This is a genomic window from Amycolatopsis sp. NPDC051758 (assembly GCF_044453095.1).
In the GTDB taxonomy this organism is placed as follows: Bacteria; Actinomycetota; Actinomycetes; order Mycobacteriales; family Pseudonocardiaceae; genus Amycolatopsis.
Genome location: NZ_JBITCJ010000005.1, coordinates 112,808 through 168,040 on the forward strand (window position 1 = coordinate 112,808; position 55,233 = coordinate 168,040).

Below are 55,233 nucleotides of genomic sequence, written 5' to 3' on the forward strand. Positions count from 1 at the left end.
TGCAACAACCAGGGGGTCGACGCGCAGCAGCGGTACAAGGCGATGCGGGACGCCCTCGCGAAGTCCGGCCGCCCGATCGCGTACTCGATCTGCGAGTGGGGCCAGAACCAGCCGTGGACCTGGGCCGCGCCGGTCGGGAACCTGTGGCGCACCACCGGCGACATCTCCGACAAGTGGTCGAGCATGATCGGCAAGGCGCAGGCCAACCGCGGCCTCGCGCAGTACGCCGGCCCCGGCCACTGGAACGACCCGGACATGCTGGAGGTCGGCAACGGCGGGATGACCACGGCGGAGTACCGCACGCACTTCGGCCTCTGGGCGATGATGGCGGCGCCGCTGTTGATCGGCAGCGACCTGCGGAAGGTCTCCGAGGACGACTTCGCGATCCTGAAGAACACCGACGTGATCGCGCTCGACCAGGATCCGCTGGGCAAGCAGGCGACCGTGCTGAGCGCGAACGCCGGGCTGGTCGTCTACAGCAAGGTCTTGGCCAACGGGGACCGCGCAGTGGCGCTGTCCAACGAAACCGCGTCGACGGCGACGATCAGCACCACCGCGTCGGCGACCGGGATCGGCGCTGCGCCGTCGTACACGCTGAAAGACTTGTGGAGCAAGGGAACCCGGACCACCACGGGCACGATCAGCGCGTCGGTGCCTTCGCACGCGACGGTGCTTTACCGCGTTTCCTCCAGTGGCGGCACGCGCTACGAAGCCGAATCCGCGACACTCTCGGCGGGCGGCACGGTCGACTCGAACCACGCGGGTTATTCGGGGACGGGCTTCGCGAACGGCGCCAACGCCGTCGGCAGCTCCGTCGAATGGCAGGTGACCGGACCGGCGACGGCGCTGACGTTCGGCTACGCGAACGGCACGGCGGCCGCGCGCCCGGTGGACGTGTCGGTCGACGGCACGGTGGTCGCCGCGGGGGTGCCGTTCCCGCCGACGGGCGCGTGGACGACGTGGAGCACGGTCACCAGGGCGGTGAGCCTGGCCGCGGGAGCGCACACGATCCGCGTCACCGCGACGACCGCCGACGGCCCGGCGAACCTCGACTATCTGGACCTCTCGCGGTAGCGGGCTACCGCGATGAACCGCGGGTGTCGTAGGCCTGCCGGGCCGCTTCGACCCGGTCGAGGTTGGGTGACCACTCGGCGAGGCTCGCGAAGAGCGGGCCGAGGCTGCGGCCCAGCTCGCTGATCTCGTACTCCACGCGCGGCGGGACCTCGGCGTGGTAGGTGCGCACGACGAGGCCGTCACGCTCCAGCTGCCGCAGCCGCTGGGTGAGCACCTTCGGGCTGATCGTCGCGATGCGGCGTTCCAGCTCCACGAACCGCTGCCGCCCGTACTCGTTGAGCGTCCACAGGATCGGGGTGGTCCACCGGCTGAAGACGATGTCGACCACCGGGGCGATCGGGCAGGCCAGCTCGGGCGAGGGAGTGGTCCTGGTCACTTTTGGTGCCTCCGTCCAATACTTTCCTCTAGGTATCTACTATACCGAGGAAGGTAGCGTCACTCGCATGATCGTAGTGACTGGAGCGACGGGAAACGTCGGGCAACCGCTGGTGCGGCTTTTGGCTTCGGCCGGGGAAAAGGTGACGGCGGTGTCCCGCCGGATCGTGGATGAGTCGCCGGGAGTGATTGCCCGGCAAGGGGATCTGAGTGAGCCGGAAACGCTGCGTCCGGCGTTCGAAGGAGCGTCGGCGGTCTTCCTGCTGGTGCCGGGAGACTTCCGGGGTGCGCTGGAACCGGTGCTGGCGCTGGCCGGGGACGCCCGGGTGGTGCTGTTGTCTTCCCAAGGGGTCGGAACGGGACGGCATCCGGCGGTGTTCGAGGAGGCGGTGCGCGGTCGGAGTCCGCAGTGGACGGTGCTGCGGCCGGGCGGGTTCGCGTCGAACGCCTTCCAGTGGGCGGAAAGCGTGCGGACCCGGCGCACGATCGCGGCGCCGTTCGGCGACGTGGCGCTGCCGGTGCTCGACCCGGCGGACATCGCGGCGGTGGCGGCCGCGGCCCTGCTGGACCCCTCCCACGCGGGTCACACGTACGAGCTGACCGGCCCGGCGCCGGTGACCCCGCGCGAGCAGGCGGCGGCGATCGGCGAGGCACTCGGAGAGCCGGTCGATTTCGTTTCGCAGACACGTGAAGAAGCCCGCGCCGTCATGCTCGGCTTCATGCCGCCCGAGGTGGCGGACGCAACGCTGGACATCCTCGGCGCGCCGACGGCGGCGGAGCAGCGGGTGAGTCCCGACGTCGAAAAGGTGCTGGGCCGCCCGCCGCGGCCGTTCGCCGACTGGGCGTCGCGGTTCGCGGGGGCGTTCAAGTGAACCTCCTGGCCCATCGCGAGCACGGCGCCGGTTCGCCGCTGGTGTTCCTGCACGGCAACCCGACGTCGTCCCGCTTGTGGCGCAACGTGATGCCGTCGCTGCCGGGCCGGCGGCTGGCCCCGGACCTGATCGGGATGGGGGACTCACCCAAGCCGGCGATCGAGTACTCCTTCGACGACCACGCGCGTCACCTGGACGCCTGGTTCGACGCGCTGGAGCTGGACGACGTGGTCCTGGTCGGCCACGACTGGGGCGGCGCGCTGGCGGCGGACTGGGCGTCACGGCACCCCGGGCGCGTCCGCGGCCTGGCGTTCACCGAAGCCGTCCTGAAGCCGATGACGTGGGAGGAGTTCCCGCCCGAGGGGGCAGCGGTGTTCCGCGCGATCAAGACCCCTGGGGTCGGTGAGGCGATGATCGCGGACTTCTTCGGCGGGCTCCCGGCGGAGTACCGCGAGCCGTACACCTCGGAGGATTCGTACGCCCCGCTGCTGCGGTGGGCGCGTTCGTTGCCCCTGGGCGGCGAGCCGGCGCCGGTGGTCGCCCGGATCGAGGCGTTCGGCCGCTGGCTGGCGTCGACCCCGGCGGTGCCGAAACTGCTGATCACCTTCGAGCCGGGCTTCGGCACGATGCTGACCCCGTCGATGATCGACCGGTGTGCCCGGGAGTTCGCGGCGCTGGAGGTGGTGCACCACCCGGTGGTGGCGGGCCACCACACCCCGGAGGACCAGCCGGAGCTGATCGCGAAGACGCTGGCCCGCTGGTTAGCAGACGTGGTCGCGGGTGCTGCCGTCCGGCGCGAACTCGAGGCGGACGTCGGCCGATGACGGCAGCACGATCGCCGTGCCGTCCGTGCGGTTCCACTCGCGCGGCAGCAGCAGCGACGTCCCGCCGGCCTGCTGGACCAGCACGAGCCCGTCGTAGCGGAAGCGGTACTGGGCGTCGGGCGCGCACGGGGTGAGCCGCACCCCGCGCGTCCGCACGCCGAGGTCCTTGCCGCTGAACACGACGGTTTCCGCCATCGTCGGCAGGGCGACCTCGTACTGGTAGGCACGCAGTTCCCCGAGGGCGGCGGAGTAGTCCGTGACCGCCCAGAACGAGCCGACGGTGACCAGCACGAAGGTGAACGTCCACTGCACGACGGCCGCCGTCGCCGAGCCGCGGCGGCCGGTGCGGGCCTGGTGCATCCGGTCGGCCAGCGGGAAGAAGACGAACCCGACGGCGATGCACAGCCCGGGCAGGCCGGGGAACCGGTAGAGCAGGGCGGGCGCGGCCAGGCCGGTCAGGCCGAGCCCGACCAGCCCGACCCCGGCCACCGCGAGCACCGGCACGGCCCGGCGCAGCAGCGTCTGCCACGCCCTCGGCGACAGCCGTGCCTCGAGCAGCCGGTGCGCCCAGAGGACGGCGAGCCCGGTGGCGGCGACCGCGGTGACCGGCACCTGCATCCCGTCGGTGGCGCGGATCAGGTAGTCCGCGACCGAAAAGCCGAGCACCGAGTAGTGCACCCCGAACCACTTGTAGAAGGCGTTGGCGTGCTGCGTCCCGAAGTAGAAGAGGAGCGCCGTCAGGACGGTGGTCGGCGCCAGAATGGAGCTGAACACCTTGAGCGCCCGCGACGGCGCCGCCTCGTTTTCCCCCGGCGTGGGCCGCCCGGCCAGGCGACGTGCGGTCAGGCGGGGTCGCACGGGTTGTTGACCACCCAAGTGACGGTGCCTCCTTCGAACAGCGGGTCCGGGATGAGGTGATCGCCCACGACGCAGTCCTCGTCCTGCCGGCCGATGCCGGGGTCGACCTGGAACGCGTTCTTGAGGCAGACGTCGTGCGCCGGGCAGATCCGGCGGTAGAAGTCGTCCACCTGGAAGTCGGGGAACGGCTGACCGGTCTGCTGCTCGAGGCTGCGCCGGTCGGCGGCGCCGAGCACCCACCGGTCCGGCGGTTTCGGCGGCGGCGGCGGTTTCGACGTGACCGCCGGTGGCCGCGCGGTTGTCGTGGCCGGAGCGGTGGTGCGCGTCGGCTTCACGGCGGTGGTGCTCAACGCCGTGCTCACCGAGGTCGGCGTGGGACCGGCGGTGAGGGCGTCCGCGCTGGTCGCGGTGGTCGCGGCGGCCACGGAAGTGCTGGAAAGCGGCGCCGAGCCGGGCTCGGGCGCACGCCCACAGGCGGCGGCCACCAGCACGAGGACGACCGAGGGGATCACTCTGTTCATCGGACACCACCTCTCCGTGACATGAGTCGGGAGAAGGCCCGGAAATACAACAAGATCCGCTTAGCCGGCGGGCCGCGTCGCCTCGTCGTGGTCACGGGGACGGATCGGCGGCAGGTCCGGCCCGCTCGTGACGCCGGCCGGCCAGGCTGTGCAGGCGTCGGCGTAGGCGCCCTCGCCGGTCAGGTCGGCTCCGCTGAGATCGGCCCCGCGCAGGTCGGCGTACGTCAACCGGGCCCGGGCGAGCCGTGCGCCGGTGAGATCGGCCCGGCTCAGGTCGGCCCCGCGGAGGTCGGCGCCCTCGGCCAGCACGGCGTCCCGCAGATCCGCTTGGTACAGCCGGGTTTCGCCCGATCGGCGGTCGTGGCGCCGGCGAGGTCCCAGTCGAGCAGCCACCGTGGCGCGAGCCGGATCAGCACCCCGAGCCCGGCGGCGGCGAGCACGAGGAGCGCGGCCTTCACCCCGGTCCACGTCGTCCGCGAGCGCTCCGGTCCTGGAGGCCACCCATCGCGTCAGGGTATGCCACTCCGGAAGAATTTTGCCGCCGCGAAGTCCCGTAACGTGAGGTCATGGCTGCCTACTGGACGCTGGTGTGCGACGCGGAAGACCCTGCGCGAGCGGCCGATTTCTGGGCGCTGGCCCTGGGTTACGTGCCGGAGCCGGGGTTCGACAAGCCCGACAACGCGTCGATCGTCGACCCGGCGGGGGTCGGCCCGACGATCGGGTTCGTGAAGGTGGCGGCGGGCAAGACGGTGAAGAACCGCCTGCACCTGGACATCCGCGTCGCGGGCCGGGGTCCGTGGGACGTGGCCGAGCGAGGCCGCCTGATCGGTGCGAAGGTGCCCGAGCTGGTGGCCGCGGGGGCGACGGTGGTCCGCGAGGCGCACGCGGGGGAGAACCTCGACTACGTGATGATGCAGGATCCCGAGGGCAACGAGTTCTGCGTCGCCTAGGAAGCGTCAACCGCCGATCCGATGGATTTCGCACCGGATCGGCGGCACCTCGTCGACTTGTGAAATTGCCGGTCTACCCCTATTGTTCGCGCGCTACCGGCGCGGGCCCGTCGAACTCGTCATGCGGCCGGAGCCAGTAAGAGAATTCCTCCTGCGGCCACCCGTCGGGGACCTCTTCGCCTTCTACCTGGCCTCCGTACGGTGTCAACGAGAACAGGCTCGCCACACTGCCGATCTGGCTGACCATGGGCCCGTGCTTCAGGCAATAGGTGCGGTAGATGTCGTCCCCGTCGCGCAGGAACATGTTCAGGGCGAACCATTCCGTCGCGTCGAAGTCTTCGGTGAACGACTCGGAGCGAATCGTGTACCAGGGAATGTCCGTCCAGCCCATCCGCTCGGCGTAGGCCTGCAAGTTGCCCAGCGGCGCCGGCGACGCCATCGCGAAGGTGATGTCCCGGGCGTGCAGGAGGTTCAGGTCGGCGACACCGTCGACCCAGGAGGAACAGCCGCTGCAGCCGGCGTCGGGCCAGCCGTCCACCCCCTCTTCGAAGAAGAACCGGTACAAGATCAATTGCTTGCGACCCTCGAAAAGGTCGGCCAGGGAAAGCTTCCCGTCCGGACCCTCGAACGAATAGTTTTGCTCGACGCGCACCATCGGCATGCGTTTGCGGGCGGCGATCAAGGTCTCCAGCGCCGCCGCGACGGACTCCTCCTGCTGGGTCAGGGACTTCTGCGCCTCGGCCCATTCGGCTGCCGACACGATGGGTGGTTTCGCGATAGCCATAGTTCATCCTAAGCAGAACCGGGGAATGAAGGGGCTTTCCGGACGAGGTTCGTCCGGAAAGCCCCTTTTCATGACACGGCTACCTCACGGCGCGATCGGTCCGGGCCTGCCGTAGAGGTCGTTCCCGGCCCAGCTCACGATGTCGTCGACGGGCCGTGACGGCGGCGCGGGGACGAAGTTCGCGGCGTCTTCGATGCTTCCGCTCCCGTCGTACTTGGCCACCACCGGGTACGGGAACACGGGACGGGTGCGGGCCACGTTGCCGGCGGCGTCGCGGCCGACGGCGATGGTGCGGTCCGGCGCGGCGCCGCGTTCGACCCAGTTGAACAACCCGGGCAGCGGGTTGTACTCGGTGAGCTTGTTGCCGTTGTTGCCGCAGTGGTAGAGGCCGGGGACCACGAACAGCCGGGCCCAGCTCTGGGTGGCGGCGGGGCCACCGGAGGAGCGGGTGAGCCGCTGGTAGTAGTCGAGGGTGCCGGCCGTCGGGATCGCCTGGTCCGCCCAGCCGTGCCAGAGGATCAGCTTCCCGCCGGAGCGGCGGAACTCGCTCAGGTCGGTCGACATCGCGTTGGAGCGGACACCTTCCGCGGTGAGGCGGTTGAATTCGGCGGCCGTGAAGGTGAACTGGTCGACCGACGAATGCGGTGTCCCGAGCGGGTAGGCCATGTACTTCAGGTAGCTGTCGGCCAGCAAGCGTGCGAAGGCGACGCCGCCGGTTTCCGGCGAGGGCAGGACCCAGTCGCCCCAGGCCCAGGCGAGTTCGGAGCCGACGGTCTGGCCGCCCGGGTACAGCTTGCGGCCGGTTTCGTCGGTCGGCGGGGCGTAGAGCTTCTTGGTCGCCGCGACCTGGGCCGCGGTGAGGCAGCCGGCGTTGTCGGTTCCCGGCGGGCAGGTGAGCGTCGCGGGGTCGAAGGTGCAGATCCGGGGGTCGTCGATGGCGCCGTCGACGAGCCCGTCGGCTCCGTCGCACGAGGACACCGCGGCGGTGTGCAGTGCGGGGAGCTTGTCCCTGGTCAGGATGGGCTGGCCGTCGGCGCCGGTGTTCGCCTGGGCCAGCCAGGTCTGGTAGACGCCGAAGAGCGGACCCCAGTAGCCGGCCTGGGCGCCGGTGACGATGCCGTTGAAGTCGTGCGGGTAGCGCTGAGCCAGCAGAAGAGCTTCACGCCCGCAGCCGCTGAAGTAGGACTTCGACGGCGGGGCGCCGTAGAAGGTGGTGATCAGCTGCTTGGAAGCACGGGACACCACGTGTGCCCCCCGGAACGCGAAGTCGTCGCGGGCGGCTTGGCTGTTCGCGGCCCATTTGCCGTCGTCGAAGGCGAACGGGGTGGTGCCGACGTGGCCACCGTCGGTGGCCGCGACCGCGACGTCTCCGCCGTGCGGCAGGTCGCACCCGGCCATCGCCGGGATGGCGATGTAACCGCAGAAGCCACCACAGCCGTACTGCAGGTACCGGCCCGCGTACGTCTTCGTCGGCAGCTTCAGCTGGAAGTTCACGGCCGGTTCGACGTAGCCGCTGACGTTGCAGGTTTCGGATTCGGTCGCCGTCGCGGGCACCACGGTCGCCGCGGTGACGTGGGTGACCGCGTCCGGCAGGGCGTAGGTCCGCACCAGCTCGGCGCAGGTCTGCACCGGCCGGATGGTCGTCTTGGCGGCGGAAGCCGCCGGCGGTACAAAGATCGAGACGGTCGTCAATAATACCGTCACGACGAGCACAGCAAATCTTCGCATGTTCTACCTCGGTTCCCAGTTCCCCCGATTGGGTCATTGGGCTACACCCTTTATCACCGCCGATGGGTTGTCTTCTTTCATCGTGCTCTCGGCCCGATACGTGACCGAATCAGTTCGGCTCACAAATGTGTTTTCTTTCCACTTAGGACAGAGTTGGAAAATTTCGTCCACTGAAATCTCATGATCCGCAGTGGACAGTCCTGACCAGGGGTGATGCTCCGGTTACGGCAAATTCTGTGGTCACTTCATCGCTCGTTGTGATTGGCCTGATCGTGATGAAGGCGGAACCATGGCATGATTGTTGATATTGCAGTCCGGTGTCGCTGCTCGCGGGCGGTAGCCTTTTCGGTGCGTGGAGTTAAGGGTAAAAGCTCACCACATTCCACCCTGGGCGGAATCTTCACTCCTCGCGTTTGCCCGTGCACTCGGCGAACATCTTATGGATGAAAACAGGCCGGAGTGCGTGGTGATCCGGCCGTGCCGGCTCCCGAGGCGGCCGGCGACCGGCGCAAGAAGGGGCTGGACCCGCAGGTCCAGCCCCTTGAGTCGGGGTGATTGAGGCCTTTTCAAGGCCGTCCCATCAGGTAAAACGCCTGGTCAGGATGGCTGAAGAGTGGCCGACTGGTACTACCAGTAGTCTTTTCAAGACTGCCTGTAGTCGGACTGCGCGCCAGCTGAGCTCTGCCGAGGTGGACGCTCTCGTCGCAGCTCACGCGACAGGGGAGTCGGTGGCGCGACTTGCTGAGCGGTTCGGTGTTCATCGCGGCACCGTCGGCAAGCATCTCCGCGCCCGTGGCGTCGTCACGGCGAGCCCAGGACTTCATCCTGACGACGTGCCTGCTGCTCTTGAGCTCTACGAAGCCGGCTGGACCTACGCCCGTATCGCGGACAAGTTCGGCGTCAGCCAAAGCACGGTGCGGGACCGGCTGCATGAAGCAGGTGTTCCGAAGGCGGAGCGGTACGGGCGGCGCGGCCGCAACTTGCGAGCCTCGACCAAATCTGACGGCGAAGGCGCGCCGCCGACAGCGAATCTCGGCGCTTAACTTGAAACCTCAAGAACACGCTTGATGTTTCGAGCTAGCAGCGAGCTTGCCGTCGGCGCATACTAATCCCTATGACTGACGCGCGAGCGGCCTACGCTCCGATACTTGAACGACTGCTTACCCTCTATCCGGCTTACATATCCAGAAGCGCGAGGGACACGATTCGTCCTGGTTATCGGAAAGTCGCTCACATTGCGCATGGTTGGTACATGCGCTGTCATCGTGGCGTCGAAGCAATCCTGCTCCTCGATGACGCCGGGTATGCCGAAGAAGCCTCCGGGATCAGGCGGTCGATTATCGAGCACGTCGTTGCTCTCAAGTGGCTTGCGGCCGAAAGGGACCACATCAACGACACCCTCATGCGCGGCCATGCCCGTGACGCCGAACGACGCAAGGACGCCGTAACCGGCGCCGGCTGGACCTCAGTGGACCCCTTGGAGATTGCCGCTGTCATTGCCGGTATTGACCTGGACAGTCGAGACAAGAGCGGTGACCATCTCCTGCACTTCGCCCAGCGCATGACCAAGTTTGGTGACGTGCATACACTGCCCGGCTACCTGGCCGAGTGCTCACGAGTTCACCCTGGCTACCAATCGGCTATCTGCTACGTGAATATCCCGAACGGTGGGCCACTCCCACAGTCGCGCGACGCAGTGTGGCAAGTGCCCTTCGCTGCCACTAATCTGCTTGAAGCCGTAATATGCATCAGAGAAGTATTTGACCCTCCACCTTGGGGAGAGGTTTTGAACGAGCTTGGTCGCGAGTACCGCGAGGTGACAGATCGCGTGCGTGAACAGGATGGTCTACCGGCAATAAACTGGAGCGACGGGCCGTAGTCACGAACTCAGAGCAGACGCTCAGGAGGCGTCAAAAAAAGAATCCATGATAGACATCTGACACGTCTGCGAGCCACGCGATGGGTGCAGCTTGGCGCTCAAACGGCCGCGGACTACTGAGATCGACTATCATAGACTATACTTAGTCGCATGATAGTCGGCTACCAAACGCATGCACCCGAGGATGCGCCTCAGTGAGGATCACGAGAGATCTCAAGAAGAGGCGTTTCTGGGCCAAGCTCTCAACTCAGACTTTTGCAGCGTTTGGTTTACTCTCAGCGGGAGCCGGTGTAACTGACGCGTTGATCCCCGGCTCGCTTGCTCCTGTTGGTGGGTTTCTGCTGATCGCAGTCGCGATTGCCTCCGTGATCTATGGACTGATTCGCGCGTGGCCGAGGCCGGTACAGCAGTCCTACAGTTCGCCAAGTACGGAAATCTACATTACCGAGGGGGACTTGTTTGGCCAGGACGGCCATGTTGTCATCGGCATGACTGACACGTTTGATACTGCTATACCGCACATAATCGATCAGAACAGCGTGCAGGCACAACTGCTTAAGCGAGCATACCTCGGAGACACTCAACGCCTTGATGACGATCTAAACAAGGCTCTCGAAGGGAAGCCGAGCGCTGGAGCATTTCAGCCAGCCGACTCCAAGCCTGGTAAACAAAACCGCTACCAACTTGGCACTGTGGCTGTCCTCGAACCGGCCATTCGCAAGCTCTACTTCTGTGTCGCCTATACTAAAATGAACAAGCGCAACGAGGCCCGAGCCACCGTTGATGGCATTTGGCGGTGCCTCAATAGCCTATGGGATGAGGTGCGAGCCCGCAGCAACGGCGAACCGGTTTCGATGGGCGTCATCGGCGGCGGTCAAGCTCGTATCTCGCAGCACCTGCCGCCCCAGGATGCCGTACGTCTCACTGCCATGTCGTTCATGTTTGCCTCTCGCGAAGAGCGGGTGACCAGCCGCCTCAACATCGTGGTAAGGCCCGAAGTTGCCCGCGACCTCGATATGCTCGAACTCCAAGCATTCTTAAAGTCTTTGAGGCCATCATGACAACATCAATTGAGATACCCGAAGTTAAGTCCTGTGCGTTCTGCGATTATCTTAGCGGTGCCCGACCTTTTACCATTCTGAGTCGAGACGAGCTCACAGCTACTCTCGTCACGCGCGAGCAACGCGGAGTTGGTCATCTGCTTGTAGTACCCGTCGCCCATCGCCCGACGTTGCTCGATCTCGATAGTGCAGAGGCTTCAGCCTTGATGGCGTCAGTAATGGTGGCCGCCAGGGCGATCACTGACGCATACCGACCAGAGGGAGTTGCCGTCTGGCAGAACAACGGCATCGCGGCACATCAGACCATCCCGCATGTCCACTTTCACGTAGCTGGCACTCTTCCGCAAGGCGGGACCGAATGGGACGAGGTTGACGAAGTATCCCTTGACGAGACGGACCACATCGCGGCAAAGCTACGCCCGTTCATAGAGAGCTCCACGCAAGGTTAAGACCGGACTGCACCAAGGACTACTTCAGGCCAAGCCGGTCGTAGACCGATTGCTTGTAATGGTACGGACCGGTCTTCGGTGTAGTCGCCTTCAAGTTGTCGGCGTACGCCTGAGGAAAGTTGTCGAGGGCGTACTTGATGATGGTTGGCCCATACGGAACACTCATGGAATATGGCTCACTCAGCGCGGTAGGCAGCTTGCTGTTCTGCGAACCGCGCACTTTATTGAGATTGACGAATACCACCGGCAGACCGCGACGCTTGATGGCCTCAACCTCGTAGTACAGGAAGGTGTCTGACTTAGCCGCTTTTGACCTCGTCGTGTCGCTAATGAGCACTACGCACTGTTTGGTGTTGGCCAAGCGCTCGCCCAGACGTCGCCTGATGGTCTCCGGCTGACTAGTATCCAATGCCGTGTTGAGGTCATGGGCATCGTGAAAATTGAAATCTATATTCTTGTTCTCCTTCCAGCCAGTCATAAACCAGTAGCTCGTGATATCCTCACTGGCAAACGCGACATAGGTTTTGTTTCGATACGCCATGCTGTCTCAATTTTCTCGATAGCTGATGTATGTTTCAGGCGGTACGCCAAGCGGTCGGGTCATAAGCCTAGGTCTCGGTATACCGAAGCCGGATAACTCAATCCATGGTTCTTTGTAGAGTGCTTATTGGAGTGGTACCAGTCTGGATAGTTCGCTAGGGCATGTCTTATGATCTTCTGCTCGAAAGAGATATGGACGGTATTCGTATCGTCTTCAACCGCTGCGGGACACCGCGATGGATCGTAGATTCGCTCACCATTAAGGTTTGCAACAATGATCGGAATGTCGAGTCTGCGGGCGAGCTGGATCTCAAAGGGAACAAACTTTCGCAGGAACCTAGTGTTCTCGCCAACAAGGAGCAACATGGCCTTTGAATTCTGCATCCTCATTCGGAGTGACGCCTTGATTGACTCTGAGAGGCTGGTGTCACGCGAGCTTCCCAGATCGTGCGCGTTATGGAACTCGAAGTCAATGCCCGGATTGGCTCGCCACATCTTAAGCGTCAAATAATAGTTCATGTCGTTATCGCCATCGAAGGCGATGTAAAGCTTGTTGCGGTACGCCACGATAGAGCAGCCCCTTCAGTATCAATCATCTGCATTTTACCATCGTCAAGCCATCTCGTCAGTGCTTTCCCTGCATCGACACTTGCAATCAGGCTTTGGGGGCCGTACGGACCCGCCGAGTCAGCGTTAAGTTCACTCGAAAGTGTGGACTAATTCGCTGGGTTGTTGGTTTGTCACCGGCGTCCGCCGACAATCGTGAGAGGGCTAACAACTTGACCCGTGTCGCATAGCGAACTTCGACTCTTGTCGGAAAATGGTAATCGTCAGATTCAGCGCTAACCCGGTGCTACCATGGTCAAGGTGGAAACCTTACCTGCCCGCACTATATATTTAGACCTGAACCATTGGTACTCGCTTGGCGCTGCGCTCGCTGGTCACCCTGATGATCCGCAACACGTGGTCGTGCTTACCGAGCTCACGAGGCGCGTCGAGGCTGGCGAGCTCGTCTTTCCGCTCTCATCGGTGCACTACATGGAACTAGCTGAGAACCCGCGCGATCACATGCGGGACGAAGCAGCGAGCGCAATGGCCTTACTATCGCGGTTCACTACCATGGCTCCCATCTCAAAAATTCTCGACGAGGAGCTCGCGCTTGAACTCAACCGTAGATTCGGGCGGCCGGCGTTTCCGATCAAGGTAAGCAAGCTCGGCAAAGGTGTCGGCTTCGCGTTCGGCCACTCCACGCGACTTAGGCTGAAAGGTGGAACGGATGTCGGTCGGAGAAAATTTGAGGCAAGACTCGGCAAGTCCATTGCTGAGTGGGAGGATGAGGTCAACGCTTTTGCTGAGTACTACCTGCTTGCTGGTCCGCCAAAGCATGTCTGGGATCAGATCCCGAACTACAACCCGTATGCGGCCAGGAAGGTCGCGGACGACCAGTTGGCAAGTTTCAATGTTATGTTGAACTCGTTGCGCGCTGGCGGGGATGTAGCTTCGCGACCGCTGGATGCGATCTGCGCCCGACAGTATCTCTTTGACTTCTTTGACAACTTCACGCGAGCGATCGATAGTGCGGGGTTCACGAAGCATCGCCAGCCATTCCATGGCAAACAAGAGATGGCCGACTTTCTAATGTCACTGCCATCCCGTCGCGTAGTTTCAATGATGCAATTTCACTACCTCAAGGATGTTAGCCGCGACTGGAAGATCAACGATCTGCGCGACATCGACGCCCTATCGATCGCGATTCCTTACTGTGACATCGTGGTAGCCGACAATAAGGCCTGCGATACCGCTACGACTCGCGCTCACCTTGACCGGGAGTTCAACACTGTCATCTTGTCCAGCCTCACTGATCTAGGTAAGTACCTGGACGCGTAGGCTACACCTCAACCCGTGAGGCCAAGGTTTCCCCACGTGGCGGCAAAAGCCTTGACCGTGACCCGGATGGTCAGTTCAACGTGCTTAGTATCTACGCCAGGTTTTAAGAGGCGATCTGTCTCAACATTGACTCGCGTGATCAGCTTGTCGTCATCGAGCAGACAGTGCAACGGTTGCTCGTCTGCCGAAGCACTCCAGGAAGTGGGAACCTCTGAGCTGTCGGTCGGCCGGCGCAGTGCGTCAAAAAGAGTCTTGAGCTGGTTATCGATATCACCGAAGTGTGAGACGATCGCGCCGGGCGCTTCCGGCCTCAGCACCAGTATGTCGAGTTCTGCGTACAGCTTGTGGTGGGGGTGAACGAGTGTTGCAAAGTCTGTGTCAGCAACCTCCGTCAGGAATACGCCCGCGTCAGACTCGCTAGCGTTGCGGTCAACCCACTGCTGCTTTACAGCAAGCGCGGGATGAGTACGCCATAGCTCCTGTAACTGAGGATGAAGCTTCAGGCGGATCTCGTGCTTTACCTTCTTATCGCTGCTACTGGGTAGCCGTCCAGTGTAGGTAAGTGTGAATCTCACCGTAGTTAGCCTCTTTCTATTTAACTCTACTCGACAGATTCAATGTCTGCCTGTTGCTGCAGCTCGTACATCAACGAGTCATACACCGGCGCGTCATCAAACGGCTGCAACTGCCCAAAGAGCTGCCAGCCCCAGGACAAGTACGCGGTGCGAGCCGGGACGTTGTCCGGCTTGACGAGCAAAGTGGCGCGTTCTTCGGGACGGCCAGCGAGCAGGGCATCGTGCAGTTGGCGGGCGTAGCCGCGTCGCTGCCAGGCTGGGAGCACCATCAGTTGAGTCACGGCAAAGGTGCGCTCCCCATCTTCTTCGAGCACCAGAGGGGCCACGTCGCCGCGGAAGCCGCGCCACCAGTTGGAGCGAGGCGGCAAGGTGTAGCCCAGCGTGTAACCAATCAGCTCGTCGTGGATCCAACCCGTGACCAGCTCGAAGCCAGGCCACTTGGCGTAGGCCTTGAGGCGTTCCCAGAACCGATCTGGGGCGAAGAACGGATCACCGAGCAGGTCGGCATAGACCCCGGTGTACACCGTCAGCAGCAGGGGACGCAGCTCGTGCATGCCGGGCGCGTCGTGGTCGTGGAGAACCAGCGGGGGCGTCGGAGTCGTCACGAGACCAGCTCGGCGTAACGCTCGGTGAGCTGGTCAACGCCGGGAGCCTGGTAGGACGAGATGACGCGCATGACCCGGCTCAGCTCCATGGTGATGCGCCAACTGTCGAGCCCCTCGGCGATGGCGTCGAGCACCTCATCAGCCGCTTCAACCGCCCCATCGACAGCGCCGGAGCCCGCGCGCGCTGACGCGAGCCGCACCCGGTAGAGGGCGACGTTGCGGGCGAAGCCATCGCCGTACCCCGCAATGGCCTGCTCCAAGAGCTTCTCGGCGCGTTCGGTCTTGCCGACTTCAACCGCGCAGGTGGCCTCAACGGCGTCAATCTCCATCGGGCTCATAAACGCCGCCCAGCTGGCGGCCTCATTGTCGCCCCGGTCCGCATCCAGGGCTTTCCGGGCGCGGGTAATGGCGGCTTGGGCGTCGCTGAAGTCGTCACTACGCGCGTTGGCCACCGCCAGGTGCAAGAGCGGCACGGCGGTCATCCGCGACGACGGCCCGAGACTGCGCGCGGTGTCTTCGGCCGCGCGGGAGAAGCGCAAGCCCTCGCGCGGGCGTCCGACCAGGTTGCTCTGAAAGCCGAGACCGGCCAGGGCGCGGGTCTCAATCTCGGCGTCGCCGGCTTGGCGGGCGACGGTCAAGGCGTCGGTGAAGCTGGAGCGCGCCACCTCATGCTGGCCAGCATCGCACGCCAACCAGCCGGTCCGGATCTGCAGATTTCCCGTGGTTTCAAGCAACGCTTGTCCGACGCTTGTGCTGTAGCGGCCCTCTTCAAGCATGAGATGGGCTTCACGCACGGTAGCCGCTCCGGCCTGCCACAGAGTCTCGCCGCCATGGCGGTGGTCGAGGTTGCACAGCCGATCGGTGGTCCGCTGCAGTCGTCGCACGTCGGCCATATCAATGCTGCCAAAGACCTCGATACCGACACCCGTGGCGGCGGTTGCAGCTACGCCCCACTTCATCAGCGTCCGTCGCTTCATAGGATCGGACGTTACCTCCGCCTCGGTGAGCGTGCCCTCTCGCTCAGACGTAGCCGGAGGGGTGAGGCTTTCGGCCAGTAGGTCTTCGAGGCCGGCGGCAGTGAGTCCAAGGACCTTGGCCAGTTTGGGCCGTTTGTGAGGCAGGGGCTCAGTCTCGCCTGCCTCCCACCGGACGATGGTGCTGCGGTCGGTGTCGAGCGCCTCAGCCAAGGCTTCCTGCGTGTACCCGGCCGTCTTGCGTGCGCGGGCCAGGCGTATCCGCTTGGCGGCCATGATTCGTCCCCTCGGTTACGGCGCGAGATCGCCACGTTACCGCAGGTCAGGCGGCCGCGCGCATCACCCACGCGTCTTTTTCGCGCTTTTCCCGCTCTGGTTTGCCGGAATCGGCCGGGTGAAGGTCACCTCTGGCACCCCGGCGGCCGGTAGACCGGTTCGTCGCTCACGGACCACGGGCGAACTCCCGCAACGTATCGCTGTCCGTGGTCACCCGTCCTGGCCGCTGGGGTGCCGTCCACCTGACCCAACGACCGGGACGTGACCTCACATGATGCTGACTGCTCAACCTGTCGCAGCGCCGCTGCATCCGGCCGACGAGCCCCAAGTCCTCGTCACCGGGCCGTTGGCCTACGGCTACATGCGTGTCCCGGCCGACGTGCCGGATCACCGGGTGCGGCGGGTCGAGGGAGCGGTCGCCCGGTTCGCTGAAAGCAAGGGGCTGTACTTCGTCAGCTTCTTCTTTGAACTCCACTGTGGCTCTCGCGAAGGCTTCGACGAGCTCATCACCGAACTGATCCGGGCGGACGCGCGCCACGTTGTGGTCCCGAGCCTGAAGCATTTGGCCCGGAACGAGCTCCTGCAGGCAGCCATGCGCGAGCGACTCGCAGTGCAGGCAGGCGCCCGGGTCCACGCCGCCGGGCGACGGACCGGGGAGGCGCTGGCATGAGTGTCTTCCCTCAGCTGCAGGAGCTGGCCGACCGCCTCAAGGCTCAACCGCGGGTGGTCGCGCCGGCGGCAGAACCACTGCTCGCGTACGGCTACGTCCGCACGCCGGAACTAGAGCCGAGCTACGCGGATACCTGCGCCGATCTGCTCACGAGCTGGAGTGCGGCCTGCGGCTGGCAGCTCGGTGTGGTGTTCCGGGACGTCGGTGTGGGGTCATGTCAGCTCCGCCGCCCCGGCTTCACCGGCTTCTTGGACGTGCTGGCCCTGCCTCAAGCGGCGCTGGCGCTGGCGCTGGAGACACCTCAGCTGGCCCGGCGGCCCGAAGAAGCCATCCGGCTGGGGTGCGTCATCCGGCGTACCGGGGTGGACTTGCGGGTGCTGGCGGAGGAGTTGGCGGCGACGCCCTCATGACCGCCCTGCTCGCGACCGACCCGCCAGTACTCCCGAACCCGCTGCGGCTCCAGCTGCTGTGCCTGCTCGACGTATATGAGTGGCGGCGGTTCTGCTTCTTGTGCGAGGCGGTGGGCATCCCGCAAGACCGCCTGAAGCGGCACTTCTTCGTCCTGTGCTCCCACGGCTACGTCGAAACCCGGCGCGGCCGCGGCCAAGAGGGCTGGGCTCGTCTCACTGACTACGGCTGCGCCGAACGTGAGGCGTACCTGACGGCGCTTGCGGCCATGCTGCCGGCTGCCCGCGCCGAGGTAGAAGCCGTTCGCTGCGAGCGGCCGGACTGGTTCGAGACGGCGAGCGAATCGTGAAGCGACAAACCGCAGAGCCCGCCCGGGCACTGTCAGCCGTCACCCGGCATACGCCTCGCGTGATTACCGAACTGCTGGCTGAAGAGCTGTCCGCCGAGCGACAGCGCGCGTTCGCCGGTTTGCTCGAGGGCCTAGCCCAGCTGCTGATTACGCACGCGGAGGACAAAGAGCCAAAGACACCCGTGACCTTGGGTGACCGGATCGCCGCCACCGGCCGGGACCTGCTGCGGGCCGCCACTCAGCTGGAGGCCGGGGCCCTCGAAAGCGCTGATCTCCAAGAGGTCAGCCGCCTGCTCAGAACAACGGCCGAGGTGCTGGACCTGTATGGCAGCAAGCTGCTCGCCTCGCCGGCCGCCGCGGACTTGCCCGAGGTGCCTGAGTCGCCAGGACCATGAATGGCGGTGCGCTGGCGGTGTTCGTCGTTATGGCCGTTCCGCTGGTCTGGGTCATGGTGCTCCTCGTCGGCGACTGGCGGCACAACCGCCGAATCCGGGCCAGGCCAGAGCGGACCGTGGTCGGTATCCGCCAGCGCGTGCAGGGCGAACGAGCTAGAGCCGACGCCGCCGACGCACCCACAGAAGTCCTGCCCCGGATTCAGCCGGCCCCGGCCGACGAGTCCACCGAACGGCTGCCACCGGTCTTGCCGAAGCGAACCCGCCCGTATGTCGACCAGCTGACGCCGAATCCCCGCACACCACTGGCACGGCCGGAGACCGAGCTCATGCAGCGCGTTCTTGACGGCCTCCACCACCTCGACAGGGACTAATCACTCATCACCATGCTGCAGCCAACATCCCCGACCGACCCGGACGACGCTGAACTCGTCGCCGCGTACACAGCTGGCCACACCGTCGATGAGCTGGTAGCAGCCTGCAACCTGTCCTATCGGCAGGTTCACACCCGCCTTCGCCCCAATCGCAGGCGTCCGGCTCAGCCAGTCGGACTTACCGGTATCTATCACATCTTGGCGAACCCGTACTACATGGGCGTGGTCAGCTACCAGGGGATTCACTATGAAGGTAAGCACCCGGTTCTCGTTGAGCCCGATGTGTGGCTAAGGGTCCAAGATATTCATGCGGCACACAATCACACCGGCGAGAAGGATCGGACTCACAACCACTACCTTCGCTCCACTATCTACTGTTCGGAGTGCGGTGGTCGCGAGGTCTACTCCGAGCACAAGGGTAACGGCGGCGTCTACGCGTACTTCCACTGTGTGAAGCGCAAGACCAAGACGAACAACTGTCAGCGTCGCGCGGTTCGCGTTGAGCAGATCGAACGGGGCATTGCGGCCCTCTATGGAACCTTCCGTGTGCGTCCTGAGCATGCCGAGCTCATCCGAGAGGCTGTGAGGGAAGAGTTGGCCAGCCAGCAGGCCGAAGCGGCGCGCAGTCTGGAGCGCGCGCAGCGAACCAAGCGGCGCGTCGAAGGGGAGTGACAGAAGCTCCTTCAGCTGCATTACGCCGGCGACTTCCCACAAGATCTGCTGACGGCTGAGATGAAGCGGCTGACGCGAGAACTGGCGGAGGCTAACGGGGAGATAAAGGCGGCCAAGGTTGGAGTGGCGGACGGAGCGTTGCGAGGCCGCCTACCTTACGACGACCGACAACGGCATCCGGCGTCAGATCAACCAAGGCTTCTTCGACAAGCTCTACATCGACGAGGACGGCCCGGTCGGGCGTGCCGACCTGACAGAGCCGTTCGCCGCGCTCTTCGAGGCGGGGGAGGCGATTGGACTACCCGCCGCGCTGGGCGGCCCGCACACGGCGTCCCAGATGGCCGGAGACGCACCGGATCTCTCGGCCGGGGATGGCATGGCGTCCGGTCGCACGGATGGTCCTAGGGTCACGTTCGGCGAGTACGCGGCGGTTACAGAATGTACATACACAAACACGCCCGGCGAGCGTTTGCTCGTCGGACGTGGTGTGAAAGAGACCTATTTGGTCGGGATGACAGGATTTGAACCTGCGACCCTCCGCTCCCAAAGCGGATGCGCTACCAAGCTGCGCCACATCCCGTGACACCCCCAGGGGGGTGTGCGATCAGCCTAGCGGGTCACGCTAAGCTGGCTTCGCACCCGGGTCCCTCCGGGGGCACGCGGGTGTAGCTCAATGGTAGAGCCCTAGTCTTCCAAACTAGCTACGCGGGTTCGATTCCCGTCACCCGCTCCAGATTCGAAGGGGTCGAAGGAGCGTGCCGACGCTGCGTCGGCCTCCAGCTTGGCCGCGATCACGTCCAGCAGCTTCTCCGTGTCCACCGGCTTGGTGATGTAGTCGTCGGCGCCGCTGGCCAGCGTGCGGGCCCGGTCCTCGGCCGTGGCCTTGGCCGTCACCGCGATCACCGGGAGGTCGGCGTTGGCCGCCTCGGCGCGGATGGCCGCGATCGTCGCGTTGCCGTCGAGCTCCGGCATCATCACGTCCATCAGGACCAGCGCGGTGTCCTCGTGGCGCTCCAGGGCGCGGATGCCGTCGACGCCCGTTTCCGCGTAGACCACCTCCAGGCCCGCCTGCTCCAGCACCGCCGCCAGGGCGAACACGTTCCGGAGGTCGTCGTCGACGATCAGGACCTTCTCGCCGTGGAAGCGCTTCGGGGCGACGTCGGGCGCCGCCACCAGGACCGTGCTCGGGACCGGGGGCAGGCGGGGGGACGACAGCGCCGTCACCGCCGGGTCGACCAGGTTGGCCGCCGCCACCGGGAGGTAGAGCGTGAACGTGCTGCCCTTGCCCGGCTCGCTGACCACCCGCAGCTCGCCGCCCAGGAGCTCGGTGAGCTGCTGGCTGATGTTCAGCCCGAGGCCGGTGCCGCCGTACTTGCGGCTCGTGGTGCCGTCCGCCTGGCGGAACGCCTCGAAGATCACCGCGAGCTTCTCCTCCGGAATGCCGATCCCGGTGTCCTCGACGGCGAAGGCGATGATGCCCGGCGCGCCCTTGAGGCTCTCCTGCTCCACCTCGGCCGGGTCGGCCGCGCGGATGTGCAGGCGGACGCGGCCTTCGTCGGTGAACTTCGCCGCGTTCGAGAGCAGGTTGCGCAGGATCTGCTGCAGGCGGTGCTCGTCGGTGTGGACACTGCCGGGCACCGGCGGGTCGATGTGGACGGCGAACTCGAGGCCCTTGTCCGCGGTCAGCGGCCGGCACAGTGATTCGACGTAGTCCACCAGCTCGGGCAGCGTGATGTCGGTCATCTGCATGTCGAGCCGGCCCGCTTCGACCTTGGCCAGGTCGAGGATGTCGTTGATCAGCTGCTGCAGGTCCGAGCCCGCCGCGTAGATCGTCCTGGCGAACTGGATCTGCTTCTCGGTGAGGTTGCCCTCCGGGTTCTCCGACAGCAGCTTCGCCAGGATCAACGCGCTGTTCAGCGGCGTCCGCAGCTCGTGCGACATGTTCGCCATGAACTCGGTCTTGTACTGCGACGCGACCGTCAGCTGCCCGGCGCGTTCCTCCAGCTCCTGGCGCGCCTGCTCGATCTCGCTGTTCTTGACCTCGATGTCGCGGTTCTGCTGGGCGAGCAGCGCGGCCTTCTCGGCGAGCTCGGTGTTGGACCGCCGCAGCTCGCCCTGCTGGGCCTGCAGCTGCTCGGACCGGGCCCGCAGCTCCTGCGCCAGCCGCTGCGACTCGGTCAGCAGCGCTTCGGTCCGCGAGTTCGACAGGATCGTGTTGACGTTGACGCCGATCGTGTGCCGCAGCTGCTCCAGCAGGTCCTGGTGCACGGTGCTGAACTCGTTGACCGAGGCCAGCTCCAGCACGCCGAGCACCTCGCCCTGGAACAGCACCGGCAGCACGATGAGGTTCACCGGCGAGGCCGAGCCGAGCCCGGACGAGATCAGCGCGTACTCCGGCGGGGCGTTGTGCACGAGGATGGTGCGCTGGTCGACGGCGGCCTGCCCGATCAGCGACTCGCCGATCGTGAACCGCAGGCCGGCGCGGGACTGCGCGAGGCCGTAGGCGGCGATGCATTCGAGCACCGTGCCGTCGCGGTCGTCGTCGCGGGCCAGGAAGAACGCGCCCTGCTGCGCCCGGACCAGCGGCGCGAGCTCGGACAGGATGAGCGCCGCGACCGAGGCGAGGTCGCGGTGCCCCTGCATCCGGCCGGACAGCTGCGCGAGGTTCGTCTTCAGCCAGTCCTGCTCGCGGTTGGTCCTCGTCGTCTCCTTGAGGTTCGCGATCATCTGGTTGATGTTGTCCTTGAGGTCGGAGACCTCGCCGGACGCGTCGACGGTGATGTGCCGGGTCAGGTCGCCCGCGGTCACCGCGGTCGCCACCTGCGCGATCGCGCGGACCTGCGTGGTCAGGTTCCCGGCCAGCTGGTTCACGCTCTCGGTGAGCCGCTGCCAGGTGCCGGACACACCGTCGACCTCGGCCTGGCCGCCCAGCTTGCCCTCGGTGCCGACCTCGCGCGCCACCCGCGTGACCTCGGAGGCGAACGCCGAGAGCTGGTCGACCATCGTGTTCATCGTGGTCTTGAGCTCGAGGATCTCGCCGCGGGCGTCGACGTCGATCTTCTTCGTCAGGTCACCGCGCGCGACGGCGGTGGTGACCTGCGAGATGTTGCGCACCTGGCTGGTCAGGTTGTGCGCCATGAAGTTGACGTTCTCGGTCAGGTCCTTCCAGGTCCCGGCCACGCCGGGGACCCGCGCCTGGCCGCCGAGGATGCCTTCGGTGCCGACCTCGCGGGAGACGCGGGTGACCTCGTCGGCGAACGCGCGCAGCGTCTCGACCATGCCGTTGAGCGTGTCCGCCAGCGCCGCGACCTCACCCTGGGCGTCGATCGAGATCTTCTTCGACAGGTCGCCGTTGGCCACGCCGGTCGCCACCGTGGCGATGCTGCGCACCTGGTCGGTCAGGTTGTCGGCCATGACGTTGACGTTGTCGGTGAGGTCCTTCCACGTGCCCGCGACACCGCGGACGGTGGCCTGGCCGCCGAGCTTGCCTTCGGTGCCGACTTCGCGGGCGACGCGGGTGACTTCGTCGGCGAACGCGGACAGCTGGTCGACCATCGTGTTCAGCGTGGTCTTGAGCTCGAGGATCTCGCCGCGGGCGTCCACCGAGATCTTCTGGGTCAGGTCGCCCTTCGCGACCGCCGACGTCACCGTGGCGATGTTCCGGACCTGCTCGGTCAGGTTGTTCGCCATGAAGTTGACGTTGTCGGTGAGGTCCTTCCAGGTCCCGGCCACTCCTGGCACGGTGGCCTGGCCGCCGAGCTTGCCTTCGGTGCCGACTTCGCGGGCGACGCGGGTGACTTCGTCCGCGAACGCCGACAACTGGTCCACCATCGTGTTCAGCGTCGTCTTCAGCTCGAGGATCTCGCCCCGCGCGTCGACCGCGATCTTCTGCGTCAGGTCGCCGCGCGCGACGGCGGTGGCGACCTGGGCGATGTTGCGGACCTGGGTGGTCAGGTTGTTCGCCATGAAGTTCACCGAGCCGGTGAGGTCGCGCCAGGTGCCGGCGACGCCGGGAACCTGCGCCTGGCCGCCCAGCTGGCCCTCGGTGCCCACCTCGCGGGCCACGCGGGTGACTTCGTCCGCGAACGCCGACAGTTGGTCCACCATCGTGTTCATGGTCGTCTTGAGCTCGAGGATCTCACCCCGGGCGTCGACGGTGATCTTCTGCGTCAGGTCGCCCTTCGCCACGGCTGTGGTCACGTGCGAGATGTTGCGGACCTGGTCGGTGAGGTTGTCGGCCATCTGGTTGACCGAGTCGGTGAGGCTGCGCCACGTCCCGGCCGCGCCGGCGACCTCGGCCTGCCCGCCCAGCTTGCCCTCGCTGCCGACCTCGCGGGCGACGCGGGTGACTTCGCCGGCGAACGCCGAGAGCTGGTCGACCATGGTGTTGAGGGTGTTCTTCAGCTGCAGGATCTCGCCGCGGGCGTCGACCTCGATCTTCTTCGTCAGGTCGCCGGTCGCCACCGCCGTCGCCACCTGCGAGATCCCGCGGACCTGGTCGGTCAGGTTGTCGGCCATCTGGTTGACCGAGTCGGTGAGGTCGCGCCACGTCCCGGCGACGCCGGCCACCTGGGCCTGGCCGCCGAGCTTGCCGTCCGAGCCGACCTCGCGGGAGACACGGGTGACCTCGTCGGCGAACGACGAAAGCTGGTCCACCATGGTGTTGATGGTGTTCTTGAGCTCGAGGATCTCGCCGCGGGCGTCGACGTTGATCTTCTGGGTCAGGTCGCCGCGGGCGACGGCGGTGGTGACCTGGGCGATGTTGCGGACCTGCTCGGTGAGGTTGTCGGCCATGAAGTTGACCGAGTCGGTCAGGTCGCGCCAGGTGCCGGACACGCCCGGGACGACCGCCTGGCCGCCGAGACGTCCCTCACCCGCGATTTCGCGGGAGAGCCTCGTCACTTCGGCGGCGAAGCGGGACAGCTGCGCGATGAGGCCGTTGACCGTCTTCGCCAGCGTGGCGTACGCGCCCTGCAGCGGGCGGCCGTCGAGGGTCAGGGTCATCGGCTGCGACAGGTCGCCCTCGGCGACGGCGCCGAGCACCCGGTCCAGCTCGATCGTCGGCCGGGTGAGGTCCTCGACGAGACCGTTGACACTGTCCACGGCGGTGGTCCAGCCGCCGGGGCCGACCTCGGTCTCGAGCCGCTCGCTGAGTCTGCCGTCCTGCCCGACCGCCGCGCGGACCCGCAGCAGTTCGCTGACCAGTCGCTGGTTGCGTTCGGCGATGTCGTTGAACGCAACCGCGAGCTGGGCCGAGATGCCGTCGCCGTGCGGCACGAGCCGCCGGCGGAAGTTGCCGTCCCCGAGATCCCGCACCGCGACGAGCAGCCGTTCCAGCGCCGCCGCTTCGCTCTGGGATTCCGTTGTCATGTGTGCCGACCCTCTCCACCACGCATGCGCCAGCCATGGTCGTCGACCCAGCGTGCCATGATTCGCCCTACACTTCGAGCCAGTCCGCCCGCTCACGCGGTAGCCGTGCGATAGCAGTCCGGAGGCAGGAGGTCCGTGCATGGTGTCACGTCCGGCCCCGGCGTCGGCGGCCCTGCCACCGATGACGGCCGATGACGCGCCGCCGGGCTTCGACGCCTTCGGGCGGGCGGTCCTCGAAGACGTGCGCGACGCGGTGTTCCTGCAGGACGCCGACGGCGTGCTGCGCTGGGCGAATCCCGCCGCGCAGACGCTGACCGGAGGCGCCGAACCGCGCCTGCACCCGGTCGCCGAGACTTCCGGCCACGTCGAAGTGACCGGCCGGCGCCGCCCGGCGCGGGTCCGCGCGCTGCCCGGCGGCTGGCACGCCTGGACCGTCCCTTCGGAAGACGTTCCCCAGCGGCACGTCGGTGACTTCCTGGCCGAGGCCGGCCCCCGGCTGGCCGCCGCGCGCGGGCGCCACGGCACCGCCAGGGTGATCGCCGAGCTGGCCGCGTCCGCGCTGGCCGAAACCGTCTTCGTGCTGCTGCCGACCACCCGCGGCCGCTGGGAGTGGTGGAGCTGCGAGCGCCCGTCCGCGCAGGGTCACGGCCGGATCCGGCGGGTCCCGGCCCAGGTCGCGCCGGTGCTGACGGCGACGTTCGGGGCCACCGGGCACCCGCAGCCGGCCCCGGTCCCCGCGCTCGAGGTCGCCACCCTGCCCTCGATCGTCGCCGACCGGTTCGCCGGGCACGCCGAGGTGACCGTGGTTTCGCTGGGCCCGAGCGTGAGCGCCGGGGTCACCGGCGCCCTGCTACTGGGCCGCCGCGCCGACCCGGAGTTCGGCGCCGAGCAGGCCCGCGCCGAGGCCGAGTTCGCGATGGCGGCCGGGACGGCGCTGGCCAACGCCCAGCGTTACGCCCGCCAGGAGGAGGCGACCCGCGGCCTCGAGACGACGTTGCGCCCGGTCGACCCGCCCGAGCTGGCCGGCGCCCGGTTCGAGACCTGGTACGAGCCGGCCGGCGGGGTGCTCGCGGTCGGCGGGGACTTCTTCGACGTCCTCGCGCACGACGACGGCAGCGCGTTCCTGGTGCTCGGCGACATCTGCGGCAAGGGTCCGGAGGCGGCGGCGCTGACCGGCCGGGTCCGGCACGCGCTGACCGCGCTCGCCATGGTCGAGCGCGACGGCCGCACGCTGCTGCGGCTGCTGAACGAACTGCTCATCGCCGGCGGCAGCAGCCGGTTCGCCACGCTCGTGCTGGGCACGGCCAAGCCGGTGGACGGCGGTGTCGACCTGACGCTGGCTTCCGGCGGGCACCCGGCGCCGCTGATCGTCCGCCGCGCGGGTTTTGTCGAAGAGGTCACCGTGCCGGGCACGCTGGTCGGGATCTCGCCGCAGGCCCGGTTCGCCGAAGCGAAGGTGCGGCTGGAGCACGGCGACATCTGCCTGCTCTACACCGACGGCATCACCGAGGCCCGCAACCGGCACGACCAGGCGGAGCTGTTCGGCGACGACCGCCTGCGCGCGGTGCTGACGGCGGCGGCGGGCCAGCCCGCCCGCGAGGTGGTGCGGCGGCTGCGCCAGGCGGTGCGCGACTGGCTCGGCAGCTCGGCCCACGACGACATCGCCGTGCTCGCAGTGGAGTGCGAAGACTGAGCGTCCGTCCTCAATGGACTGGGTTTGGCCGGCGTCCGAGGGGGTAATTCCCGGGTGCACGCGCATTCTCCCGGACGGAGGTTTTCATGGCGAACGCACTGCAGGGCCGCCGCGTCGCGATCCTGGCTGCGGACGGTGTTGAACAGGTCGAGCTGGAGCAGCCGCGCCAGGCCGTCCTCGACGAGGGCGCGACGGTCGAGCTGGTGTCCCTGGACACCGGGGAGATCCAGGCGATGAACGGCGACATCGACAAGGGTGACCGGTTCCCCGTCGACCGGAAGGTGGCCGACGTCGGAATCGGTGACTTCGACGCGCTGCTGCTGCCCGGCGGCACGATGAACCCGGACAACCTGCGGACGGATCCGGACGCGGTGCGGTTCGTCGCCGACTTCGTCCGGGCGGGCAAGCCGGTCGGGGTGATCTGCCACGGTCCGTGGACGCTCGTCGAAGCGGATGTCGTACGCGGCCGCACGTTGACGTCGTACCCGAGCATCCGGACCGACATCCGTAACGCCGGCGGCACCGTGGTCGACGAAGAGGTTGTCGTGGACAACGGCCTGGTCTCCAGCCGCAACCCGGACGACCTGCCGGCGTTCTGCCGCACGGTCGTGCGCGAGTTCGCCGGCTGACGGACGTCCTCTGTGGACAGTCACCCGTCCGTGTCCTTAAGTCCCGCTTAAATTTGTTGGCTTTCGGCGTCCCGGCGGAGGACGCTGAGGGTGTGACCAGGATCGCCCGAGGAGAGGAGGTGGACGCTATGACAGTGCAGGCACGCCGCTACGGCCGCTGGTGCCGGGAACACTTCGACGTGGTCGCCGCCGAGGGCGTTCCGGCACCCCGGGGCGGCCAGACCGTCGACCAGACCCGGCCGGAGCCCGGTCCGGAGCCGGTCAAACCCGGTCCCGACCAGCCTCCGCGCTGACCGGACGACGAAGAAGGCGCCTCCCCGGCCGGGGAGGCGCCTTCTTCGTGTGCCGGTTTGTGCGGGTCAGCGGTAGCTGCGGCGGCGGTACCAGACCCGGCGGGGGCCGGGCGCGCCGATGCGCGTGATGACGTCGGTCAGCACGGCGCCGATGACCAGCCAGATGACCGCGGCCAGGCCGTCGTTGCAGAACACCCGGAACTTCTCGGAGTCCGGGGTGAAGAGGTCGCGCAGGCCGAGCGAGACGCCGGCCGACCACTCGGAGATGAGGTGCGCGAAGCCGTTCGCCGCGTTCGCCTCGCCGAACACCAGCACGATGTGCACGGCGAGCACGAGTGCGAACACCGCGCACACGAGGTGGATCAGCGCGTTGACCGTGCGGACGATCCGGAGGCGCGCGGGCGTGCGCTCCACGACTTCTTCGGTCGCGGCGGGCTCGTACCGCGGATCGTAGGGCTGCTCCGGGGGCGGGGGGTACGGCATCGTCGTCGGTCCTTTCGAGGAGTCCGATGTGGACGGACCTGGGCGTACGGTGGCGCCGGAGAAATACCCGTCACCCGGGTGAGCGAACCGCACCTTCCCCAAACTTCCTTATCAGTTGACATGATAGGGTTGTTTGCGGAACATGAGGAGGGTCATGGCGCAGGAGGTCTTCTCCGTCGACCAGGTCGCCGAGCGGCTCGGCCTGCACGTCCGGACGGTCCGGAACTACGTGCGGGACGGGCGGCTGAAGGCGGTCCGGATCGGCAAGCAGTACCGGATCGCCGCGGACGACCTCGAGGCCTTCACCGGGCTGCCGGTGACGGACCCGCGGCCGGCCCGCACCACCGACCTGTCGAGCGTCGTCGAAATCGGCGGCATCGACCGGGCGAACGCCGACCGGCTGGCGACCACGGTCATCGCTTCGGTGAACGGACCGCGGGACGGGGGTGAGCGGCCCCTGCGCGTCGAAACCATCTACGACCGGGAGCGCTCCACCATGAAGATCATCGTGCTCGGCGACCTCGCCGCCGGCGCCGACCTCTTGCGGCTGCTCGCCGGGTTCGCCGAGAACCTGACATGAGCACGATCTACCGCACCGAAGAGGGCGGTCGCGCCGTCCGGCAGCGGTACGACGCCCTCCTCGACCGCTGGCCCGTGCCCCACGAGCCACGCACCCTGAGCACCCAGCTCGGTGACACGTTCGCCGTGGTGTCCGGCCCGGTGGACGCGCCGCCGGTCGTGGCCCTGCAGGGATCCGGCGGCACGGCCGCGCACTGGCTGCCGGACATCGCCACGCTCGCCGGAAGCCTGCGGGTGTACGCCGTCGACGCGCCGGGCGAGCCGGGCCGGACCGTCGAAGCGCGGCCGCCGCTCGGTTCGGCGGCCTACGCCGAGTGGCTCGACGACGTCCTCGACGCGCTGGAACTGCCGCGGGCGGCCTTCCTCGGCACGTCGCTGGGTGGCTGGTGGGCGCTGGACCACGCGCTCCGCCGTCCCGAGCGGGTCGCGGCGCTGGCCCTGGTCAACCCGGCCGGGATCGGCCGCCGCCGGGTCGCGCCGCTGCTCAAGTTCGCCGGCTACCGCCTCTTCGGCGGCTGGGGACGGCGCCGGTCGCTGGCCATGGTCGCGAACGGCAGTCCCGCCGGCCCGGAGCAGCGTGAGGTCGGCGAGTTCACCCTCGCGACGTTCGAGCACTTCAAACCACGGCTGGAGGCGGTCCCGGAGTTCCCGGTCGAGCGGCTGCACGAGCTGGTGATGCCGGTGCAGGCCCACTTCGGCGCCCGCGACGTGCTCCTCGACCAGCGTGACGCGGCCGCGAAGCTGCGGCAGGCCCTCCCGGACGCGGACGTGCGGCTGGCCGAGGACGCCGGGCACTTCCTGCCCGGCTGGGCCGCGGCCGTCGCCGAGTTCCTGGGAGGCCGGTCGTGATCGACGTGCGCCACGGTGTCGGCGTGTGGCTCGTGCCGGCGGAGGGGCCGGAGCTGACCACCGAGCAGGACGCCGTCGACCTGATCGGGTCGACTTTCGGATCCGGCGCGACCGTGCTCGCGGTGCCGGTGGAACGGTTCCCCGAGCGGTTCTTCGACATGCACACGAAGCTGATCGGGCACTTCTTCTCGAAGATCGTCCAGTACGGCTTCCGGCTGGTGCTGCTCGGCGACGTCCGGCGGCACGTCGAAGCGAGCAGCGTCTTCCGGGACGTCGTGCGCGAGTCGAACCGCGGCAAGGACGTCTGGTTCGTGGCCGACCTCGCCGAGCTCGACACCCGGCTGGCCGCGCCACGCTGAGCCGCGCGGCGGAACCTCGTGCGGAGCGGGCAACCCCACCCCGCACGGGACGTCCAGGTGATCATGACCCCTCCCCGGCGCTTGGCGCTGCTGGTGTCCGTCCTCGCCCTCCTGACCGCGTTCGCCGCACCCGCAACGGCGGAAACCGTGGTCCCGAAGGGGTTCCGGCCCGCGTCGACGAGCTGGACCGGGCCCGGCACCGGCTACGTCCTGGGGTACGCGCCGTGCGCCCGGTCGTGGTGCCCCGCGCTGGTGGGCACCACCGACGGCGGCCGGCACTGGCGACGGCTCGGCGCGCCGCCGATGCTGTTGCCGGACAACCACAACCACGTCGCGCTCACGTTCGTCAGCGACCGCGTCGCGTACGTCAGCGACGGTGTCCACGTGCGGACGACCCGCGACGGCGGCGCGAGCTGGCACCCGGTCGGCCTGGTCGGCGCGCGGGAGCCGTTCTACCTCTCGAAGATCACCGAAACCGGGGGCCGCGTCTTCGCCGTGCTCACCACCTACGGCGAGGGCCGCGGCTCGACGCGGTTGTATTCGGCGACGGCCGGCTCGCCGGTGCTGGTCCCGGTGCCCGGGTTCGGGGTCACCGGCAGCCTCACCTACGGCGACCTGGCCGTCGGCGGTGGCCTGCAGGTCGCGCTCGGCGCGGACTACGCCACCGAGGAGTACTGGACCTCGCGTGACGGCGTCCGCTTCACCCGGGCCGATCCGCCGTGCCCGGCCGGATCGGTCGCGTCGCTCGCCGGCGTCCGGGACCGGCAGGTCGTGGCGTTGTGCAGCGGCAGTCCCGGCTCACCGCAGCCGGGCTCGACCGAGCGGCGGCTGCGGCACGCGCCGGCGCTCGGCGGGGTGTTCAGCGGGAGTGACGAGGCGCCGGTCGCCGGGATCACCCAGGCCTTCGGCGCGGCTTCGCCGACGTCCGCGACGGTCGCGGCGATGGGCGGCGGCACCGGGTTCCTGCACAGCACGGCCGACGGCGGTCGCACGTGGACAACGACAGTTCTGTCCGAACGCGGGCTCGCACTGGCCGATCTGGACTTCCCCGGCGGTGGTGTCGGGGTGGTCGTCGACGGTCAGCCGGACGCCGACGGTGGCTCCGCGGTGTATCGGACCACGGACGGCGGACACATCTGGCGGGAGGTGCGAATCGGGTAGTTGTCCCTGGCAGGTAAGGCCCTTCGGCCCGGTTCACTTGATGAACGGCATGTCGTAGTCTGAGCACTGTCCGTTGCCGGACATAGGTGGGCGAAGCCCGGGCAGGAGCCCGTCCGCCACGACGAGTGGGAGAGCAGCCGATGACGCCTGGCGACCTGCGGTCCGGAACCGAGGGGGGCGCCGCCTCCCTCGATTTCAGCAAGGCGAGCCTGGCCCGGTTGTCCGACGCGCTGCTCGGTGGCCACGACCACTACGAGGTCGACCGCGAAGCGATGCGACGGCTGCTGGCGATCGCACCCGGCGCGCGGGTGATGGCGAAGGAGCACCGCGACTGGCTGGTGCGCGTGGTGCGGTTCCTCGCCGGCAAGCGCGGGCTCGACCAGTTCCTCGACCTGGGCTCCGGCATGCCGACCGCGGAGAACACCCACCAGGTGGCGCAGCGGTACAACCCGGACGCGCAGGTGGTGTACGTCGACAACGACCCGGTGGTGCAGGTGCACGGGCGCGCGTTGCTCGAGGAGAACTACCTGACCCACGTCACCGGCGCCGACCTGACGAAGCCGGCCGAGACGCTGGCCGACGAGGTCGTCAAGGAGTACCTGGACTTCTCGCGGCCGGTCGCGCTGATGCTGACGTCGATCGTCCACCACATCGACGACTTCGACCGGGCGAAGTCGATCGTCGCGGAGTACGTCGACGCGCTCGCGCCGGGGTCGTACCTGCTGCTCACGCACCATTTCGACCCGGAAGAGGACTCGCCGCGCCAGGAGCTGGCGCGGCTGCTGGAGACCAGCTTCCAGGGCACCGGGCTGGGCAGCGTCCACCGCACCCGCGAGCAGATCACGGAGTTCTTCGAAGGCACGGAGCTGGTGCGGCCGGGGCTGGTCTACCTGCACGAATGGTGGCCGGACGGCCCCCGCATCCACCCGCTGAGCGAGCTGAACTTCCTGACGCTGGGCGGAGTCGCCCGCAAGCAGTGACCTCTGCCGCGGCCCTCGTGAGTGGTTAGGGCGGTTAGAACCGCCCTAACCACTCACGACGGGTCAGGCGGCGTTGAAGGTGTCCGGGTCGGGGCCGGTGCGCTCGCCGCGGTCCAGAGGGGTCAGCAGCTCCAGCTCCTCCTCCGCGAGGGTGAACCCGAACAGGTCGAAGTTCTCCTCGATCCGCGACGGCGTCACGGACTTCGGGATCACGACGTTGCCCAGCTGCAGGTGCCACCGCAGGACGATCTGCGCGGGTGTGCGGCTGTACTTCACCGCGAGGTCCGCGATCACCGGGTCGCCCAGCAGCGAGCCGCCCTTGGCGAGCGGGCTCCACGCCTCGGTCGCGATGCCGTGCTTCGCGTCGAACTCGCGGACCTCCTGCTGCTGCAGGTAGGGGTGCAGTTCGATCTGGTTGACCGCCGGGGCGACGTCGGCCGCGTCGAGCAGGCGCTCGAGGTGCGCCGGCTGGAAGTTGGACACGCCGATCGCGCGGACGCGGCCGTCGGCGTGCAGCTTCTCGAACGCCTTCCAGGTGTCGAGGTACTTGTCCCGCTCGGGCGTGGGCCAGTGGATCAGGTAGAGGTCCAGCTGCTCCAGGCCGAGCTTCTTCATGCTCTCGTCGAACGCCTTGAGCGTCGAGTCGTAGCCCTGGGCGGAGTTCCACAGCTTGGTGGTGACGAAGAGCTCGTCGCGGGCGACGCCGGCCTCGGCGAGAGCCCGGCCGACACCCTTTTCGTTGCCGTAGACGGCGGCGGTGTCGATGCTGCGGTAGCCCGCTTCGAGGGCGGCCTTCACGGCGGCGGTGGTCTCGTCGTCCGGGACCTGGAACACGCCGTAGCCGAGTTGCGGCATCCGGACGCCGTTGTTGAGTTCGATCACGGGCACGCTGGTCACGAGGGTTCCTTTCGGTGGGTGGTTCATCGGGCGGGTACCCGTTCCGCGGCGGCGAAACGGGCCGGGGCCCTGCGGTCGAGCAGACCGGAGACGACCGCGACGGCGAGACCCGCCGCCGCGAGCACGGCCCCGATCCAGTTGGGGGCGGTGTAGCCGAGGCCGCCTTCGATGGCCAGGCCGCCCAGCCACGCGCCGCCGGCGTTGCCGAGGTTGAACGCGGCGATGTTGGCCGCCGAGGCCAGCGCCGGGGCGCCTTCGGCCTTGGCCATCACGCGGGCCTGCAGCGGCGGCACGGTCGCGAAGCCCGCCGCGCCGAACAACACGATCGTGATCGCGGCCGGCACCTGGGCGTGCGCGGTGAAGACGAACGCCACCAGCACGAGCGCCAGCGCGGCGAGGATGACGTAGAGGCTGGGCATCAGCTTGCGGTCCGCGGCCCGGCCGCCGAGCAGGTTGCCGGCGAACAGCCCGGCGCCGAAGAGCACGAGCAGCCAGGTGACCGCGCCGCTGGAGAACCCGGCGACCTCGGTCATCATCGGCGCGATGTAAGTGAAGGACGCGAACACGCCGGCGAAGCCGAGCGCCGTCATGGCCAGCGCGAGCCACACCTGCGGGCGGCGGAACACGGCGAGCTCGCCGCGCAACCCCGCGTTCGGGTCCGGCTTCTGGTGCGGCACGAGCGCGAGGATGCCGATCGCGCCGGCCACACCCAGGGCGCTGACCACCCAGAACGTCGAGCGCCAGCCGAAGGCCTGGCCGAGCGCGGTGCCGGCGGGCACCCCGAGCACGTTCGCCACGGTCAGCCCGGTGAACATCAGCGCGATCGCACTGGCCTGCTTGGCCGGGGCGACGAGCGACGCGGCGACCACCGAGCCGACGCCGAAGAACGCGCCGTGCGAGAGGGCCGCGACGACCCGGCCGGTCATCAGCAGGCCGTAGCTCGGGGCCAGCGCCGAGAGCACGTTGCCCGCGATGAACAGGCCCATCAGGGCGACCAGCACGGTCTTGCGCGGGACCCGCGACGCGAGGGCGGTGAGCACGGGCGCGCCGACGACGACACCGAGCGCGTAACCCGAGATGAGCAGGCCTGCGGACGGGATCGAGACGCCGAAGTCGGCCGCGACCTCGGGCAGTAGGCCCATGATCACGAACTCGGTGGTGCCGATCCCGAAAGCGCTGATCGCGAGGGCGAGCAGAGCGGCGGGCATGGACTTCCTTCTTCCGGAGTAGGCTTGTGAGCGTGAGCAACTACAAGCGTCCGAGATAGTTGCAGACGCCGTATATTGCACAGGCTTGATAGTGCCGCGCGCAAACGTATGCGGCAAGCCCGGGAGAGGTGAACCGTGTCACTGGACGACGACGCCGTCGAAGCGCGCGCGCAGGGCTGGCGCACGCTGGCCGCGCTCCACGCGCGGATCGAGGACAGGCTGCAGCGCGCGCTCGGCCGCGACCACGAGCTGTCGGTGAGCGAGTACACCGTGCTCGACGTGCTCGCCCGCCAGGACGGCTTCCACCTGCGGATGAACCAGCTGGCCAACGCGGTGGTCCTCAGCCAGTCGGCGACCACGCGGCTGGTCACCCGGCTGGAGGACCGCGGCCTGCTGGCCCGCTACCTCTGCGCGGACGACCGCCGCGGCATCTACACCGAGGTGACGCCGGCGGGCCAGGCCCTGCTGACGGCGGCCCGCCCGACCCACGACACGGCTCTGGCGGAGGCGCTGGCGGAAGCCGAGGCGCTGCCGGAGCTGGCGCCGCTGGTCGCCGCCCTCGGCACCCTCACCTTCACCAGCTGACCCCAGCGCCCCAAGGCCGCCTTGGGTGCGTGAGACGCAACGAAGGCCACATTGGGGCGCTTGGGGCGGGCGCCGGCTTGCGGAAAGTTTCGGTGCGGCGGCGACACTTTCGGACTGGTCCTGCCGAAACGGTGCAGGATGCGGGCCCGGCCGGGAGGTGTTCCGGCCACCGGGACACGACGAACGGCGGGTCTCGTTCGGCCGTGGGATTACGGCGGCCGGGCACCCGAACCCGTGCTCCATCCGTGGGACCCTTTTGCTGCCCGCGATCGATAGTTTCGCTGGTCAGAACGATTTCTGTGGCTTTTGTCCACGAAAGGCGCCGGGTGCCCTCGTTGACCCGATCATTTCGCCGCACCTAATTTGTTGAACCACCAGACGAACTTGGGGTGGTGTCGGCGTGGACTCCTCCTTCTCCCTCAAACCGGTGCGCCCGGCCGATCAGACCGCCGTCCGCCGGAGCAACCTGGCGCTGGTGCTGCGGCACCTGCGTGACGGGGGATCCCGGTCGCGCGCGGGGATCGCCGCGGACACCGGGCTGAACAAGGGGACCGTCTCGAGCCTGGTCGCCGAGCTCGTCGAACGAGGGCTGGCGCGTGAAGGCGAGCGGGAACGCGCCGGCGCGGTCGGGCGGCCGGGGACCATCGTCGAGCTGGACGGCCGGGAGGTCGGCGGGATCGGCGTCGAGATCAACGTCGACTACCTGACCGCGCTCGCCCTCGACCTCACCGGCGCCGTGCTCTTCGAACAACGTGTCGCGCTCGACGTGCAAGCGCTTCGCGTCGAGAAGGTGCTCGACGCCGGCGCCGAGCTGACCGCCCGCGCGCTGCGGGAATGCCGGCGCCTCGGCGTGATGCCCGCCGGCGTGACCGTCGGGATCCCGGCGCTGGTCGACGTCACGAGCGGCACCGTCGCCTTCGCGCCGAACCTGCACTGGACCGACGTCCCGGTCGTCCGCGGCATCACCGAACGGCTCACCCGCCGGCTCGGCCCGCCGGCGTTCCCGATCCGCACGGCCAACGACGCGAACCTCGGCGCGCTCGGCGAGTACGCGATGGGCAGCGTCGCCGGGACCGCCGACCTGCTCTACCTGACCGGCGAAATCGGCGTCGGCGCCGGGGTGATCTCCGGGGGCCGGCTGCTCGGCGGCGCGGAAGGCTTCTCCGGTGAGGTCGGGCACATCCAGCTCGACCCGGCCGGCCGGCTGTGCGGCTGCGGGCGCCGTGGCTGCTGGGAGACGCTGGTGGGGCTGGCCGGGATGCTGCGGCTCGCCGCGTCCCCGAGCGACCCGGTGCACGACCCGTCACTCGACCTCGAACAGCGGCTCGACATGATCCGCCGCCGCGCGCAGCTGAAGGACAAGCGGACCCTCGACGCGCTTGCGCAGGTCGGCACCGGTCTCGGGGTCGGGGCGGCCGTGCTGATCAACGTCTTCAACCCGCGTGTGGTGCTGCTGGGCGGCTACTTCGCGCAGCTGGGCCCGTACCTGCTGGGCCCGATGATGGCCGAGCTCGAGGCCCGGGTGATCGCGCCCCGCATCGGGGGCTGCCGCGTCGAGCTGTCCTGGCTCGGGTTCTCCGCGGCGGCGCGCGGCGGCGCGCACGTCGCGCTGCAGGCGGTGTTCGACGATCCGGCACTGGTGCCGGTGCGCGCGGAGAGGGACAGCGGATGATGCTCGTGGACCTGATCGGGTGGAAACACTTGATCGAATGCGGCGATGTAGATCTGGTGGGCAGTCGCACGCCCGGCGAACGAGCGGCGGGTGCGGACTGACCTGCCGGACAGGGAGGAAACCATGGGGAAGATCGGTGTCTGGCTGATCGGTGCTCGCGGATCGGTGGCCACCACGGCCGTCGCCGGAGCGGCCGCGATGCGCGCGGGACTCGCCGCGCGCACGGGGTGCGTGACCGAGCTGCCGGACTTCGCCGGGGCGGAGCTGCCCGGCCTGGGGGACCTGGTCTTCGGAGGTCACGACGTCGTCGACACGCCGCTGGTCAAGCGGGCCGAGGAGCTGGTGGTGTCGGGTGTGCTGCCGGCCACGCTGCCCGGCCCGGTGAGCGCCGAGCTGGAAGCGGCCGACGCCCGGCTGCGGCCGGCGCCGCCGGGGAAGGGCCGGGCCACGATCGACCGGATCGTCGCGGACCTGACGGAGTTCGGCGAGGGGCTGGACCACGTCGTCGTGGTCAACGTCTCCTCCACCGAACCGCCGTGCACGCCGCACCCGGCGCACGCGTCCCTCGCCGCGCTGGAAGCGGCGCTGGACGCGGGTGAGGACGTCCTGCCGCCCAGCGCGCAGTACGCCTACGCCGCGTTCCGCGCGGGTTGTGGTTTTGTCGACTTCACCCCGTCCACCGGCGCGCGGCTGCCCGCGCTCGACGAGCTGGCCCGCACCGCGGGGCTGCCGTACGCGGGCCGCGACGGCAAGACCGGCGAGACGCTCCTGCGGTCGGTGCTCGCGCCGATGTTCGCCCAGCGCGGGCTGAACGTCCTGGCGTGGTCGGGCACGAACCTGCTCGGTGGCGGGGACGGCGCCACGCTGGCCGACCCCGGTGCGGCGTCGAGCAAGAACGCGTCGAAGCAGCAGGTGCTCTCGCAGAACCTCGGCCGGGAGGTCGACGGTGAGGTGCACATCGACTACGTCCCGGCGCTCGGCGACTGGAAGACCGCCTGGGACCACGTGCTGTTCGAGGGTTTCCTCGGCGCGCGCATGACGTTGCAGCTCACCTGGCAGGGCTGCGACTCCGCGCTGGCCGCGCCGCTGGTGCTCGACCTCGCCCGGCTCACCGGCAAGGCGTGCCGTGACGGTGTGGCGGGCCCGGTCGCCGAGTTCGGGTTCTTCTTCAAGGACCCCGTCGGCGCCGGCGCGCACGACCTGGCCACGCAGTACGCGGCCCTCCGTGAGTGGGCGCACCGGTGAAGGCGTACATCGAACTCGTCCGCGCGCCCGCCGCGCTGACCGTGCCCGGGGACGCCGTCGCCGGGGCGGCCGCCGCGGGCTGGCCGTTCGGCCGCCGCACCCTGGGCCTGACCGGCGCGTCCGTCTGCCTCTACTGGGCGGGCATGGCGCTCAACGACTACGCCGACCGCCACCTCGACGCCATGGAACGGCCCGAGCGGCCGATCCCGTCGGGCCGGATCAAGCCCGGCGCCGCGCTCGGTGTCGCGACCGGCCTGACCGCGGGCGGGCTGGGCATCGCCGCGGCCGCCGGGGGCAAGAACGCCCTGCGGGTCGCGCTGCCGCTGGCCGCGACCGTGTGGGCGTACGACTTCGTGCTCAAGGAGACCGTGTTCGGCCCCGTCGCGATGGCCGCCACCCGCGTCCTCGACGTCCTGCTCGGGGCGGGTGGCGCTCGTGCGGCCCTGCCCGCGGCGCTGACCGTCGGGGCGCACACCCTGGCGGTGACGGCGTTGTCGAGGTCCGAAGTCCACGGCGCCCGGCCCGCCCTCCCGGCGGCCACCCTCGCCGCGACGGCCGGGGTGCGGGTCGCCGCCGGCCGGGTCGGGCCGCTCGCCTCGGCGTTGCTCGGGACGTACGCGGTGACGACCGGGCGGGCGCAGTACGACGCCGTCCGCGACCCGGTCGCGCCGAAGATCCGCCGCGCGGTCGGCGCCGGGATCCACGGCATGATCCCGCTGCAGGCCGGGCTGATCGCCCGGACCGGGGCGTGGCGCTCGGCGCTGGCCGTCGCCGCCGCGTTCCCGATCGCCCGGGCGCTGAGCCGGAAGGTGTCACCGACATGAGGTTCGGGTACGGCACCAACGGTTTTGCCAACCACCGCCTCGGTGACGCGCTGCGTGTGCTCTCGGACCTCGGGTACGACGGGGTTGCGCTCACCCTCGACCACCAGCACCTCGACCCGTTCGGGCCGGACCTCGCCCGCCGGGTCGCTTCGCTGGCCACCGAGCTGGACCGGCTCGGGCTGGCCGTGGTGATCGAGACGGGCGCCCGGTTCCTGCTGGACCCGTGGCGCAAGCACTCGCCGACGTTCCTCGACCCGGACCGGGCGCTGCGCATCGACTTCCTGACCCAGGCCGTCGAGATCGCCGCGGACCTCGGTGCCGAGGCCGTGTCGTTCTGGAGCGGGAACAAGCCGGCCGGGCTGTCCACTTCGGACGCCTGGGAGCACCTGGTCGCCGGCTGCTCGGACGTGCTGAAAGCCGCGGACGAGCACAACGTCAAGCTCGGCTTCGAGCCCGAGCCGGGCATGCTCGTCGAGGACCTGACCGGGTACTTCGAACTCTCGCGGCGGCTCGGTGACCCGGAGCGGTTCGGGCTGACGCTGGACATCGGGCACTGCCGGTGCAACGAGACGGCGTCCGTGCCCGACTGCGTGCGGCGGGCCCTGCCGCGGCTGGTGAACGTCCAGATCGACGACATGCGCCGGGGCACCCACGAGCACCTGGAGTTCGGCCGGGGTGAGATCGACTTCCCGCCGGTGCTGGCAGCGCTGGCGCCGTACACCGGGCTCGTCGCGGTGGAACTGCCGCGTGACAGCCACGCGGCGCCGCGGATCGCGCGGGAGTCGCTGGAATTCCTGCGGAAGGCGGTGGCCGCGTGAACGCCTGGCTCGACGACGCACTGACCAAGGTCGCCACCGACGCGACGGCGTTGCGGACGCTGTTCCCCGGGGTCGGCCGCCGGGTCGGCCGGGGCCCGTCGGACACGCCGGGCTGGACGGTCGACGACGTCGCCCGGGTCCGGCTGCTGGAAGCCGCGCCCGGTGCGGCCGCGGAAATGCCCGACCTCTACCGCTACGGCGACGCCGCCGAGAAGCGGGCCGTCCTCCGTGGACTGTCCGTTGTGGACATCGGGGCCGCCGGGCCGGACCTGGTCGCGGACGCCCTGCGCACCAACGACACCCGCCTGGTGACGGCCGCGATGGGGGAGTACGCCGCCACGCACCTGGACGACTCCGCCTACCGCCACGGTGTGCTCAAGTGCGTCTTCATGGGCATCCCGCTGGCGGACATCGCCGGGCTGGACCGCCGGACCGACGAGGAGCTGCTGCGCATGATGCGGTCGTTCGCCGCCGAGCGCACCGCCGCGGGCCGGGACGTGCCCGCCGACCTCCTCCCGCTGCTGAACGAACAGGACGCCTGATGCGCATCTTCGACCCGCACATCCACATGAGCTCCCGGACCACCGACGACTACGCGGCCATGCACGCCGCGGGGGTGCGTGCGCTCGTCGAGCCGGCGTTCTGGCTGGGCCAGCCCCGCACGAACGTCGGCAGCTTCACCGACTACTTCGACGCGCTCGTCGGCTGGGAGCCGTTCCGGGCGAGCCAGTACGGCATCGCCCACCACTGCACGATCGCGCTGAACCCCAAGGAGGCCAACGATCCGCGGTGCGCGCCGGTGCTCGACCTGCTGCCGCGGTACCTGGAGAAGGACGGCGTGGTCGCGGTCGGCGAGATCGGCTACGACTCGATGACCGCCGAGGAGGACAAGGCGTTCGCCGCGCAGCTCGCGCTGGCGATCGACCACGGCCTGCCCGCGATGGTGCACACCCCGCACCGCGACAAGGCGGCCGGGACCGAACGCAGCATCGCCGTCGTCCGCGAGTCGGGGATCGCGCCCGAGCGCGTGGTGCTGGACCACCTCAACGAGGTGACCGTCGCGATGGTCAAGGAGTCCGGGTCCTGGATGGGGTTCTCGATCTACCCGGACACCAAGATGGACGAAGAGCGGATGGTCGCCATCCTGCGCGAGTTCGGCACCGAAAAGGTGCTGGTCAACTCCGCGGCGGACTGGGGCAAGAGCGACCCGCTCAAGACCCGCAAGACCGGCGACGCGATGCTGGCCGCCGGGTTCACCGAGGACGACGTCGACCAGGTGCTGTGGCGCAACCCGGTCGAGTTCTACGGCCAGAGCGGCCGCCTTTCGCTCGAAGGCGAAGCGACGGAAGCCGAGTTCGCGGGCAACTCGATCCTGCGAGGTGCCCGCAAGTGAGGTTCCGGCACCCCGACGGCACGCTTGTCCACCTCGCCTACTGCACCAACGTGCACCAGGCCGAGGACCTCGACGGTGTGCTCGCCCAGCTGGCCCGCTTCGGCGAGCCGGTGCGGGAGCGTCTCGGCGTGGACCGGCTCGGGCTCGGCCTCTGGCTGGCCCGGCCGGTGGCGACCGAGCTGGTCGACAACCCGGCCGCGGTGGCCCGGCTGCGCAGTGAGCTGGCCGCGCGCGGACTCGAAGTGGTCACCTTCAACGGGTTCCCGTACCAGGGTTTCCACGACCCGGTGGTCAAGCACAAGGTGTACCGGCCGGACTGGTCGACCCCCGAGCGGATGCAGTACACCCTCGACCTCGCGCGGCTGCTGGCCGAGCTGATGCCGGACGACGCCGTGCGCGGCAGCGTCTCGACGTCGCCGCTCGGCTGGCGCACGGAATGGCGGGACGACGCCGGCCAGCTCGAACTGCTGGCCAAGGGGCTGGCGAAGCAGGACCGTCCGGTGCGCGTGGCGTTCGAGCCGGAGCCCGGCTGCGTCATCGAGACGACCACGCAGGCGGCGTCGCTGCTGTCCGAAGTGGACAAGGACTGGCTCGGTGTCTGCCTCGACACGTGTCACCTCGCGGTCGGCTTCGAGGACCCGGCGGCCGCGCTGGGCCGGCTCGAGGCGGCTGGGCTCGACGTTGTCAAGCTCCAGGCGTCCGCCGCTCTGGAGGCCGCGAACCCGGCCGACCCGGCGACCCGGCGCGCCTTGGAGTCCTTTGTGGAACCGAGGTTCCTGCACCAGAGCAACGAAGGCGCCCCGCCGGGCGCCGACGACCTCGATCTCGCGTTGGCCGGGGGACTGCCCGGGGATGCGCCGTGGCGCGTGCACTTCCACGTGCCGCTGCACGCCGACCCGGCACCACCGCTGACGTCCACCCGGCCGGTGCTGGCCGGGACCCTGGCCGAGCTGTTCGGCGGCGCGACCGCGCGCACCGACCACGTCGAGGTCGAGACCTACACCTGGCAGGTGCTCCCGGACGCACCTGCCGACGACGCCGGGCTCGTCGCGGGCATCACCGCCGAGCTGGACTGGACCCGGCGTTCCCTTGTTGAACTAGGCTTGGAAGAGGTTTCCGAATGAGCTTGCTGGTCATCGACGTCGTCGGCCTGACGCCGCGGCTGCTCCCGCACATGCCGAACCTGCGCAAGATGGCCGAACCCGGCTTCACCGCACAACTCGACACGGTGTTCCCGGCGGTCACCTGCTCGGTGCAGTCCACCTTCCTGACCGGGCTGCAGCCGGCCGAGCACGGGATCGTCGGCAACGGCTGGTACTTCCGCGACCTCGGCGAGATCTTCCTCTGGCGTCAGCACAACAAGCTGGTGCAGGGGGACAAGTTCTGGGACGCCGCCCGCCGCGCGCAGAGCGGACATCGCGTGGCGAACGTCTGCTGGTGGTACGCGATGGGCATGGACGTCGACCTGACGGTGACCCCGCGGCCGATCTACCACGCCGACGGCAAGAAGTCCCCGGACGCCTACACCCACCCGCCGCAGCTGCACGACCGCCTGGTCGGCGACCTCGGCGAGTTCCCGCTGTTCACGTACTGGGGCCCGACGGCCGCGATCACGTCGTCGAAGTGGATCATCGCCGCGGCGCAGAAGATCATGACCGAGGACAAGCCGGACACCACGCTGGTCTACATCCCGCACCTGGACTACGACCTGCAGCGCTTCGGCCCGGACGCCCCGCAGGCCGCGGCGGCCGCTCGGGAGATCGACACCGCGTTGAAGCCGCTGCTGGACTTCGCGGCCGCGGGCGGGCACACCGTCGTCGCGCTGTCGGAGTACGGCATCACGAACGCGAACCGGCCGGTCGACATCAACCGCGCGCTGCGCCGTGAAGGCCTGCTTAACGTGTACGTCCAGGCGGGCATGGAGTACCTGGACCCGTGGACGTCACGGGCGTTCGCGGTGGCCGACCACCAGGTTGCGCACGTCTACGTCGCCGACCCGGCCGACATCCCGAGGGTGCGGGACATCGTCGCCGGACTGTCCGGAGTGGACGTCGTGCTCGATCGTCCGGAGCAAGCGAGCATCGGGATCAACCACGAACGCGCGGGCGAGCTGGTCGCGATCGCCGAGCCGGACGCGTGGTTCACGTACTACTACTGGCTGAGCGACGACCGCGCGCCGGACTTCGCGAAGACCGTCGAGATCCACCGCAAGCCCGGCTACGACCCGGCCGAGCTGTTCTTCGACCCGAACGACCCGGTGGTGAAGCTGAAGGCGGCGTCCGCGCTGGCCCGCAAGAAGCTCGGCCTGCGGTACTCGATGCAGGTCGTCCCGCTCGACCCGGCGCCGGTGCGCGGCAGCCACGGGCGGCTGCCCGACTCGCCCGAGGACGGGCCGGTGCTGCTGTGCTCGGACCCGGCGCTCGCGCGCGAAAAGATCCACGCCACCGAAGTCAAGGACTTGCTGCTGGCGGCCATCCGAACCGAGTAGTACTCACCAGGAGGTCAGGACATGGCACGACCGTTGACCCTGTTCACCGGGCAGTGGGCCGATCTGCCGTTCGAGGAGGTGTGCGAGCTGGCGAGCGGCTGGGGCTACGAAGGCCTCGAGATCGCCTGCTGGGGTGACCACTTCGAAGTGGATCGCGCGGTGGCGGAAGACGGCTACGTCAAGGCGAAGCTGGAGACGCTGGCCAAGTACGACCTCAAGGTGTGGGCGATCTCGAACCACCTGCTCGGCCAGGCGGTCTGCGATCACCCGATCGACGAGCGGCACGAGGCCATCCTCCCGGCGCGGATCTGGGGCGACGGCGAGCCCGAGGGCGTCCGGCAGCGGGCGGCGGAGGAGATGAAGACCACCGCCCGCGCCGCGGCGAAGCTCGGGGTGTCCACTGTGGTCGGGTTCACCGGCTCGTCGATCTGGCACACGGTGGCGATGTTCCCGCCGGTGCCGCCGTCGATGATCGAGCGCGGGTACGCGGACTTCGCCACGCGGTGGAACCCGATCCTCGACGTGTTCGACGAGGTCGGCGTCCGCTTTGCCCACGAGGTGCACCCGAGCGAGATCGCCTACGACTACTGGAGCACCGTCCGGACACTGGAGGCGATCGGCCACCGCGAGGCGTTCGGGCTGAACTTCGACCCGTCGCACTTCGTCTGGCAGGACCTCGACCCGGTCGGGTTCCTGTGGGACTTCAAGGACCGCATCTACCACGTCGACTGCAAGGAGGCCCGCAAGCAGCTCAACGGCCGCAACGGCCGGCTCGGCTCCCACCTGCCCTGGGCGGACCCGCGGCGCGGCTGGGACTTCGTCTCCACCGGCCACGGCGACGTCCCGTGGGAGGACGTCTTCCGGATGCTCAACGCCATCGGCTACGACGGCCCGATTTCGATCGAGTGGGAGGACGCGGGCATGGACCGGCTCATCGGCGCGCCCGAGGCGCTGGAGTTCGTCCGCAAGCTCAACTTCACCCCACCCACGGCGGCGTTCGACGCCGCTTTCTCCTCGAAGCAGTAAGGACCCGGGAGTGGCGGCACGACCCGCCGCCACTCCGCGAACCCGACCGCGGCACGCGTGTCGTCCGTCCAGGCACGTGAGTCGTCCACCCAGGTACGCGAACCGACCCTCCAGGTACGCGAACCGACCCTCCAGGTACGCGAACCGACCCTCCGGGGACGCCGGCCGACCGTCCAGGTACGCCGGCCGACCCGCCGAATGCGTTTGTCGTCCATCGCGGCACGCGCCTGGAACTTCTGTGTACGGGTGACCGCCAGCCCCGTCGGAAGGTGAACGAAACGGCTTCGGCCCACTCCGGGGCGAAGCACGCTCAAATTCAGGAAGGACCCAGCATGTCTCCGTCCCCACCGAAGTGGGCGAGGCTGTTCGGCGCCGCACTCTTGAGCGCCGGCCTCCTGCTCACCGTCGACACCCCGGCTCGCGCGGACATCCCGCCGGGGGACTACCAACAGGTCGCCCTGGCCACCGGCGCGGCCGAGCTCGGCGAGGCGATGTCGCTCGCCGTGCTCCCGGACCGCTCGGTCGTGCACACCTCGCGCGACGGCACCGTCCGCGTCACCACCGCAGCCGGTGCGACCTCCGTTGCGGCCAAGCTGAACGTCTACACCCACGACGAGGAAGGCCTCCAGGGGGTCGCCGCCGACCCCGGCTTCGCCACCAACCGCTACGTCTGGCTGTACTACTCGCCGCGGCTGTCCACACCGGACGGTGACGCGCCGACCGAGGGCACCGAGGCCGACTTCGCGCCGTTCAAGGGTGAGCTGCACCTGTCGAGATTTGTGTTGAACACCGACAACACCCTCGATCTGGCCAGCGAGAAGGTCGTCCTCAAGGTCGCGAACGACCGTGGCCAGTGCTGTCACGTCGGGGGTGACATCGACTTCGACGCCGCCGGCAACCTCTACCTCACCACCGGTGACGACACCAACCCGTTCTCCTCCGACAGCTACTCGCCGATCGACGAACGGACCAACCGCAACCCGCAGTTCGACGCGCAACGCTCGTCCGGCAACACGAACGACCTGCGCGGCAAGCTCCTACGGATCCACCCGCAGGCGGACGGGACATACACGATCCCGTCGGGCAACCTGTTCGCGCCGGGCACTGCGAGCACCCGGCCGGAGATCTACGCGATGGGCTTCCGCAACCCGTTCCGGATGAGTGTCGACAAGCCGACCGGAGTCGTCTACCTCGGCGACTACGGCCCGGACGCCGGTGTCACCGACGCCAACCGCGGGCCGCAGGGGCAGGTCGAGTTCGACCGGATCACCAGCGCGGGCAACTTCGGCTGGCCGTACTGCACCGGCTCGAACACCACGACCGAGACGTACAACCACTTCACGTTCCCGAGCGGGCCGTCGGGCGCGAAGTACGACTGCGCGGGCGGGCCGACGAACTCCTCGTTCCGCAACACCGGGCTCGCCAAGCTGCCGGTGCCGAAGGCGGCGTGGATCAAGTACGCGGGTGACGAAGGTTCGCCGCCGGAGTTCGGCAGCGGCTCGGAGTCGCCGATGGGCGGACCCGTCTACCGCTACGACGCCGCCTCGACGTCCACCGTCAAGTTCCCGCAGTCCTTGGACGGCAAGTACTTCGCCGGGGAATACGGTCGCAAGTGGATCAAGGCGGTCACCGTCAACGCCGACGGCAGCCGCGGCACCATCGAGGACTTCCCCTGGACCGGCACGCAGGTCATGGACATGGCGTTCGGCCCCGACGGCGCGCTGTACGTCCTCGACTACGGCACCGGCAGTGACAACCAGGCGCTCTACCGCGTCGAGTACCTGGCCGGGTCCAACCGCAGCCCGGTCGCGAAGGCGGCGGCCGACAAGACGTCCGGGCCCAACCCGCTGACCGTGAACTTCTCGTCCGCGGGCAGCAGCGACCCCGAAGGCGGGGCGTTGAGCTACCGCTGGGACTTCGGTGACGGCGCGACGTCGACTTCGGCGAACCCGGCGCACACCTACACCACCAACGGCACTTACTCGCCAAGCCTCACGGTGTCCGATCCGGAGGGCCTGACCGGCACCGCAAGCCTGGTCGTCACGGTCGGGAACACCGCGCCGACGATCTCACTCGGCACCCCGGCCGACGGACAGCTGTTCTCCTTCGGGGACACGGTGCCGTTCCAGGTGACCGGCAGCGACCCCGAGGACGGGCCGCTGGACTGCTCGAAGGTCAAGGTCACGTACCTGCTCGGTCACGACAGTCACGAGCACCAGATCACCCAGGCGACCGGGTGCAGTGGTTCGATCGCCGTCCCGGTCGACGGTGAGCACGACGCCGCGGCGAACATCTACGGCGTCTTCGACGCGCAGTACACCGACAACGGCGGGCTGACGTCGCACAGCGTCCGGAAGCTGCAGCCGCGGCACCGGCAGGCCGAGCACTTCGGGGCGCAGTCGGGCATCCAGCTCGCCGACCACGGCTCGGCCGAGGGTGGCCGGACGGTCGGGTACACCGACAACGACGACTGGATCTCCTTCACGCCGTACGCGCTGAGCAACGCGACTTCGATCAGCGCGCGGGTGTCTTCGGGCGGTCCCGGTGGCACCCTGGAGGTCCGGGCGGGCTCGCCGACCGGCACCCTGCTCGGGTCGGTGGCGGTGGCGAACACCGGTGACTGGGACACGTTCCAGAACGTGACGACCACCCTGGCGAACCGGCCGGCCGGCACCACCACGCTGTACCTCGTGTTCAAGGGGGTCACCGGGCAGGGCAACCTGTTCGACCTCGACGCCTTCACCTTCACCACCGCGACCCAGGCGGGGGCGGTCGAAGGCGAGTCGTTCACGTCGGGATCGGGCGTCCAGATCGCCCCGCACGCGGCGGCGAGCGGCGGCAACACCTTGGGCTACATCGAAGACGGTGACTGGGCCGGGTACGCGTCGGTGAGCACCTCCGGCGCTCGGTCGTTCACCGCCCGGGTGTCGTCGGCCGGCGCCGGCGGCACGATCGAGATCCGGTCCGGCTCGGCCACCGGCACACTGCTGGGCACGGTTTCGGTGCCGCCGACCGGTGACTGGGAGGTCTTCCAGAACGTCACGACGTCGGTGTCGAGCGGCTCCGGGCCGTTGTTCCTGGTGTTCCGGGGCGGTTCCGGTTCCCTGTTCGACATCGACACGTTTAGCCTGAGCACCATGCCGACCCAGGTGGATCCCGCGTACGACGTGCTGGTGTTCTCCAAGACGGCCGGCTTCCGGCACGACTCGATCCCGGCCGGGATCCAGGCGATCCGGGAGCTGGGCACCGCGAACGGCTTCGGCGTCACGGCGACCGAGGACGCTTCGGTGTTCACGGCCACCGAACTGGCGAAGTACCAGGCGGTGGTGTTCCTTTCGACCACCGGCGATGTCCTGGACGCCACTCAGCAGGCGGCGTTCGAGTCCTATGTGAACGGTGGCGGCGGGTACCTCGGCATCCACGCCGCGGCCGACACCGAGTACGACTGGCCGTGGTACGGACAGCTGGTCGGCGCGTGGTTCCAGAGCCACCCGGCGATCCAGGCGGCCAACTTCGTCACCGAGGACAACACCCACCCGGCGACTGCGCACCTGCCGGCCGTGTGGAACCGCACGGACGAGCTGTACAACTACCGGACCAACCCGCGGGGCAGCGTGCACGTGCTGCAGACGCTGGACGAGTCCAGCTACACCGGCGGCGAGATGGGCGCCGACCACCCGATCACCTGGTGCCACCCGCAGGGCAGCGGCCGGGCGTTCTACACCGGTCTCGGCCACACGATCGAGTCCTATTCGGACAGCGCTTTCCGCACCGAGCTGCTCGGCGGGATCCGTTACGTCGCAGGCGCTGTTACTGCGGACTGCGGTGTCTCATCGGGATCCACTGTGGAGGGTGAGGCGTTCACGTCGGGCTCGGGCGTGCAGATCGCGGCACACGCGCCGGCGAGCGGCGGCCAGACGCTCGGCTACATCGAGGACGGCGACTGGGCCGGGTTCGCGTCGGTGAGCACGGCGGGGATCACGCGGTTCAGCGCGGTCGTCTCGTCCGCGGGCGCGGGCGGCACGATCGAGATCCGTGACGGCTCGGCAACCGGCGCCCTGCTGGGCACGGTCGCGGTGCCGAACACGGGCAGCTGGGAGACGTTCCGGACGGTCACCACCACGGTGTCGCCGGGTTCCGGCCCGCTCCACCTGGTCTTCCGGGGCGGCGCGGGTTCCCTGTTCGACATCGACACGCTGACCGTGTCCTGAGAAGTGCCGTCAAGGCCACCTTACGGGCGTCAGACGCCCGTAAGGTGGCCTTGACGGCACAGGTCAGCGGACGCCGAGGAGGTGCTCCAGGGCCAGCTGGTTCAACCGCGTGAAGTGGTAACCGCGGGTTGCCGCCGCGTCGAGGTCGAAGTCGTCGTTCAAGAGGTCGTCGAACGATTCGTCCGGGGCGAGGGTGGGGGTCGCCAGGTCCGGGACCCGGGACGCCGCCAGGGCTTCGATCACCTCGGGGTCGGCGCGGAACTTGGCCGCCTTCTCCTTGAAGATCAGGTAAGTCCGCATGTTCGCCGCGGCGGACACCCAGACGTCCGCCGGGTCTTCGGTCCGCAGCGGCTTGTAGTCGAAGTGCCGCGGGCCCTCGTAACCGCCGTTCTCGAGCAGGTCGACCAGGAAGAACGCGCTCTTCGTGTCGCCGTGGCCGAAGATCAGGTCCTGGTCGTACTTGGGACCGTGCTGGCCGTTGAGGTCGATGTGGAACAGCTTGCCCTGCCACAGCGCCTGCGAAATGCCGTGCACGAAGTTGAGCCCGGCCATCTGCTCGTGCCCGACCTCCGGGTTCAGCCCGAACATCTCGGACCGCTCGAGCTGGGAGATGAAGCCCAGCGCGTGTCCGATCGTCGGCAGCAGGATGTCGCCGCGCGGCTCGTTCGGCTTGGGCTCCAGCGCGAACCGCAGCGAGTAACCCTTCTCGACGACGTAGTCCGCGAGCAGGTCGAGGCCCTCCTTGTAGCGGGCCAGCGCCGCGCGGACGTCCTTCGCGGCGTCGGACTCGGCGCCCTCGCGACCACCCCAGACGACGTAGGTCTCCGCGCCCAGTTCGGCCGCGAGGTCGACGTTGCGGCGCACCTTCCGCAGCGCGTAGCGCCGGACGTCGCGGTCGTTGCTGGTCAGGCCGCCGTCCTTGAACACCGGGTGGGTGAACAGGTTGGTCGTGGCCATCGGCACCTTGAGGCCGGTCTCCGCGAGCGCCTTGCGGAACCGCTCGATCGCCTTGTCGCGGTCGGGCTCGGTGGCCAGGAGGTCGTCGTCGTGGAAGGTCACGCCGTAGGCGCCCAGCTCCGCCAGCCGGTGCACGCTCTCCACCGGGTCCAGCGGCGGCCGCGTCGCGACCCCGAACGGGTCGTTCGCCGGCCAGCCCACGGTCCACAGGCCGAAGGTGAACTTGTCGGCCGGCTGGGGAGCGTAGTCGCTCATGACTGTCCCTTCATTTAGTTCACGTTGTAGACTAAATATGCGCCGCGGCGGTCCCGGGCGTCAAGAGGCCGGTTAGAGTGCTTCGCAGGAGGGACGTGATGACCCAGGCCGTGCGGCACGATTCGATGCGCGCCCGCAACCTCGAGGTCGTGCTGGGGGCGGTCAGCCGCGGCGGCCCGCTGACCCGCGCGGCGCTCGCCGAGCTCACCGGGTTGACCAAGTCCACGGTGAGCAAGCTCGTCGGCGACCTGGTGGACGCGGGCCTGCTGGCCGAGACCGGCCCCGCGCGGGCGGGCGAACGCGGCCGGCCGGGGGTGGAGGTCGTGCTCAGCGGGGCACGCGTGGCGTCGCTGGGGCTGGAGATCAACGTCGACTACCTCGCGGTGCGCGTGCTCGACCTCACCGGAGTGGTCCGCTTCGCCGCGCGGCGCGAGCGCGACAACCGCGCGTCGCGGCCGAAGAAGGTCCTCGCCGAGCTGCAGACCCTGGCGTCGGAGGCGCTCACCGAGGCGCACCGCCTCGGGCTGGAGGTGGCGGGCGCGGTGCTCGCGGTGTCCGGCCCGGTCGGCGACGGTGTGCTGTTCAGCGCCCCCAACCTCGGCTGGCAGGACGTCCGGCCGGCCGACCTGCTGCACCTGCCGGTCCCGGTGGAGCTGGACAACGAAGCGAACCTCGCGGCCCTCGGCGAGCTTTGGTACGGCGACGGCGAGCGCGACTTCCTGTACGTGTCCGGAGAAGTCGGCATCGGCGCGGGCCTGGTCGTCGACGGAACGCTGTTTTCGGGCGCGCGCGGGCTGGCCGGCGAACTGGGCCACGTCGTGGTGTCGCCGGGCGGTCTCCTGTGCCGGTGCGGCGGGAGTGGTTGCCTGGAGACCTACGCCGGGCAAGAAGCGTTGCTGACGGCGGGAAACGCGCCGTCGCTGCCGGCGTTGCTGGCGGCTCTCGCGCGCGACGACACCGCGGCTTTGGCGGCGTGCGCGGCGGCCGGGCAAGCCCTCGGCATCGCGCTGACGTCGGCGGTGAACCTCCTCGACCTGGACCGCATCGTGCTCGGCGGGGTGTTCACCCAGCTGTACCCGTGGCTGTCCGGCCCGGTGTCGGAGGTCCTGGCCGCCCGCCTCGGCGGCCTCCGGGGCGCGCCACCGGTGCTGTCGGCATCACGGCTGGGCGGCGACGCGGCAACGCTGGGCGCGGCGGGCCGGGTGGTGCACCGGGTGCTGGCCGATCCGGCGCCGTTCCTGACGCGCGCTCAAGAGGCGTAGGCCTCCACTTCGGACAGCTGTCCCGCGGGCCAGCCTGTGTTGCCGGTGAACGTCAGCGAGACCGTCCGCTGCGCCGGGACCGTGATCGTCACGCTGTTGCCGGTCGCCGGGTCGAACACGTACCCCGCCGGAGCGCTGCCGCCCACCGCGATCGTCTGCGTCCGGCGGCCCCATCCGGGTGGCAGCTTCAGCACCAGCCGGCCCACCGCGGCCGCCGGGCCGACGTCCACCGTCAACGTCTGCGGGAACGCGTTGTTCGCGCTCTCCCAGTAGCTCGACGCGTTCCCGTCGACAGCGTTCCCCGGCGGGAACCCACCCTGCGAGCCGCTCGCGGACGCCGTCTTGCCCAGCGCCAGATTCACCGACGGCAAACCGAGCTGCGAAGCCCAGTAGCGCGTCCGGTCCAGATATGCGGTCTCCGAAGCCGCGCCGGAAGTCCCGTAAGCACCCGCGAACGTCTCGTACCCGAACGGCGGCGGCGAGGACCGCGCCGGTTCGATGATCGAGCCCTCGTGCCATTCGTTGAACGACGTCACCGAAACCCAGTCCGCCTGCGTGGAAAGCGCGTTCTGCCATTCGCGGTCGTAAGTGGCCCCGTTGTCCCGGGAAAGGGTCGGTGTTGTGTTACCCGGCACCGCCCGGTCGTCGTTGTACCCCGGCCCGACCGAAGGCGCCCACACCAAGCCGTTCGCCTCGCAGAACGCGCCCGCTTCACGCCAGCCCGGCGCCGTCGCCCCGGCGATCGCGTCGTAGGTGTACATCCCGCCGAAGTGCGCGACCTTGCTCGTGTCCGTCGTCTGCGCCAGCACGATCGCCGACGAGCTCACCTGGTCCAGTGCCGTCCAGTCGGTGATGCGCAGGCTTTCGAAGACGTAGAACGCGCCGCGGCCGCCCTCGCGGTAGAACGCGGGGCTCGAACCGTACCGCGAGAGAAGGTAGTTGATGTCCGACACCGTCGAGGACGCCGTGCGCCCGCTGTACGGCTCAAGATGCCAGGCGACGCGGATCCCGTGCCGCGCGGCGGCTTCGAGCACCCCGGCCGCCAGACCGTCCTCATAGGACCCCTGGCCCCACCAGCTGTAGACGAGCACCCCGGCGCCGGACTGCTCGATCCACCGCATGTGCTGCTCGACGGCGCCGGTGAGGTCGCCGGAGTCGTACGGCCCGAGGACCGGGTAGAAGTTCGCGCCGACGTCGTCCGGCGGGGTGTGCCCACCCTGCTGCCAGTGCCGGTAGCCGCCGGAATCGTTGCCGTACCACGGGTAGTAGAACAGGTGGGTCCGGCTGGAGAGCGCCGCTGCGGCGGCGGCCTGCGCGGCCGGCGCGGTCAGGGTGGCCACCAGGAGGAAAAGGGCGGCGAAGATCGTCGTGAACCGTCGCATGGGGAGCCCCTCGTCGCGCTTCGCGGGCTGGGAGTGGTCCAGACGATACGGACGAAAAGCCGGCCGAAGCAAGACTTTCCCGCACATACGCAAACTTGCGTCGGAAAGCCACCAGGAAACACGAAAGCCGCCCCGGGCGAACCCGGGGCGGCTCCCGTTGAGCGGGACTAGCTCACCGCGTTGATCAGCACCAGCGAGCTGCCGACCGTGACACCGGTGTCGGTCTGCACGGTCAGCTGACCGCGCAGGATGCGGCCCGCCGCCGGGACGGCCTTGGCCGTCACCGTCGCCGGCACCGTCCACGAGCTGCCCGACGCGTGCGCCGCGTTCGTGTCGGTCACCGCGACCGAGCCGAACGACGGGTTCGTGAACACGTCGAGGTAGTCGTACTCGGTGGTGCCGCTCGGCACGGCGTACCCGTCGACCAGCGCGACCCAGGTGCCCGCGGCCGGGTTGGCCACGGTCACCGACTCCTCGGAGTCACCGTCCGCGCTGACTGCCGCCTGCACGCAGCTGCCGGTGGTGCAGTTGTACAGCACCAGGTCCAGGTCGGCGCCCACGTCGGACGTCTTCCCGATGGTGGCCGTCAGCGACGTCGAGCCCGGCGTCACCGCGATCTGGTACTGCTGCTGCGCGCCGTCGGCGATCGTCGGGCGCGCGACCTTCGCGCTGCCCAGCGTGGCGCCGTTCAGCTTGCCGGTGAACGCGCCGAGCGTGTTCGTCACGGTGTAGGACCGCGCGATCGGCGTGTTCACCGTGGCCGAGGCGATGGTGTCCGGGTTCGGCGTGATCGCCGTGCCCAGCACCGAAGCCGACAGCTTGTACGCCGCGTTGTCCACATCGGACGTCCGGCGCGCTTCGACGACGATCTCCCACACACCCGGCAGCGGGTTGGCGATGGTCCGGCTGGTCGGCGTGCCGCCGGGGCAGCCCGCGCCCGCGTCAGGGAGGTAGCAGAACGTCGTCGAGGTGCTCGCCTCGGCCGGGACGCCGGTCGGGTCGTAGCGCAGGAACCGCACCTGGCCCTTGCCCGGGGCGCCGGCCCCCGCGTCCAGGTCCACCTTCAGCGCGCTGGCGCCCTGCGGCACCCGCACGAAGTAGCTGGTCGCCTGGTTGCGGGCGATCTTGCCGGAGACGTCGACCTGGTACCCCTTGGCGGCGGTGAACTCCTGCGGCGCGAAGACCGTGTTGAGGGTCTGCACGTCGACGCCGATGGTCAGCGGGTTGTCCAGGTACAGCAGCGCCGAGTGCACACCCGCGTTCTTCGGGTTCACCTTGACGTCGAACTTCACCGGTGTGTTCAGCGGCAGGACCACCGTGGACTTCGACGAGAACGTGCCGTCGTCCCCGACCCACCGCGCGAAGTACGGCACCGGCTTCGCCGACCCCGTGGTGCGGGTGATCGTGTACGTGCGGGTGTAGGCCTGGCCCGTGGTCACGCCTTCGCGGTCGTGGATGCCCACGCCCGTGTTCGGCGTCGCCAGCAGGCCCGACAGCGCGGTGTGCACCTCGACCGACGTCGAAACGGCGTCCGGCTTCGGGTTGAGCGACAGCGCGACGAACGCGGCCGGGACGTTGAACAGGCCCGAACCCTGGGCGTACGCGCCGATGCCCGGCACGAACCGCGCGGTCGACTTGATCGCCGCGCGCAGCTGCGCGACCGGCGGCCGCTGGCCCTGGTGCGTCGCCTTGTACGCGCTCACCAGCAGTGCCGCCGCACCGGTCGCCTGCGGCGACGCCATCGACGTGCCCTGCAGCATGGCGTAGCCGGCCGGCAGGGAGTAGGTGCCGGCGACCGGGCCGCCCGCCTCCCAGCGCGGGATGGTGGAGATCGCCGCGCCGGGCGCGATGATGTCCGGCTTGAAGCCGCCGTCTTCCCGCGGGCCGCGCGAGGAGAACGGGTGCAGCGACTCGGGGGACGCGGTCTTCGAGCCGTAGTTCGAAAGCCAGGTCTCCTTGGTGATGTACGAGCCGACCGAGATCGCGTCCGTGGCCACCGACGGGTCGCCGACGGTGTTCGCCCCGGCGCCGCTGTTGCCGGCCGAGATGAAGATCTGGACGTTGTACTCGGCGATCGTGCGGTTGTAGAGCTCCGCACGGGCGTTGTTGCCGTCGTTGAGCGCCGGCAGGCCGCCGATCGAGATGTTGATGACGTCGGCGCCGTGGCTGGCCGCGTAGACGACACCGTCGATCAGGCCGCTCGAGGTGCAGGCGGTGCCGGTGAGACAGACCTTGACGGCCAGGACCTTCGCGCCCGGGGCCGCGCCGTCCATCTTGCCGCCGAACAGGTCGTTGCCCGCCGCGATGCCCGCGACGTGCGAGCCGTGCTCGGCGCCGGCGATGCCGATGCCGACGAAGCCCGGCTTGTCGGTCTGGACGACGAAGGCCATCCGCTCGGCGATGTCGGTCGCCGGGTTGTCGGTGCCGAAGTAGCCGACGTCGTACTTCTTGGCGTAGTCGGTCATCGGCTTCTCGTCGGTGAAGTCGCCGTTGCCGTTGAGGTCGACGCGGACCTCCTTGGTGACGCTGTCCTCCAGCACACCCCAGGAGTCGGCGCGGTCGCCGTCGCGGTTGACGTCACCGCCGGTCTCGCTGTCCGCGCCGCCCAGGTCGCCCGCGGTCTCGCTGAAGGTGCCGAACGTGTACGGGCCGCCGGTCGCCGGGGCCGTCCAGCTCTTGCCGTTCGCGGTGAACGTGCCGGTGTAGGTCGCGGTCGACTGCGCGACCCAGGTGCCGTCACCGGAGTTGGTGGCGTTGGCGTTGTACCAGTCGACGATCTTGCGGTCGCCGTGGCTGGTGGTCGCCAGCGCGGGGGAGTCGAGGTCGACGCCCGAGTCGAGCACGGCGACCGTCGTGTCCTTGCCGTCCCAGTTGGGCAGGACCTGGCCGAACTGCGCCGCGTAGGTGTCACCGGTCGGCAGGTACGGGTTCACGCGCGGGGTGTTCTTGCCCGGTGCGGGCTGCGGCGCCGGGTCCTGCGCGCCGTCGGGCTTCGGGTCGTCGCGGTACACGAGGCCGTCGACGTCGACGGCGTTCACCGACTTGAGCTTCGCGGCCTTCTCGGCCTTGTCCGTCGGGACGCTGACCTTGACGTAGTCGAGCTTGGTGTCGGTGGACTGGACGACACCGCCGAGCGCCTTGAGCTCGTTCACCGCGGTGCCGGTCTGGCCCTTTTCGGCCGCGACCAGCAGGGTCACGTCGGGTTTGCCGGCCTTCTCGGCTTCGGCGACGAGCGCGCGGTCGTGCTCGTCGAGGGTCTTGCCGTCGGCCGCGCCCGCGGTCGGCGGGGCCTGCTGGGCGGAGGCCACGGGGACGGCCACGCCGAGGACGGATGCGCCGAGTGCGGTGGCGAGGACGGTGATCCCGGCCCGCCGTCTCCAGCGCGATCTGAGCTGTGTCACTGAAACGACCCTTCGTGAAGAGATGCGTCCGACAAGTAGACGTCCGAGAAGTAGACAACGTGAGGTCTTCGTCAGCAATAAGACAGTTAGCCCATTACCCGCAATTGGTTGCGAGC

The 55,233-nt window shown here is 68.8% G+C and carries 54 protein-coding genes and 2 tRNA genes (1 of these 56 running past the window's edge); 36 read left to right on the top strand and 20 right to left on the bottom strand.

What is annotated here, in order from left to right; genetic code table 11:
* A protein-coding gene (locus ACIA5G_RS23910; RefSeq protein WP_395926734.1) for a carbohydrate-binding protein crosses the window boundary here: on the top strand, nucleotides 1-1,074 show its 3' portion. It extends 492 nt beyond the left edge of the window; the window shows 1,074 of its 1,566 coding nt (coding positions 493-1,566); its start codon lies off the left edge, out of view; its stop codon occupies nucleotides 1,072-1,074.
* Between the two features lie 4 nt (nucleotides 1,075-1,078).
* Here the strand turns inward: ACIA5G_RS23910 and ACIA5G_RS23915 are convergent, their stop codons facing one another.
* Nucleotides 1,079-1,450, bottom strand: a complete 372-nt coding sequence (locus tag ACIA5G_RS23915) for a winged helix-turn-helix transcriptional regulator (RefSeq protein WP_395926736.1) — start codon at nucleotides 1,448-1,450, stop codon at nucleotides 1,079-1,081.
* Nucleotides 1,451-1,517: 67 nt separating this feature from the next.
* On the opposite strand from ACIA5G_RS23915, the gene ACIA5G_RS23920 reads away from it, so the two are divergent.
* Together ACIA5G_RS23920 and ACIA5G_RS23925 are read left to right on the top strand one after the other, a co-directional pair.
* Nucleotides 1,518-2,321: an NAD(P)H-binding protein gene (locus tag ACIA5G_RS23920; protein ID WP_395926738.1), complete on the top strand. Its 804-nt coding sequence runs from the start codon at nucleotides 1,518-1,520 to the stop codon at nucleotides 2,319-2,321.
* Nucleotides 2,318-3,145 carry an alpha/beta fold hydrolase gene (locus tag ACIA5G_RS23925; protein ID WP_395926740.1) on the top strand — a complete coding sequence of 276 codons (828 nt, stop codon included), beginning with the start codon at nucleotides 2,318-2,320 and terminating at the stop codon, nucleotides 3,143-3,145. The genes ACIA5G_RS23920 and ACIA5G_RS23925 overlap by 4 nt, the downstream gene beginning before the upstream one ends.
* Here ACIA5G_RS23925 and ACIA5G_RS23930 read toward each other — a convergent pair.
* The 4 genes from ACIA5G_RS23930 to ACIA5G_RS23945 are packed head-to-tail and all read right to left on the bottom strand — an operon-like array spanning nucleotide 3,083 to nucleotide 4,982.
* The gene (locus ACIA5G_RS23930; RefSeq protein WP_395926742.1) at nucleotides 3,083-4,003 is read right to left on the bottom strand and encodes a hypothetical protein; all 921 of its coding nucleotides are present in this window, start codon (nucleotides 4,001-4,003) and stop codon (nucleotides 3,083-3,085) included. The genes ACIA5G_RS23925 and ACIA5G_RS23930 overlap by 63 nt on opposite strands.
* The gene (locus ACIA5G_RS23935; protein WP_395926745.1) at nucleotides 3,988-4,524 is read right to left on the bottom strand and encodes a hypothetical protein; all 537 of its coding nucleotides are present in this window, start codon (nucleotides 4,522-4,524) and stop codon (nucleotides 3,988-3,990) included. The genes ACIA5G_RS23930 and ACIA5G_RS23935 overlap by 16 nt, the downstream gene beginning before the upstream one ends.
* 60 nt (nucleotides 4,525-4,584) lie before the next feature.
* Complete coding sequence (locus ACIA5G_RS23940; protein WP_395926747.1) at nucleotides 4,585-4,833, bottom strand: pentapeptide repeat-containing protein; 249 nt, start codon at nucleotides 4,831-4,833, stop codon at nucleotides 4,585-4,587.
* Nucleotides 4,794-4,982, bottom strand: a complete 189-nt coding sequence (locus ACIA5G_RS23945; RefSeq protein ID WP_395926749.1) for a hypothetical protein — start codon at nucleotides 4,980-4,982, stop codon at nucleotides 4,794-4,796. Before ACIA5G_RS23945 ends, ACIA5G_RS23940 begins: the two co-directional genes overlap by 40 nt.
* Before the next feature lie 108 nt (nucleotides 4,983-5,090).
* Between ACIA5G_RS23945 and ACIA5G_RS23950 the strand changes: the two genes are divergently transcribed.
* A complete protein-coding gene (locus ACIA5G_RS23950; protein WP_395926751.1) occupies nucleotides 5,091-5,474 on the top strand; it encodes a VOC family protein in 384 nt (127 codons plus the stop codon).
* 79 nt (nucleotides 5,475-5,553) lie between these two features.
* Here the strand turns inward: ACIA5G_RS23950 and ACIA5G_RS23955 are convergent, their stop codons facing one another.
* The gene (locus ACIA5G_RS23955) at nucleotides 5,554-6,258 is read right to left on the bottom strand and encodes a DUF899 family protein (RefSeq protein WP_395926753.1); all 705 of its coding nucleotides are present in this window, start codon (nucleotides 6,256-6,258) and stop codon (nucleotides 5,554-5,556) included.
* An 84-nt stretch (nucleotides 6,259-6,342) separates the two neighbouring features.
* On the bottom strand, nucleotides 6,343-7,986 hold the full coding sequence (locus tag ACIA5G_RS23960; RefSeq protein WP_395926755.1) for a tannase/feruloyl esterase family alpha/beta hydrolase: 1,644 nt from the start codon (nucleotides 7,984-7,986) through the stop codon (nucleotides 6,343-6,345).
* A 728-nt stretch (nucleotides 7,987-8,714) separates the two neighbouring features.
* On the opposite strand from ACIA5G_RS23960, the gene ACIA5G_RS23965 reads away from it, so the two are divergent.
* The 4 genes from ACIA5G_RS23965 (at nucleotide 8,715) to ACIA5G_RS23980 (ending at nucleotide 11,375) form a co-directional block, all read left to right on the top strand.
* Nucleotides 8,715-9,029, top strand: coding sequence for a helix-turn-helix domain-containing protein (locus ACIA5G_RS23965; RefSeq protein ID WP_395926757.1), 315 nt, complete (start codon nucleotides 8,715-8,717; stop codon nucleotides 9,027-9,029).
* Between the two features lie 71 nt (nucleotides 9,030-9,100).
* On the top strand, nucleotides 9,101-9,865 hold the full coding sequence (locus tag ACIA5G_RS23970; protein ID WP_395926759.1) for a DUF5677 domain-containing protein: 765 nt from the start codon (nucleotides 9,101-9,103) through the stop codon (nucleotides 9,863-9,865).
* A gap of 194 nt (nucleotides 9,866-10,059) precedes the next feature.
* On the top strand, nucleotides 10,060-10,926 hold the full coding sequence (locus ACIA5G_RS23975) for a macro domain-containing protein (protein WP_395926761.1): 867 nt from the start codon (nucleotides 10,060-10,062) through the stop codon (nucleotides 10,924-10,926).
* A complete protein-coding gene (locus ACIA5G_RS23980) occupies nucleotides 10,923-11,375 on the top strand; it encodes an HIT family protein (RefSeq protein ID WP_395926763.1) in 453 nt (150 codons plus the stop codon). The genes ACIA5G_RS23975 and ACIA5G_RS23980 overlap by 4 nt, the downstream gene beginning before the upstream one ends.
* Before the next feature lie 19 nt (nucleotides 11,376-11,394).
* Here the strand turns inward: ACIA5G_RS23980 and ACIA5G_RS23985 are convergent, their stop codons facing one another.
* On the bottom strand, nucleotides 11,395-11,916 hold the full coding sequence (locus ACIA5G_RS23985) for a TIR domain-containing protein (protein WP_395926765.1): 522 nt from the start codon (nucleotides 11,914-11,916) through the stop codon (nucleotides 11,395-11,397).
* 59 nt (nucleotides 11,917-11,975) lie between these two features.
* Complete coding sequence (locus ACIA5G_RS23990) at nucleotides 11,976-12,482, bottom strand: TIR domain-containing protein (protein ID WP_395926767.1); 507 nt, start codon at nucleotides 12,480-12,482, stop codon at nucleotides 11,976-11,978.
* Between the two features lie 291 nt (nucleotides 12,483-12,773).
* On the opposite strand from ACIA5G_RS23990, the gene ACIA5G_RS23995 reads away from it, so the two are divergent.
* Nucleotides 12,774-13,802 (top strand): hypothetical protein, encoded by a 1,029-nt coding sequence (locus ACIA5G_RS23995; protein WP_395926769.1) that lies wholly within the window; start codon nucleotides 12,774-12,776, stop codon nucleotides 13,800-13,802.
* 8 nt (nucleotides 13,803-13,810) lie between these two features.
* On the opposite strand, the gene ACIA5G_RS24000 is transcribed toward ACIA5G_RS23995, so the two are convergent.
* The 3 genes from ACIA5G_RS24000 to ACIA5G_RS24010 are packed head-to-tail and all read right to left on the bottom strand — an operon-like array spanning nucleotide 13,811 to nucleotide 16,232.
* Nucleotides 13,811-14,377, bottom strand: a complete 567-nt coding sequence (locus ACIA5G_RS24000) for a hypothetical protein (RefSeq protein ID WP_395926771.1) — start codon at nucleotides 14,375-14,377, stop codon at nucleotides 13,811-13,813.
* Between the two features lie 26 nt (nucleotides 14,378-14,403).
* On the bottom strand, nucleotides 14,404-14,982 hold the full coding sequence (locus ACIA5G_RS24005) for a GNAT family N-acetyltransferase (protein ID WP_395926773.1): 579 nt from the start codon (nucleotides 14,980-14,982) through the stop codon (nucleotides 14,404-14,406).
* Nucleotides 14,979-16,232, bottom strand: a complete 1,254-nt coding sequence (locus ACIA5G_RS24010; protein ID WP_395926775.1) for a helix-turn-helix transcriptional regulator — start codon at nucleotides 16,230-16,232, stop codon at nucleotides 14,979-14,981. Before ACIA5G_RS24010 ends, ACIA5G_RS24005 begins: the two co-directional genes overlap by 4 nt.
* A 271-nt stretch (nucleotides 16,233-16,503) precedes the next feature.
* Between ACIA5G_RS24010 and ACIA5G_RS24015 the strand changes: the two genes are divergently transcribed.
* The 6 genes from ACIA5G_RS24015 to ACIA5G_RS24040 are packed head-to-tail and all read left to right on the top strand — an operon-like array spanning nucleotide 16,504 to nucleotide 19,097.
* Nucleotides 16,504-16,902, top strand: a complete 399-nt coding sequence (locus ACIA5G_RS24015; protein WP_395926777.1) for a recombinase family protein — start codon at nucleotides 16,504-16,506, stop codon at nucleotides 16,900-16,902.
* Nucleotides 16,899-17,312 carry a recombinase family protein gene (locus ACIA5G_RS24020; protein ID WP_395926779.1) on the top strand — a complete coding sequence of 138 codons (414 nt, stop codon included), beginning with the start codon at nucleotides 16,899-16,901 and terminating at the stop codon, nucleotides 17,310-17,312. Before ACIA5G_RS24015 ends, ACIA5G_RS24020 begins: the two co-directional genes overlap by 4 nt.
* The gene (locus ACIA5G_RS24025; RefSeq protein ID WP_395926781.1) at nucleotides 17,309-17,659 is read left to right on the top strand and encodes a transcriptional regulator; all 351 of its coding nucleotides are present in this window, start codon (nucleotides 17,309-17,311) and stop codon (nucleotides 17,657-17,659) included. Before ACIA5G_RS24020 ends, ACIA5G_RS24025 begins: the two co-directional genes overlap by 4 nt.
* Nucleotides 17,660-17,718: 59 nt before the next feature.
* Nucleotides 17,719-18,054 (top strand): hypothetical protein, encoded by a 336-nt coding sequence (locus tag ACIA5G_RS24030; protein WP_395926783.1) that lies wholly within the window; start codon nucleotides 17,719-17,721, stop codon nucleotides 18,052-18,054.
* Nucleotides 18,055-18,083: 29 nt separating this feature from the next.
* A complete protein-coding gene (locus ACIA5G_RS24035; RefSeq protein WP_395926785.1) occupies nucleotides 18,084-18,425 on the top strand; it encodes a hypothetical protein in 342 nt (113 codons plus the stop codon).
* Nucleotides 18,426-18,437: 12 nt separating this feature from the next.
* Complete coding sequence (locus ACIA5G_RS24040; RefSeq protein ID WP_395926787.1) at nucleotides 18,438-19,097, top strand: recombinase zinc beta ribbon domain-containing protein; 660 nt, start codon at nucleotides 18,438-18,440, stop codon at nucleotides 19,095-19,097.
* A 503-nt stretch (nucleotides 19,098-19,600) separates the two neighbouring features.
* Here the strand turns inward: ACIA5G_RS24040 and ACIA5G_RS24045 are convergent.
* Nucleotides 19,601-19,677 (bottom strand) — tRNA-Pro (locus ACIA5G_RS24045).
* Nucleotides 19,678-19,756: 79 nt separating this feature from the next.
* Between ACIA5G_RS24045 and ACIA5G_RS24050 the strand changes: the two genes are divergently transcribed.
* Nucleotides 19,757-19,830: transfer RNA gene (locus ACIA5G_RS24050), tRNA-Gly, on the top strand.
* Here ACIA5G_RS24050 and ACIA5G_RS24055 read toward each other — a convergent pair.
* A complete protein-coding gene (locus tag ACIA5G_RS24055) occupies nucleotides 19,782-24,467 on the bottom strand; it encodes a HAMP domain-containing protein (protein WP_395927986.1) in 4,686 nt (1,561 codons plus the stop codon). The two genes, ACIA5G_RS24050 and ACIA5G_RS24055, sit on opposite strands and share 49 nt — an antisense overlap.
* A gap of 139 nt (nucleotides 24,468-24,606) precedes the next feature.
* Between ACIA5G_RS24055 and ACIA5G_RS24060 the strand changes: the two genes are divergently transcribed.
* The 3 genes from ACIA5G_RS24060 to ACIA5G_RS24070 all read left to right on the top strand — a co-directional run bounded on the left by ACIA5G_RS24060 (nucleotide 24,607) and on the right by ACIA5G_RS24070 (nucleotide 27,082).
* A complete protein-coding gene (locus tag ACIA5G_RS24060; RefSeq protein ID WP_395926789.1) occupies nucleotides 24,607-26,160 on the top strand; it encodes a SpoIIE family protein phosphatase in 1,554 nt (517 codons plus the stop codon).
* Nucleotides 26,161-26,246: 86 nt separating this feature from the next.
* Entirely contained in the window at nucleotides 26,247-26,789 is a 543-nt protein-coding gene (locus tag ACIA5G_RS24065) for a type 1 glutamine amidotransferase domain-containing protein (RefSeq protein ID WP_395926791.1), read from the top strand.
* A 128-nt stretch (nucleotides 26,790-26,917) separates the two neighbouring features.
* Nucleotides 26,918-27,082, top strand: coding sequence for a hypothetical protein (locus tag ACIA5G_RS24070; RefSeq protein ID WP_395926793.1), 165 nt, complete (start codon nucleotides 26,918-26,920; stop codon nucleotides 27,080-27,082).
* Between the two features lie 66 nt (nucleotides 27,083-27,148).
* Here the strand turns inward: ACIA5G_RS24070 and ACIA5G_RS24075 are convergent, their stop codons facing one another.
* Nucleotides 27,149-27,565 (bottom strand): hypothetical protein, encoded by a 417-nt coding sequence (locus ACIA5G_RS24075; protein WP_247055397.1) that lies wholly within the window; start codon nucleotides 27,563-27,565, stop codon nucleotides 27,149-27,151.
* Nucleotides 27,566-27,719: 154 nt separating this feature from the next.
* Between ACIA5G_RS24075 and ACIA5G_RS24080 the strand changes: the two genes are divergently transcribed.
* The 5 genes from ACIA5G_RS24080 to ACIA5G_RS24100 all read left to right on the top strand — a co-directional run bounded on the left by ACIA5G_RS24080 (nucleotide 27,720) and on the right by ACIA5G_RS24100 (nucleotide 31,493).
* Entirely contained in the window at nucleotides 27,720-28,145 is a 426-nt protein-coding gene (locus tag ACIA5G_RS24080) for a helix-turn-helix domain-containing protein (RefSeq protein WP_395926795.1), read from the top strand.
* The gene (locus tag ACIA5G_RS24085) at nucleotides 28,142-28,993 is read left to right on the top strand and encodes an alpha/beta fold hydrolase (protein ID WP_395926797.1); all 852 of its coding nucleotides are present in this window, start codon (nucleotides 28,142-28,144) and stop codon (nucleotides 28,991-28,993) included. Before ACIA5G_RS24080 ends, ACIA5G_RS24085 begins: the two co-directional genes overlap by 4 nt.
* Nucleotides 28,990-29,352, top strand: coding sequence for a DUF4180 domain-containing protein (locus tag ACIA5G_RS24090; protein WP_395926799.1), 363 nt, complete (start codon nucleotides 28,990-28,992; stop codon nucleotides 29,350-29,352). Before ACIA5G_RS24085 ends, ACIA5G_RS24090 begins: the two co-directional genes overlap by 4 nt.
* 63 nt (nucleotides 29,353-29,415) lie before the next feature.
* Entirely contained in the window at nucleotides 29,416-30,513 is a 1,098-nt protein-coding gene (locus tag ACIA5G_RS24095) for a hypothetical protein (RefSeq protein WP_395926801.1), read from the top strand.
* A 140-nt stretch (nucleotides 30,514-30,653) separates the two neighbouring features.
* A complete protein-coding gene (locus ACIA5G_RS24100; RefSeq protein WP_395926803.1) occupies nucleotides 30,654-31,493 on the top strand; it encodes an SAM-dependent methyltransferase in 840 nt (279 codons plus the stop codon).
* 63 nt (nucleotides 31,494-31,556) lie between these two features.
* On the opposite strand, the gene ACIA5G_RS24105 is transcribed toward ACIA5G_RS24100, so the two are convergent.
* Both ACIA5G_RS24105 and ACIA5G_RS24110 read right to left on the bottom strand, forming a co-directional pair.
* Nucleotides 31,557-32,390 carry an aldo/keto reductase gene (locus tag ACIA5G_RS24105; RefSeq protein ID WP_395926805.1) on the bottom strand — a complete coding sequence of 278 codons (834 nt, stop codon included), beginning with the start codon at nucleotides 32,388-32,390 and terminating at the stop codon, nucleotides 31,557-31,559.
* Between the two features lie 23 nt (nucleotides 32,391-32,413).
* The gene (locus ACIA5G_RS24110) at nucleotides 32,414-33,598 is read right to left on the bottom strand and encodes an MFS transporter (RefSeq protein WP_395926807.1); all 1,185 of its coding nucleotides are present in this window, start codon (nucleotides 33,596-33,598) and stop codon (nucleotides 32,414-32,416) included.
* 135 nt (nucleotides 33,599-33,733) lie between these two features.
* Here ACIA5G_RS24110 and ACIA5G_RS24115 point away from each other — a divergent pair, with 135 nt between their 5' ends.
* From ACIA5G_RS24115 to ACIA5G_RS24165, 11 genes are all read left to right on the top strand, one after another.
* Complete coding sequence (locus ACIA5G_RS24115; protein ID WP_395926809.1) at nucleotides 33,734-34,183, top strand: MarR family winged helix-turn-helix transcriptional regulator; 450 nt, start codon at nucleotides 33,734-33,736, stop codon at nucleotides 34,181-34,183.
* Nucleotides 34,184-34,583: 400 nt separating this feature from the next.
* Nucleotides 34,584-35,855, top strand: a complete 1,272-nt coding sequence (locus tag ACIA5G_RS24120; protein WP_395926811.1) for an ROK family protein — start codon at nucleotides 34,584-34,586, stop codon at nucleotides 35,853-35,855.
* 123 nt (nucleotides 35,856-35,978) lie between these two features.
* On the top strand, nucleotides 35,979-37,100 hold the full coding sequence (locus ACIA5G_RS24125) for an inositol-3-phosphate synthase (RefSeq protein WP_395926813.1): 1,122 nt from the start codon (nucleotides 35,979-35,981) through the stop codon (nucleotides 37,098-37,100).
* Entirely contained in the window at nucleotides 37,097-37,924 is an 828-nt protein-coding gene (locus ACIA5G_RS24130; protein ID WP_395926815.1) for an SCO3242 family prenyltransferase, read from the top strand. Before ACIA5G_RS24125 ends, ACIA5G_RS24130 begins: the two co-directional genes overlap by 4 nt.
* A complete protein-coding gene (locus ACIA5G_RS24135) occupies nucleotides 37,921-38,742 on the top strand; it encodes a sugar phosphate isomerase/epimerase family protein (protein ID WP_395926817.1) in 822 nt (273 codons plus the stop codon). The genes ACIA5G_RS24130 and ACIA5G_RS24135 overlap by 4 nt, the downstream gene beginning before the upstream one ends.
* Nucleotides 38,739-39,284 (top strand): EboA domain-containing protein, encoded by a 546-nt coding sequence (locus tag ACIA5G_RS24140; RefSeq protein ID WP_395926819.1) that lies wholly within the window; start codon nucleotides 38,739-38,741, stop codon nucleotides 39,282-39,284. Before ACIA5G_RS24135 ends, ACIA5G_RS24140 begins: the two co-directional genes overlap by 4 nt.
* On the top strand, nucleotides 39,284-40,135 hold the full coding sequence (locus ACIA5G_RS24145) for a TatD family hydrolase (RefSeq protein ID WP_395926821.1): 852 nt from the start codon (nucleotides 39,284-39,286) through the stop codon (nucleotides 40,133-40,135). Before ACIA5G_RS24140 ends, ACIA5G_RS24145 begins: the two co-directional genes overlap by 1 nt.
* On the top strand, nucleotides 40,132-41,259 hold the full coding sequence (gene eboE / locus ACIA5G_RS24150; RefSeq protein ID WP_395926823.1) for a metabolite traffic protein EboE: 1,128 nt from the start codon (nucleotides 40,132-40,134) through the stop codon (nucleotides 41,257-41,259). Before ACIA5G_RS24145 ends, eboE begins: the two co-directional genes overlap by 4 nt.
* Entirely contained in the window at nucleotides 41,256-42,623 is a 1,368-nt protein-coding gene (locus ACIA5G_RS24155; protein ID WP_395926825.1) for a nucleotide pyrophosphatase/phosphodiesterase family protein, read from the top strand. The genes eboE and ACIA5G_RS24155 overlap by 4 nt, the downstream gene beginning before the upstream one ends.
* A gap of 21 nt (nucleotides 42,624-42,644) precedes the next feature.
* Nucleotides 42,645-43,649, top strand: coding sequence for a sugar phosphate isomerase/epimerase family protein (locus tag ACIA5G_RS24160; RefSeq protein ID WP_395926827.1), 1,005 nt, complete (start codon nucleotides 42,645-42,647; stop codon nucleotides 43,647-43,649).
* Between the two features lie 332 nt (nucleotides 43,650-43,981).
* Nucleotides 43,982-47,860, top strand: coding sequence for a carbohydrate-binding protein (locus ACIA5G_RS24165; protein ID WP_395926830.1), 3,879 nt, complete (start codon nucleotides 43,982-43,984; stop codon nucleotides 47,858-47,860).
* A gap of 63 nt (nucleotides 47,861-47,923) precedes the next feature.
* Here ACIA5G_RS24165 and xylA read toward each other — a convergent pair whose 3' ends face one another.
* Entirely contained in the window at nucleotides 47,924-49,072 is a 1,149-nt protein-coding gene (gene xylA, locus ACIA5G_RS24170) for a xylose isomerase (protein ID WP_395926832.1), read from the bottom strand.
* A gap of 98 nt (nucleotides 49,073-49,170) precedes the next feature.
* On the opposite strand from xylA, the gene ACIA5G_RS24175 reads away from it, so the two are divergent.
* Nucleotides 49,171-50,334 carry an ROK family protein gene (locus ACIA5G_RS24175; RefSeq protein WP_395926834.1) on the top strand — a complete coding sequence of 388 codons (1,164 nt, stop codon included), beginning with the start codon at nucleotides 49,171-49,173 and terminating at the stop codon, nucleotides 50,332-50,334.
* Here ACIA5G_RS24175 and ACIA5G_RS24180 read toward each other — a convergent pair.
* On the bottom strand, nucleotides 50,322-51,716 hold the full coding sequence (locus ACIA5G_RS24180; protein WP_395926837.1) for a discoidin domain-containing protein: 1,395 nt from the start codon (nucleotides 51,714-51,716) through the stop codon (nucleotides 50,322-50,324). The genes ACIA5G_RS24175 and ACIA5G_RS24180 overlap by 13 nt on opposite strands.
* Nucleotides 51,717-51,883: 167 nt before the next feature.
* Complete coding sequence (locus tag ACIA5G_RS24185; RefSeq protein WP_395926839.1) at nucleotides 51,884-55,117, bottom strand: S8 family serine peptidase; 3,234 nt, start codon at nucleotides 55,115-55,117, stop codon at nucleotides 51,884-51,886.
* Between the last annotated feature and the right edge of the window lie 116 nt (nucleotides 55,118-55,233).

What these genes read in the sequence shown, in the direction of transcription:
- ACIA5G_RS23920 (WP_395926738.1), top strand. Translation starts at nt 1,518, where the DNA reads ATGATCGTAGTGACTGGAGCGACGGGAAACGTCGGGCAACCGCTGGTG.
- ACIA5G_RS23935 (WP_395926745.1), bottom strand. Translation starts at nt 4,524, where the DNA reads ATGAACAGAGTGATCCCCTCGGTCGTCCTCGTGCTGGTGGCCGCCGCC.
- ACIA5G_RS23950 (WP_395926751.1), top strand. Translation starts at nt 5,091, where the DNA reads ATGGCTGCCTACTGGACGCTGGTGTGCGACGCGGAAGACCCTGCGCGA.
- ACIA5G_RS23955 (WP_395926753.1), bottom strand. Translation starts at nt 6,258, where the DNA reads ATGGCTATCGCGAAACCACCCATCGTGTCGGCAGCCGAATGGGCCGAG.
- ACIA5G_RS23960 (WP_395926755.1), bottom strand. Translation starts at nt 7,986, where the DNA reads ATGCGAAGATTTGCTGTGCTCGTCGTGACGGTATTATTGACGACCGTC.
- ACIA5G_RS23970 (WP_395926759.1), top strand. Translation starts at nt 9,101, where the DNA reads ATGACTGACGCGCGAGCGGCCTACGCTCCGATACTTGAACGACTGCTT.
- ACIA5G_RS23980 (WP_395926763.1), top strand. Translation starts at nt 10,923, where the DNA reads ATGACAACATCAATTGAGATACCCGAAGTTAAGTCCTGTGCGTTCTGC.
- ACIA5G_RS23985 (WP_395926765.1), bottom strand. Translation starts at nt 11,916, where the DNA reads ATGGCGTATCGAAACAAAACCTATGTCGCGTTTGCCAGTGAGGATATC.
- ACIA5G_RS23995 (WP_395926769.1), top strand. Translation starts at nt 12,774, where the DNA reads ATGGTCAAGGTGGAAACCTTACCTGCCCGCACTATATATTTAGACCTG.
- ACIA5G_RS24010 (WP_395926775.1), bottom strand. Translation starts at nt 16,232, where the DNA reads ATGGCCGCCAAGCGGATACGCCTGGCCCGCGCACGCAAGACGGCCGGG.
- ACIA5G_RS24015 (WP_395926777.1), top strand. Translation starts at nt 16,504, where the DNA reads ATGATGCTGACTGCTCAACCTGTCGCAGCGCCGCTGCATCCGGCCGAC.
- ACIA5G_RS24020 (WP_395926779.1), top strand. Translation starts at nt 16,899, where the DNA reads ATGAGTGTCTTCCCTCAGCTGCAGGAGCTGGCCGACCGCCTCAAGGCT.
- ACIA5G_RS24025 (WP_395926781.1), top strand. Translation starts at nt 17,309, where the DNA reads ATGACCGCCCTGCTCGCGACCGACCCGCCAGTACTCCCGAACCCGCTG.
- ACIA5G_RS24035 (WP_395926785.1), top strand. Translation starts at nt 18,084, where the DNA reads ATGGCCGTTCCGCTGGTCTGGGTCATGGTGCTCCTCGTCGGCGACTGG.
- ACIA5G_RS24040 (WP_395926787.1), top strand. Translation starts at nt 18,438, where the DNA reads ATGCTGCAGCCAACATCCCCGACCGACCCGGACGACGCTGAACTCGTC.
- ACIA5G_RS24055 (WP_395927986.1), bottom strand. Translation starts at nt 24,467, where the DNA reads ATGACAACGGAATCCCAGAGCGAAGCGGCGGCGCTGGAACGGCTGCTC.
- ACIA5G_RS24060 (WP_395926789.1), top strand. Translation starts at nt 24,607, where the DNA reads ATGGTGTCACGTCCGGCCCCGGCGTCGGCGGCCCTGCCACCGATGACG.
- ACIA5G_RS24065 (WP_395926791.1), top strand. Translation starts at nt 26,247, where the DNA reads ATGGCGAACGCACTGCAGGGCCGCCGCGTCGCGATCCTGGCTGCGGAC.
- ACIA5G_RS24070 (WP_395926793.1), top strand. Translation starts at nt 26,918, where the DNA reads ATGACAGTGCAGGCACGCCGCTACGGCCGCTGGTGCCGGGAACACTTC.
- ACIA5G_RS24075 (WP_247055397.1), bottom strand. Translation starts at nt 27,565, where the DNA reads ATGCCGTACCCCCCGCCCCCGGAGCAGCCCTACGATCCGCGGTACGAG.
- ACIA5G_RS24080 (WP_395926795.1), top strand. Translation starts at nt 27,720, where the DNA reads ATGGCGCAGGAGGTCTTCTCCGTCGACCAGGTCGCCGAGCGGCTCGGC.
- ACIA5G_RS24085 (WP_395926797.1), top strand. Translation starts at nt 28,142, where the DNA reads ATGAGCACGATCTACCGCACCGAAGAGGGCGGTCGCGCCGTCCGGCAG.
- ACIA5G_RS24095 (WP_395926801.1), top strand. Translation starts at nt 29,416, where the DNA reads ATGACCCCTCCCCGGCGCTTGGCGCTGCTGGTGTCCGTCCTCGCCCTC.
- ACIA5G_RS24100 (WP_395926803.1), top strand. Translation starts at nt 30,654, where the DNA reads ATGACGCCTGGCGACCTGCGGTCCGGAACCGAGGGGGGCGCCGCCTCC.
- ACIA5G_RS24110 (WP_395926807.1), bottom strand. Translation starts at nt 33,598, where the DNA reads ATGCCCGCCGCTCTGCTCGCCCTCGCGATCAGCGCTTTCGGGATCGGC.
- ACIA5G_RS24125 (WP_395926813.1), top strand. Translation starts at nt 35,979, where the DNA reads ATGGGGAAGATCGGTGTCTGGCTGATCGGTGCTCGCGGATCGGTGGCC.
- ACIA5G_RS24135 (WP_395926817.1), top strand. Translation starts at nt 37,921, where the DNA reads ATGAGGTTCGGGTACGGCACCAACGGTTTTGCCAACCACCGCCTCGGT.
- ACIA5G_RS24145 (WP_395926821.1), top strand. Translation starts at nt 39,284, where the DNA reads ATGCGCATCTTCGACCCGCACATCCACATGAGCTCCCGGACCACCGAC.
- ACIA5G_RS24155 (WP_395926825.1), top strand. Translation starts at nt 41,256, where the DNA reads ATGAGCTTGCTGGTCATCGACGTCGTCGGCCTGACGCCGCGGCTGCTC.
- ACIA5G_RS24160 (WP_395926827.1), top strand. Translation starts at nt 42,645, where the DNA reads ATGGCACGACCGTTGACCCTGTTCACCGGGCAGTGGGCCGATCTGCCG.
- ACIA5G_RS24165 (WP_395926830.1), top strand. Translation starts at nt 43,982, where the DNA reads ATGTCTCCGTCCCCACCGAAGTGGGCGAGGCTGTTCGGCGCCGCACTC.
- xylA (WP_395926832.1), bottom strand. Translation starts at nt 49,072, where the DNA reads ATGAGCGACTACGCTCCCCAGCCGGCCGACAAGTTCACCTTCGGCCTG.
- ACIA5G_RS24175 (WP_395926834.1), top strand. Translation starts at nt 49,171, where the DNA reads ATGACCCAGGCCGTGCGGCACGATTCGATGCGCGCCCGCAACCTCGAG.
- ACIA5G_RS24180 (WP_395926837.1), bottom strand. Translation starts at nt 51,716, where the DNA reads ATGCGACGGTTCACGACGATCTTCGCCGCCCTTTTCCTCCTGGTGGCC.